This is a genomic window from Variovorax boronicumulans NBRC 103145, from assembly GCF_001591345.1.
In the GTDB taxonomy this organism is placed as follows: Bacteria; Pseudomonadota; Gammaproteobacteria; order Burkholderiales; family Burkholderiaceae_C; genus Variovorax; species Variovorax boronicumulans.
Genome location: NZ_BCUS01000014.1, coordinates 1 through 54251, shown reverse-complemented (window position 1 = coordinate 54251; position 54251 = coordinate 1). Strand labels below are relative to the sequence as shown.

Here is a 54251-nt window from a genome sequence, read left to right as displayed (position 1 = left end):
CGCGATTCGCACGGCCGCTTCACCATCCAGGAGCTGATCCAGGGCGCGCGCGACAAGGGCGGCGCCTACGTCGAGTACGAATGGCGCAAGCCTTCCAGCGCGCAGATGGCGCCCAAGCTCGGCTACGTCACCGCGCTGCCGCGCTGGAACTGGATGGTCGGCACCGGCCTGTACCTGGACGACATCCAGTCGACCATGGACACCCTCGACCGGCAGATGAACGCCAACGTCACCGCCACGCTGCTGTGGATCGCCGGCATCGCCGCGTTGTGCCTGGGCGTGGTCAGCGCGGCCGGGCTGCTGCTCAACCTCAGCGAGCACCGCACGGCCGAAGCCAAGCTGCGCCTGCTCGCGCGCCGCGTGGTGCAGTCGCAGGAAGAGGAGCGCGGCCACCTCGCGCGCGAACTGCACGACGGCACCAGCCAGACGCTCGTGTCGGCCAAGCTGCTCATCGAATCGGCCGTGGAGCAACTCGACCGCGCGCACCAGTCGCCGCCGCCCGCGCTCGGCAAGGCGCTGCAGCGGCTGAACGATTCGCTCACCGAGGTGCGCCGCATCTCGCACCGGCTGCGCCCCGCGCTGCTCGACACCCTGGGCCTGCCCGCTGCGCTGGAGCGCCTGGGCGCCGAGTTCGGTGAAGAAGGCGGCGTGGACGCATCCATCATGGTCGAGGGCGAACCCTTCGAGCTGTCGCAAGAAGCCAAGACCGCGCTCTTTCGCGTCACGCAGGAAGCGTTGACCAATGTGCGCAAACACGCGCGAGCGCAACAGGTGCACATCGCCCTGGGCTTCGACGAAGAGGCGGTGCGCCTGGAGATCAGCGACGACGGCGTCGGCTTCAACGTCGAGGCCATGCAGCTCGACCCGCAGCGCGGCATCGGCCTGCGCAACATGCGCGAGCGCATGGAGTCCATCGAAGGTCGGCTGCGCATGCGCTCGGGCCGCGGCCACACCTCCATCGTGGCCGAAGTGCCGGTGCGGCGCGCAAAGCCAGAATAGCGGCCATGAAAGAAGACCCCGCCGCTGCTGCTGCTCCCGTTGTCGTGCGCCTGTTCCTGGTCGACGACCACCCGCTGGTGCGCGATGGCCTGCGCGCGCGCCTGGGCGCCATGCCCGGCCTGGAGATCGTGGGCGAGGCCGGCAGCGCGGCCGAGGCGCTGGCACTCATCGGCCCCGCGCAGCCGCACCTCGTGCTCATGGACGTGGGCATGAAGGACATGAACGGCATCGAGCTGGCGGCGCTGCTGCTGCAACAACAACAGCCGCACCAGCAGCCCGCGCCGCACATCGTGATGCTCAGCATGTACGACAACCCCGAGTACGTGCAGAAGGCCCTGCAGGTCGGCGCACGCGGCTACGTGCTGAAAGACGCGCCGGCGGCGGAGATCGTGGCCGCCATCGAGGCCGTGTCGGCGGGCGGCACCTTCCTGAGCCCGGCCGTGTCGAAGAAACTCTTTCGCAACCAGACGCCGCGCCCGCTGCTCACGCCGCGCGAGAGCGAAATCTTGAGTGCGCTCGGCCGCGGCGAATCGAGCAAGCAGATCGCGCGCGACCTCGGCCTGAGCGTGCGCACCGTGGAGGCGCACCGCCAGAGCATCAAGCGGCGCCTGGGCATCGAAGGGCAGGCGGAGCTCATCAAGTACGCGGTGGAGCACGCGCGGGAGTTCGGCGGGCAGGGCTGAGGCGCTGCTGTCGATGCGGGGCTCGGGCCCTGCTTTCAGGGCCTGACTGTCAGGGCTTTGTGAATCGCCGCTGCCGCAGCGCGATTACTTGCGCGAACCGCGCATTCCTCGGCGAAATTTCTCTCTGTGCCGGGCAGGACTTCTCTACAGTGAATGCCCCTGTGATGACACGACCCGCTATGTGGGCGAGGAGGGCAGCACACACCACACCACGGACCACTGACTGATTGAGTGAATGAAGGAACCGCTTCGCCTCACGGCGGGCCATCGATGCAGATCGATCGATGCGAACGTGAGGCACAAAAGGCGACGGCCACGGTGCGCGAACACCATGACCGTCTAACCAAGTGACGTGCATTACTTTGACAAGGAGCACAACAAATGGCTAAACGAATTATGGCCCGGCCTACCGGGTCGACCCCTCCCCAAGCAACCACCCCGAGCGCAGCAGACCTGCTGGAATGCAAGCTGGAACAACTGAACTCACTGCTCTGGTGCTGCCACGGCGCCGGCGATGGCTGGTTTGAAGACGCGGGGGCAGGGCATCGGGACAACCTGCTGTGGATCGCGTCGGATTTGGCGCGGGATGCGGCGGCGTTGTTTCAGGAGAGTGGGGGAGGGTGAGAGTTTGGCGCCGGTATTGGATACCGGGGTGGCTGCTTCAGACTGATTGCTGCCGCTCGGGGCGATATGCATCGAGGGCGGCTTTGCGACCCGGCGCGGACTTCCGCCTCGCAAATCTGCCCGGGCCGTCTAGCTGAAGTAGACACGAACCAGCCGGAGCGCTCGTGTCAATAAACGGAGGTTCCAAACGCTCTGTGGCTTGGGCGACTGCTCGCATGCGTTGTGTCTTCAGTCTCGCCAAAGCGACGCAACAAGGCACATACGGTCGGTCGCCCAGCAGGCTCTACAGCATGGTTGTCGATGTCAGTTCGCAGCGTCTCGTCGAGCGTTGGCGTGTCGCCCCTGGCCAGTCGAACTTCGATCGACCACACAATGGCGTCACGAAGGATTTTCGGCATGCTGCGCCCACTGAGGTAAGTCCGAAGCAGCGACTCGGCGGTGAACTGGGAAGGTGTCATGGACCCCTCCGTTGAAGAAGTTGAAGCCGCCACACTACCGCGCAGGAGAACTTTCGACCGTGCGCTGGCGCACAGACCGAAAACAAAAGGCGCGCCATGATCTGGTTGACGGCCATCCGGCGCTGGTAGAGGAAGCTTAAGCACCCGCCCATCAAGAGCGGCACCTCGATGCCGGCGGGCCGTCACCTCGCCGGATTTCATGGCAAAGGCCAAGCACTTGGGCCTGCGGAGCGATCAACTCCCGTTGTCTTACGGCCGCGAAGCGCCAAGCGTGTGATAGTGCACAGCCGCCCCCAAGAAAGATTCTCGCAATGTCCGATGCTCCCTACTTTCATGATGCCTCTGGCTCCGTCCGCTTCTGGGTGGACCTGGAAGGCAACCGGTTCGTGAGTGCCAGCGTCGGGAGCCAAGCGCTGCGCTATCACTTTCACACATCCGAGAGCGCCGATCCGCTTGAAACCTTCGGCCACCATGTCGAAGAGATAGAAGCCGCGGTGCGGCGGCGTCTCTCACAGGGAGCCATGGAGCCGGTGATGCTGCGAGAGAACGATCTTCATGTTCCTGCCGTGTGAATGGCAGGAAGGCCGCCCGTCATGAGATCAACCGCGCGTAGTTGCGCTGGTTGGCCCGATAGCAATCGCACGCCGCATTTTCCAATCCCTGGCGATCCGTGATCGTGATGGCGCCGCGGCGGTATTCGATCAGCCGACGCTCGTGCAGTGCCGTCGCTGCATTGGTGATGCCGACCCTGCGCACCCCCAGCATGCGACCCAGTACTTCATGAGTCAGTGCCAGGTGTGCGGAGTGCGCGCAATCCTGCGTGGTCAGTAGCCAGCGCGCCAGGCGCTCCTCGATCAGATGGAAGCGGTTGCACAGGCCCGAGCGGCCCAGCTCCATCAGCAGCACACAGACGTAGCGGTTGAGAACACGCCTGAGCATCGTGTTGTGCTCCAGTTCCTGAGCAAAGGACTGCGCTGTCAGGCGCCAGGCCAGACCGCCGCCTTGAACGAACGCTCGCAACGGTGCGCTCTGAACACCCAGCGACAGTTCGTAGCCCAAGGCGCCCTCGTTGCCCACCAAGCCTGTTTGCAGGCCGTCGTGGCCGTCCGCCGTGGAAACCAGCGAAACAAAGGCGCTCGTGGGGAAGTGGATGTGGTGGATGGCATCGCCCGGCTCGTAGAGCGTCTGGGCCGCGGCCAGTGGCACGCTCTCGCATTTTTCGAGCAGACGCGCCCTGACCATCGGCGGCAGCACTTCGAGCAGACGGTTGTGAATGGGGCGGGTCGGATGGGATGTCACAGAGCCCCTGTTGAGAGGGGCCAGCGCGAAAATGCGTGACCCGCCGCATTGTTGCCGATGCGATGGCTCACGTCTGTGCGGCGGCGCACCGAGCGTGACCATCGGCGCGGCGAATCAGCTTGCCACTTGGCGAGGCAGCAGCCGATCCGTTTCGCGCTTCACGACCTCATAGCATTCACACACCTGCTGTTCCAGGCCCGGGCGGTCGAGTACCGTGATGTGACCTCGCGCGTACTTGATCAGGTTCAGACGCTGCAATTTGCCTGCCGCCTCCGTCACGCCTTCGCGTCTCACGCCGAGCATGTTGGCGATCAGCTCCTGCGTCATGACCAGTTCATTGCCCGGCAATCTGTCCAGGCTCAACAACAGCCAGCGGCACAGCTGCTGCTCGAGCGAATGATGCCGGTTGCACACCGCCGTTTGCGACATCTGGGTGATGAGCGATTGGGTGTAGCGCAGCAAGAGGTGAAGCAACGGGCCCCCCTTGTCCGTCAGCTCCTGAACGTGGGTGGCACTCAGCCTGAAGGCCTTGCCTGCACTTTGCACCACGGCACGATTGGGGGTGCTACCTCCGCCCATCAGGAGCGACACGCCCACCATGCCTTCGAAGCCGACGACCGCGATCTCCGCCGACTGCCCGTTCTCCAGCACGTACAGCAGGGAGACGATGCAATCGACGGGGAAGAAAACGTGTCGCTGCACCACCCCCGACTCGTAGAGCACCTCCCCGAGACGCAGCGGCACCAGTTCGAGGAACGGCTCCATTCGGGCCATCACCTCGAGAGGGATGGCATCCAGCAGTTCGTTGTGTGCAGCGGCCCGACGCAACGAAGAAGAACGAGGAGGCAATGCCATGGGCGAGATCTGCTTCCAAATTTTCATGATTCTGCGACTGAAATCCGGCGTCTGTGCGCTGGCGTACCAATCGCCGGGACGTTTTTTTGGGGGGCTTGGTGCGCCAGCGAACAGTCAGGGACTCACTTTCTGGCTAGCGTGGGCCCCCAGAACCTCGCCTTGGAGAGCAACCCCATGTACGCCATGAGCCCCGCGGAAATCGACACCGAGAACCTGGCGCGCACTTGCTTGTACGGCCGTCAATTGCCCCGAATCCTGCACCGACCGGTGCGTGGGTTTCGGGCACATGGTTGGGTGGCCGCAAGTTCTCAGCAGTCAACGCTGCCGCCCAACACAGACCCGGGAAATCCAATGCCTATACATCTGCTCCGCCGCTTTTGCCGCGCGCGACCGCCTGTGCCGACCGATGATCTGGAGGAGACTCGAATGCGCGGAGTGCTGCGCAGCGCGGGGTTGATCGAGGCCGAACCTCCGTCCCCCGCTGTACCCACGGGGGCGAGTCGTCTGTTCAGGCCGGGCCACCGTGATGCGCGTGACGCCCAAAAGGCATGCTGCATCGGAACAAGCGCATTGAGCCCGTAGCATGGCCAAGCTTCTCGTGCACACAGCGACGGTGACTCTCAGCTTGCCCTTCGACATTGACGCGGACGCCGAAGTCGCAGCCCTTCGCGGCGCAGGAATCCCCGTTGATGCGCTCGGCAACGCAGAGTCTGGCTACCTGTTCGTGAGGCTCGCCAACAACCGCTGCGACAACATCTTCCGGTGGTTTCCCAACAAGAAATTCTCAAAACCCTGAGAGGCTGCATTGATCTCTACGTCGGCGGCGAATGGCAGCAGGGATTTTCGGGGGTAGATTCTTCTGACGCGGGAGGCTACCCCTTGCTTACGGCCGGCGATCTTGATTGGGGGGGCACATGGGCTCATGCGAGTGCGATGCGCCATTGAACTCAAAGCAGACGTCCGTCGCTTCGCAGTCGATTTCTACAATCGCTGCGAAGCAGTCGGTCGATCTCTCGCATCGAAGGACCGCATCGGGCCCACTGCGGTCTTCCGACATTGTCCAAAGCTGCCGGTCGTCGCGCCACTAAGAGACATCTCCTTCCACGCATTGTCTAGCCAGGCACGCTGAATAAAACCCAACCATGTCCGCCGCTGTAGTCCCACGCCCCCAGTGCACCGCTTGCCTGCGCCCGCTCAGCGCCTGCATTTGCCGCTGGGTCGCGCCCACTGCCCACACGGTGGAGGTACTAGTGCTGCAGCACCCGTTGGAGGTACACCAGGCCAAAGGCAGTGCCCGCCTGCTGCACCTCAGCTTGGCGCACTGCCGCTTGGTGGTGGGTGAGGCATTTGCCGTACCCGTCTGGCCGGAGGACGGCAAGCACACGCTGCTGCTGTACCCGGACAGTCTGCAAGATACCGCCCCGGACCTGCGAGTCCCACCCCCGCTACCGCCCGAGTGGCCGCAAGCCCCGTCGCGCCTGCGCCTGGTCGTGCTGGACGGCACCTGGCGCAAAAGCCGAAAGATGCTCTACCAAAGCCCGCCACTGCAACAGTTGCCCCGCTTGGCCCTGCACAACCTGCCGCCTTCGCACTACCGTATCCGCAAAGCCCATGGGCCCGACCAACTGTCCACGCTGGAGGCGACCTGCTCCGCCTTGTGCCAACTGGAAGGCGGTGCGGCGCGGTTCCAGCCCTTGTTGAATGCCTTCGACGGGTTTGTCGAGTACTTGGAGCAGGCTGGCGGGCAGCGAAACGCGCAAACCGACAAGTCCTGCCCTCGATCAAGGGATACAGGGTTCATTTAAGCGACCAGGTGAATGGCCGGTTTTGGCCGATAGTACCTATTCGTCTCGCAGGCGCCAACGACGGCAACCGCTGCATTGCCGACATTGCGGAACTACGAAACGGATCTGAGCGATCTTGCTTTGATACCCTGTAAGTTGTACCTGCCCGAAGCTTCTCGTGATGCCCGACCTCCCTTTCAGCCCCGCCGCCGACCGCAACAAACAACCCATCCTCGATGCCCTGACCCGCATCCTCGGTGAGCGCGGCACCGCCTTGGAAATCGCCTCCGGCACAGGCCAACACGCCGCCTGGTTCGCCGCCGCCATGCCCTCATGGACCTGGCAGCCCACCGACGCAGACGCCCGCTCGATCCCCGCGATCGCCAGTCGCGTCGAGCAGGCCGCGCTGCCCAATCTGCGCCCACCGCTGCTGCTCGACGTGATGGCGCCGCAGTGGCCCTCGCAAGGCTCCGCGTTCGTTCAAGAAGGCAAAGCAGAAGAAGGGTTCGACGCCATCTACTGCGCCAACATGCTGCACATCGCACCCTGGCCCACCTGCGCCGCGCTGATGGCCGGTGCCTCGCGGCATCTGCGTGCCGGCAGCGGCGTGCTGATCACCTACGGGCCTTACTTCGAAGACGAAGCACAGCACGGCCCCACGGCACCGAGCAATCTGGCGTTCGACGAAGACCTGCGCGCGCGCAATCCCGCGTGGGGCATTCGTCGGCTCGACGACGTGGTGGCAGAAGCACGCCGAGTCGGCCTCGCGTTGCGCGAGCGGCACGCGATGCCTGCGAACAACCTGCTGCTGGTCTTCGGCTTCAGCTGATGACGAGGACGGGCGAGGGCGTTGTCGCCCGCCAAGGGGCTCTGCATTGCGATCCGGCCCACTCGCGCTAGAGTCGGGCCACGTCCACAAGACCGGCCTGCGCCCATGCTCGACACACCATTGCCGACGCCTCCTCATTCCCCCGCATCGCTGTCGCTGCTGCAGCAGCGGCTCCTGTTCCGACTGATCCCCGCCGTCACCGCCTGCCTCCTGGCCATCGGCTGCGCAAGCCCGCCGCCGACGCGCACGCCCGGTGGTTCGGTGCCCAGCAGCAACATCCCGCCGTTGACGTCGGAGCAGTCGAACAGCATCACGATCCATGCGCTGGGGCTGGTCGGCACGCCGTACCGCTATGGCGGCAACTCGCCCGAGGGCGGGTTCGATTGCAGCGGGCTCATCGGCTACGTGTACCGCCACAGCGTGGGGCAGGTGCCGCCGCGCACGGTGTCGCGCATGGCGGGCTTCGGCCGGCCGGTGCCGATGTCGGAGCTTCGCTCGGGCGACCTGGTGTTGTTCGGCTCGGCGTCGCCCACGCATGCGGGCATCTATGTGGGCGACGGGCGTTTCGTGCATGCGCCGTCCACGGGTGGCGAGGTGCGGCTCGACCGGCTCGACGGCGTGTACTGGTCGCGCCAGCCGACGCAGGCGCGACGGCCCGGCTGATCCGACGAACCCGATTCGCGCGTTACGCGCGCGGCGACTGCACGTGCTCGGCCCGCACGCCGATGCCCACGGCGCGCGCCGGCAGGGTGCGCAGCCACGGCCAGCGCCCCAGCAGGCGCAGGGGCCAGGGCATGGGGCGGGGCGCGGTCGATGCCGCTGCCTTGCGGCTGAGCACGGGCATCAGCACGCGGTCCTGCACGAGGCGCTGCGCGGCCTGGGTGACGCGCACGGGCCATTCGCGGCGGCGCTGCAGCTGGGGCAGCAGGTTGTCGATTTCCTTGTCGGTGGCGCTGCCGGCCAGCGACGCGGCCAGCAGGTTGGCGGCGGCCACGGCGTCCTGCACGGCGAGGTTGATGCCGACGCCGCCCACGGGCGACATGGCGTGCGCGGCGTCGCCGATGCACAGCAGGCCGGGGCACGACCACGATTCGAGCCGGTCGACGGTCACTTCGAGCAGCTTCACGGCCTCCCAGTCGGGCAGGGCCTCGGGCAGGCGTGTGGCGAAGAAGGGCGCGATGCGCGCGATCTCGGCGTGGAAGGCGGCAATGCCGCGCGACTGCAGTTCGGCGCTGCCGCCCTTGCGGATGACGAAGGCGCACTGCCAGTAGTCGCCGCGGTTGAGCGTCACCAGGAGGTGGCCCGCCGCGATGTGGCCGCCGGTGGCTTCGGGGTCGCCGGGGAGCTTGGGAATGCGCATCCACAGCACGTCGATGGGCGCGCCGTAGCTGATGTGCGGTAGCGCCGCCGCGTCGCGCAGGGTGGAGTGGCGGCCGTCGGCGGCCACGATGAGGGAGGCGTGCAGCTCGATGTCCTTCGGGCCGCCGCTGTCGGGGCGCCGGGCGCCGACGCGAACTTTCACGCCGTTGACGCGACCCTTGTCCTGCAGCAGGCCGACGGCCTCGGCGTCGGTCCACAGCTCGAAGCCGGGGTAGCGCCGCGCCTCGTCGCACATGAAGTCCAGGAACTCCCATTGCGGCATGAGCACCAGGAAGCGGGCGTGCGTGGGCAGCCGCCTGAAGTCGGCAATGGTCACGCCGCGGCCTTCGTAGGTGCCGCGCAGCTCTTCGATGCGGTTGTGCGGGCGTTGCAGGAAGGCGTCGAGCAGGCCGAGTTCGTGCAGCACTTCGAGGGTCGAGGGGTGCACGGTGTCGCCCCGGAAGTCGCGCAGGAAGTCGAGGTGTTTCTCGAGCACGACGACGGGCACGCCCGCGCGCGCAAGCAGCAGGCCCAGCACCATGCCGGCCGGGCCGCCGCCGGCAATGCAGCAGCGGGGCGACGTGGGAGCGGGCGCAGAGGTGGTGTGTGTGTCCATGGCTCCGATCGATCCGGTCGCGCCATGGGTGGCGTGGCCTGTGGGGCGCGGTGCGTGCACCCTGGGTGCATGCACTGCGCGGCCGGACCGCCAGGGCCCGGACCTCAGGGCTGCATGAAGCTCACGCTTTGGGCGATGAGCACGCCGTCGACCACGCGGTCGCCAACGACGGTCACGCGCTTGCCGTTGCCCAGGTCCGCGGCGGTGCCGTTTTCGAAGATGGTACCGGAGCCGCTGGCATCCACGCGCTGGCCGCGCACGATGAAGTCGGCGGCCGACATGTAGTTGGCGATGGGGCCGATCACGGTGAACGACACCGGCCCGCCAGTGCCGGGCACGTGGCGGATGCGCAGTTTCTTGACCACGAGCACCTGGCCCGAGAGGAAACCGTCGACCTCGACCTTCACGCCGTTGCCGATGGAGCCGCTGGGCCCGCCGGTGATCTGGGCGTTGCGCGCGTCGATCTTGTTGCCGAGCACGCGGAAGTCGCCGAGCGCGGCGAAGTCGGTGACCACGCCGGCCAGCTGCAGCGCGATGCCGTCGGCCGAGGGAATGGCGTACCAGCCCTGCACCTGGGTGGCGGTGAAGCGGCCGGCGGCCGGCGCCGCCGTGCCGCGCACGCGGACGATGGTGCCGTTGGCCAGGCTCGCGGCATCGATGCCGGGGCCGAAGGCCGCGCCGCCGAAGTCGATGGTCAGCAGGCCGAGCGTGAACTGCTGGCCGCCGCGGTCGAGGTTCTGCACGGTGCCGGTCACCAGCGGGGCGATGGTGGCGGGCGCCACCTGCACGCGCGTGGCGCGCAGCGTGCCCGGCGCGGCGGGCAGGCCCCACACCTGCACCACGGCGCCGTCGACCAGGTCGCTGGCGCCCTTGGCGTCGCCCCAGACGGTGGCGTTGTCGGTGGTCACGCGGGCGCCCATGACGGTGAAGCTGCCGTCCTTCAGGTCGATGGCCGACACGGCGCCGCGCAGCTCGGCGGCCGAGACGACCGTGGCGGCGATGCCGCTGGTGAAGTTGGCGTCGACCTTGCCGGCGATGCGCGCGCTCATGCCGATCTGCAGCTCGGTGGTGTCCTCGAGGCTGAAGGTGGCGCTGTCGGTGTTGTAACGCAGGCCGTTGAGGATCACGCTGCCCAGGCCGTCGGCCGCGCCGATGCCGGCGGCGTCGGCGGTCACGCCGGTGCCGCCGGAGCCCACGCCCGAGCCGTCGCCCGTTGGGTGTTGCTGGCGGTGCTGTCGCCGCCGGCGCCCGTGCTTCCCGTGCTGCCGTTGCCCGTGCCGCTGCCGGCGTCACCCGAGCCGCCGTCGCCGCCCCCACCGCCGTTGCCGTTGCCGGTGGCCGTGGTGCCGGCGGTGCCGAAACCCAATGTGCCGCCGCCTCCACTGCCACCGCCGCCTCCCCCGCAGGACAGAAGCAGGGCCATGGCGCCGGCCATCAGCAGGCCGCGCACGAGTCGCAAGGAGAGGGGAGGCGTGTTCATCGGGGGGACTCGTTGTGCTGGGGCGCTCCGGGGGCGGGCGCGCCTTCTTCGTCTTCGTAATACGTGTAGATGCCGACGCGGATGCGCGCCTTCGCGGTGGCCTCGGGGGGCACGCGGTCGACGGCTTCGGTCATCTCGCGGGCCAGCTCGTGGTGCAGGCCGGCCCAGCGCTCGCGCACGAGGCGTTCGATGGCCGTGCAGTCGGCCAGCGTGAGCCCGCGCGCGTACACGGCGCGCTCGAGCATGCGGGGCTGTTCGCCCAGGGTGTTGGAGACGGCGGCCAGCAGGTGGTCGCGGCCGTTGTCGCCCAGGAAGGCGAGCATCGACTGCAGGTCTTCCACCGGCACGAAGCCGTCGGCCGTGAGTTCGGCGCTACCGTCGCTTTCGGCCACCATCTGCAGGCGCACCAGCTCGTCGAGGATGGTGCGGTGGTGCACGTTGCCCCGGCTGGCCAGGCGGGCCACGCGCTCGAACGAGGGCCCGTCACCCTCGGTGACGACGGGCAGGCGGCGCAGGGAGTCGTCGTCGGTGGTCATCTGTAACCACAACGTAAAAGTCTTGGCGGCCGCTGACAGCTCGGTGTGCGGCAGCGGGTCGACGGTGGCGCGGACCTTGGCGGTGACGACCTTGCGGTTCAGCCCGGTGGTGACCGAAATCTGGCTGAGGTTGGGCTTGGTCACGCCCTGGGCGCGCCAGGTGCGCTGGGCTTCCTCGATGAGCAGGTCGCGCAGCAGGGCTTCGAGGTGCGGGTGCTTGACGCCCATGGCCAGCGCCAGCCGGACCAAGGGCCTGAGGATGCGAGCGCAGGCGGCAAGGGCCCAGTCCAGCCGGTGTTCCATGAATGCGGGAGCGTTGTTCCTGGTGAAGGTCGTCAAGGCAAGAGAGGCGGGACCGGCGCCCGGGCTTGCCACAGGGCCCTATTGTCGTTCGTCCGGCGGACCCCCTCGGCCGGCCCGGGTCAGGTCGCGGCGCAGGTGCCGCCGCTCGCCCGGGTGACGGTGGTGCGCCCTGTGGCGCTGATGCTCACGGCGCGCGACTGGTCGGCGCTCGGGGTGGCGCGGCAGATGGTGATGCGGCTCTGGCCGGCGCCCAGGCCGGTGGCCTGGAACACGACGGCGCTGGCGCCGCCGGCCTCGCGCAGCCGGTAGCCGCTGGCGGCCGCGGGCTCGACGCGCAGCACCTGCGTGTCGCTGCGCACGATCCAGCCGGCTTCCCACTGCCCGTTGGTGCTGCAGCTGGTGCCGTTGGCCGAGGCGCACAGGGTGACGGGGGCGTTGCGCTTGATGGCCTCGCTGCGCGCCAGCTGGCTGCCCGCGACCAGCGCGGTGCTGTAGCTGCTCAGGCGGGTGGACAGCCGGATGCCGTCGAACGAGGGCACGGCAATGGCGATCAGCACCACCAGCACGGCCAGCGTGACCATCAGCTCGATGAGCGTGAAGCCGCGCGGCCGGGTGCGGGCCTGCCTGGGGTGGTGGTTGCGCATGCGCGGGTGCACGGCGTTACTTCTGGATGAACCAGTAGACCCGGCCCTTGGGCTGCTTGAAGGCGGCCTTGGGCGCGGTGCCCTTGGGGCTGAGGAAGGAGTCGGGGTTGGCGCCGATGACCACGTCGCGCATGCCGCCATCGCCGTCCAGCTGCACGCGGCCCACGACCGGCGTGGGCGCGAGGCCGCCGCCCACCACGTTCTGGAAGCGCCCGTTGGTGCCCTGGGCGGCCGCGTTGACGTACGACACGTTGTAGACCCGCGCGGTGCCCAGGTCGGCCCGGCACGACTGCGTGTTGGGGTTGGTGGGCGTGTGGGTGTTGAAGGTGGTGACGCCGTAGGCGGTCACCGAACCGGTCACGACCTGCTCGCCCGCTGCGAGCCCGAGGTACCAGCCCTTCTTGGTGGCGAGGTCGGACGAACTCGGCGTGCTCGCGTCGGTGATGGCCTGCAGCGAGGTATGGCACAGCACCTCGTTGCCGGTGCCGCAGCGGTCGGCCTCGCTGGTCAGCCAGGTGGCGTCGGTGGGCTTGTCGACCAGCATGTAGAAGCGGTTGGCCACGCCGAGCGCGACGTTGTAGTGGCGCAGCGGCTTCTCGCGGTCGCCCGAGCCCAGCAGCACGACGTAGGCGCCGTTGTCCGCGACCACGTCGGGGCCGAACATGAACTTGCGGTTGGGCGTGCAGGTGGTCACCGTGTCGCAGCCGAGCGAGGCGATCTGGGTCATGGCCCAGGCGGACGGGGCCGCGCTGCCGATGGCGATGCGGTAGACGTTGCCGCCCAGGTCGGCTGCGTAGGCGATGGTGGCGACGCCCAGGGTGTCGGTGACCACCGTCACTTCGCCGACCACGGGGCGGGCGGTGGTGAACACCTTGAGCTGCGCGCCGGTGTTGGCGTCGAGCACGTAGATCCGGTTGCCCTTCACGCCGGTGCCGCAGGCCTGGGCGGCGCTGTTGGTGTCGACGTCTTCGCACTTGTCGTAGCCGCCGCCGAAGACCAGCAGCGGGCTGCTGCCGCTGCCGTAGCCGGTGGCGCGCAGCACCTTCGGCGCCGACCAGGTCTGGCCGATGCCTTCGAAGCCGGTGTCGCAGCCGGTGTCGTCGTTCTGGTTGGGGCAGCCCTTGCGCCACTTCAGCGTGGGTGCGGCGGGCGACGAGACGTCGAAGGCGTAGACCAGCCGGCCGCCGCGGCGCATGCTGGCGTAGAGCCAGGCGGTGCTGCCCTGACGGTAGGCCGCGACCGCGCCGTCCATGCCGTAGGGCTTGGGCGCCACTGTGCCCAGGCTGACGGGCAGGCCGGGGAAGTTGATGCGCGTGGTGTTGTCGTACAGCCGCTTGAGGCTGCCGTAGAACTCGGGCGGCATGAACGACCACAGCTCGGAGCCTGCGGCGGCCCCGCCGATGGCCGTGTTGCGGTTGCCGTTGATGGCGCGCAGCACACCGTCGTTGCCGCCGTAGAACACCACCACCTGGGGCGAGGCGTCGGTGCCGTAGTTGATGGCCACCGGGCGCGAGTGCACCACGTCGCCGTGCACCGAGGGACGCATGGCGCTCGAGGGCACCGGGTTGCCCTGGGCGTTGGGCCGTTCGTCGCCCTTGTTGTCCAGGCCTCGCGCCCAGTTGATGAGCTTGGTGCGGTCCGCGGTCGCGTCCGCGGCGATGCCGAGCGCGGTCGTGGTAATGGCCGTGTTGGCGTCGTCGAAGGCGGTGAGCGCGGTGCAGCTGCCCGCCGCGCAGGTCTTCATGTTGCGCACGGCCGGCACGACGCCGCGCAGCATGTAGCCCTGCGCGCCTTTTTCCACCACGTTGCCGTCGGGGCTGTCCGCGGCTTCCTTCTTGAGGCAGTCGCCGGACGGCCGGAAGCTCCAGTAGGCGTCGCTGTCGCTGGCGGCGGGTGTCCAGAAACTGCGCGCGCAGGGCGCGATGAAGCCGGTCTGGTTGTTCACCGCGTTCTTGTCGTCCGCGTCCTGCAGGATCAGCTGGCTGCTGCTGTCCAGCCCGAGCTTGTATTGCTTGAGGTTGCCGTTCCAGCGCGGAAAGGCGTTCTCGTCGGGGCGGAACATGCCCACGAACACCTGGTTCAGGTAGGTGCCCTGGGTGTTCACGCTCACGGGCAGGCTCACCGAGGAGAACACGCTGTTGACCGACTGGATCTTGCTGAAGATGTCGTCCAGCGCCTCGCCGAGCGCGGCGCCGAGTTCGGGCTTGCTCGAGAGGTCGTAGTACTCGCCGTTGCTCTGCTTGGCCATGCTCTGCAGCAGCGCGCTCCAGCCCGGGCCCTGGCCCTGGGTGGCCTTGGCGGCCTCGATGGTGTAGACCTTGACGCCCATGCTGGTCTGCAGGAAGCGCGCCCATTCGTCGGCCGTGTTGTCCTGCGAGCCGCTGGGGCTGAGCGTGATCTGGGCGGTGCTGCCGCCGGCGGCGCGCAGGGCTTCGTTGGAGAGCTGGTTGTCGTTGTTGTTGTCCTGCGCTGCGCCGTTGCTGATGTAGATGACGAAGGTGCCGATGCAGTTCTCGGTGCTCGGGCCGACATAGGTGCTGGCGTTGACGCTGGCCAGGGCGTTGCGCGTGAGCGCGTAGATGGCCTTCGATGCCGCGGTGCCGCTCACGTTGCCGGTGTAGTCGGTCTTGACCTTGCCGTTGCCGGCGATGGGCGCGGCGCTGGCCAGGTAGCGGTAGACCTCCGCCATGGTCTTGCCGGCCTTGCCGCCGTTGGACTTGTCGGCCACCTTGTCCAGGCTGCGGATCATGGCGCCGTACTTGAGCTTGGTGCCGCTGTCGAGCGTGCGCACCGCGGCGCGCACGTAGCCGCCGTCGCTGTTCGAATTGCCCTGGCCGGTCTCGGTGAACATCATCAGGCCGACCTTGAACTTGTCGGCCTGCAGGCTTTCGAAGGCGCTGGCGAGCGCGTTGAGCTCGGCGGTGAAGGGCTGGTTCCAGTTGGCCGTGTTGTCCAGCACGAACAGCACGTTCGGGGCCTGGGTGACGGCGGGGTTGTAGCCCACGAAGAGATCGATGTCCTCCGCCTGCGCAGCCTGCATCGGCAACGCGAGCAGCACGGCGGCCCACAGCGTGGTGAGTAGTTTTCTTGTCATGGCGGGGGCCCGTTCATCGTCGTGGTTCAAGGGGGGACAGGCGCAGGTTCGGCTGGTGCGGCAGGTGGCGGCGCGCACAGCGCTTCGAACTGCGCCTTGTTGAGCAGCGCCCGCACGCCCTGGCGCACGGAGGTCGAGGTGCCGGTGGCGCCGGGGGTGGTGTCGGTCACGGTGGTACTGATGTCCCACACGGCGTTGTACTGGTCGGGCAGGGCCGCAAGCCCGGAGCCGCTGCTGGACGCGCCGCCCGTGATGCCGCCCGGGCCCGTGCTGCCGCCGCCGCTGCTGTCGACGGCCTTGGTGGCGCGCACGCACACGGGCGGGGCAATGGTGACCTTGTAGTCGTCCACGCCGTCGTTGTTGATGTCGACCATGCTCACGGTGCCCTGCGGCGGCGCGAGCGACGGGGTGCCGTCGCTGCCGGGCACCAGCAGGCTGGCCGCGACCTCCTCGATCGCGCGGTTGGCGGCGGCCACGGCTTCGTTGCGGGTCTGCAGGTTGCCCACGGCCTTGAGGTTGGCGCCGCTGAGGTTGAAGGCGGCGGTGACCACGAGCGTGATCAGCAGCAGCATGATCATCCCGATGATCAGCGCGGCGCCGCGCTGGGTCTGGGTGGAGCGGCCGGCGTGCACGCGTGGCTTCATGGCGTTTCCCTCCGGCCGGTGACGTTGGTCAGGCGCACGGTGGTCGCGAACGCGTGCCGCTTGTAGTGGTCGTTGAACGGCCCGAGCGCCACGGCACCCATCTGGTACCTGCGCGTGTCGGTGTGGCCCGGCGAGATGGCGGTGGCGCGCGCGAGCACATACAGCTTCACGGCCACCGCGTTGACCAGCTGGTCGGCGGTGCAGGTCGCGCCGCAGTGCACGAAGGCGCCGTCGGGGCTGCCGTCGCCGCGGTTGGACGGGGTGGACTTGTTCGCCGGGTCGGCCCAGGCGATGGCCTGGGCGTAGTTGACGGCGGCGCCGGTCTTGCTCAGCGTGTCCAGGCCGAGCTCGACGCGAAAGCCCTCGACGCCTTCGATCAGCGCCGTGGGCGGTTGCTGCGCGAGCGTGCCGCCCACCAGGTCGAAGCGCGAGCGTGCCAGCGTGGGAATTCCGTCGTTTTCGGCCTCGGCGTAGTCGCGCACGTAGTAGATGTCGGCCACCAGCTTGCGCTTGGGCGAAGGGGTGGTGCAGTCCTTGAGGAACATCTGGTCGAAGACGCCAGTCGAGAGGTCGAACGACGAGGGCTTTTGCGTGCCGCACAGCGACGACTGGAAGTACATCGCGCCGGCCACGTCGGCGTCGCAATGGAGCGTGCCGGGCAGGCAGGTTTCGGCATGGCGCACCACGAGGATGTCGGTGCCGGTCTTGTGGTGCGTCAGCAGGTCGGTGCAGGTGGCCGGCACGCTGCTGTAGACCTGCACGGGCAGGTCGAGCAGCTGGCGCTTGTAGTCCTCGGTCCAGTTCGCGGCCGAGTAGGCCAGGCAGGGGTCGGGCACGGCGCCGGTGGGCACGTGCGTGGGCGCGGCGCTGACCGTGAGGTCGTCGAATTCGGGCATGTAGTTTTCCCAGAAGCCCGCGTGCGAGATCTCGTTCTCGAGCACGAAGATGCTCAGGCGCCCGGTTTCGATCTGGCGGTTGACGCGCTCCATCTCGCGCTGGGAGCCGCTCACGTTGAGGAACAGCGTGAGCAGCGCGGCCATCACGATGAGCATGATGGTGATGGCCACCATCAGCTCGATCAGCGTCAGCCCGCGCTGGGCGCGGCGTGCGGTGGGGCGCGGGTTCATGAGAGCGATCCGATGCGCACGAGCGTGGTCACCGTGCGGCGGCACAGGTCGTTGATGCACTTGGTGCCGGTGTCGTAGAGGTCCTTGCCGCAGGCCACGCCGGCGGGCGGCGCCGAGATCGGGCCCAGGCCTTGCCAGGCGACGGTCACGAGGTACTCGTTGTTGCCCATGTCCTGCACGCAGCCGCGCCCGCCGATGACAGTGCCCAGCTTGTCGTTGCCCGAGAACTCGGCCGCGCCCTGCAGCGCGTTGCACCACTCCCTGGCGTCGATCTGCTGGCGCGTGCCGGTGCCGGTGGGGCAGGCATCGGTGCCGCCCAGCGGCGCGCTGGTGGCGTAGCTGGCCGCCACGCGGCGGTTGATGGCGATGCGGTTGGCCATGTCGTTGAGCAGGATCAGCGCCTGCGAGCGCTGGTACGACTCCATCTCGGATGCCTGCAGCCGGGCCTGCAGGCCGACAAGGCCGAACAGGCCGAAGGCCAGCACGAGCAGGGTGACCAGCACCTCGATCAGCGTGGCGCCGCGCTGGCGCCGCAGGGCGGGGCTCACCATTTTTCGGGCGGCGTCTTCACGCCTTCGCTGGTGAGCCCGAGGTTGCCGTCGCCCGCCTGGCTGCCGATCGCGGTGAAGGTGATCGTGAAGGTGGGCGGGCCGGAATCCTGCAGCGTGACGTCGTAGCTGTAGTTGCTGCTGACCTCGGCGGGCAGGCTGTAGCCGCTGGTGGTCAGCGCCGTCTTGTCGGCGTAGCTGCGGTTGGCAATGAGGAACTGCTGCTGCCGGTTGGCGATGTCCATCATCTGCGCCTGGGCCGCCGAGCGCTTCGATCGCACGATGTACTGCCGGTAGCTGGGCAGCGCGATCGACGCCAGGATGGCCACGATGACCACCGTGATCATGACCTCGATCAATGTGAAGCCGCCGCTTGTGCGCGCCTGCGAATGCTGGGTCATCGTGGACTCGTCAGAGATGTTTCACATTGTTAGTGAATGTGAATTTATCACATCTAATGTGAGCGCAACGGATTTGCGGTGCTTCCCGCGGCGGTCCGGCGGAGGCGATCCGGGCGTGGATAGGGGTTATCCATTAGGCAATTCCACCCGGCCAGCCCGCGCAGTCCGACGGATGCGGCCCGGCGGCGGGCGGGGAACACTCGCCCGGTTCATATCGAGGAGACATCCGCATGCCCAACATTCGCCGCCATCTGGTGTGGCTGGCCGTGGCCGTGCTCGGCGCTTTTGCGCTGGGCACCGTCGCCCTGAGCCGGGGAGAGAGCATCAACGCCCTGTGGGTCGTGACCGCCGCGCTCTGCACCTACCTGATCGCCTACCGCTACTACAGCCTGTTCATCGCCGACAAGGTGCTGGGGCTGGACGCCAACCGCAAGACGCCCGCGCACCGCCACAACGACGGCCTGGACTACGTGCCGACCGACAAGAACGTGCTGTTCGGCCACCACTTCGCGGCCATTGCGGGAGCCGGCCCGCTGGTGGGCCCGGTGCTCGCCGCGCAGATGGGCTACCTGCCCGGTTTGCTGTGGGTGCTGGCGGGCGTGGTGTTCGCGGGAGCGGTGCAGGACTTCATCATCCTGTTCATCTCCACGCGCCGCGACGGCCGCTCGCTGGGCGATCTGGTCAAGCAGGAGATGGGCGTGGTGCCCGGCATGATCGCGCTGTTCGGCACCTTCATGATCATGATCATCATCCTGGCAGTGCTGGCCCTGATCGTGGTGAAGGCACTGGCCGAATCGCCGTGGGGCAGCTTCACGGTGGCCGCGACGATTCCGGTGGCGCTGTTCATGGGCGTGTACCTGCGCTACATCCGCCCGGGCCGCATCGGCGAGGTGTCGGTGATCGGCTTCGTGCTGCTCATGGCGGCCATCTTCGGCGGCCAGTGGGTCAGCCAGCACCCGGTGTGGGGCCCGGCCTTCACCTTCGACGGCAAGGCGCTCACCTGGATGCTCGTGGGCTACGGCTTCGTGGCCGCCAGCCTGCCGGTGTGGCTGCTGCTCGCACCGCGCGACTACCTGTCGACCTTCCTGAAGATCGGCACGATCATCGCGCTGGCCATCGGCATCGTGGTCGTGATGCCCACGCTGCAGATGCCCGCCGTCACGCAGTTCGCGCAGGGCAACGGCCCGGTGTGGTCGGGCAGCTTGTTCCCGTTCCTGTTCATCACCATCGCCTGCGGCGCCGTCTCGGGCTTCCACGCGCTGATCTCTTCGGGCACCACGCCCAAGATGCTCGACAACGAACGCCACGCGCGCTTCATCGGCTACGGCGGCATGCTGGCCGAGTCGTTCGTCGCCGTGATGGCGCTGGTGGCGGCCTCGTGCATCGAGCCGGGCATCTACTTCGCGATGAACAGCCCGGGCGCGCTGGTCGGCACCACGGTGCAACAGGCCGCCGCAACGATCTCCGGCTGGGGCTTCGTGGTCACGCCCGAGATGCTGCTGCAGACGGCCAAGGACGTGGGCGAGACCACCATCCTCGGGCGCACCGGCGGCGCGCCGACGCTGGCCGTGGGCATGGCCCACATCCTTCACCAGGTGATCGGCGGGCAGGCCATGATGGCCTTCTGGTACCACTTCGCGATTTTGTTCGAGGCGCTGTTCATCCTCACCGCGGTGGACGCCGGCACCCGCGCCGGCCGCTTCATGCTGCAGGACCTGCTGGGCAGCTTCGTGCCCGCGCTCAAGCGCACCGACTCGCTGCCGGCCAACCTGATCGCCACCGCGCTGTGCGTGGCGGCCTGGGGCTACTTCCTGTACCAGGGCGTGGTCGATCCGCTGGGCGGCATCAACACGCTGTGGCCGCTGTTCGGCATCTCCAACCAGATGCTGGCCGCGGTGGCGCTGATGCTGGGCGTGGTCGTGCTGTTCCGCATGAAGCGCGAGCGCTACGCCTGGGTGGCGGCGGCGCCGGCCGTGTGGCTGCTGGCCTGCACGCTGACGGCGGGCTGGCAGAAGATCTTCTCGAGCGATCCGAAGATCGGCTTCCTGTCGCACGCGGCCAAGTACGCCGACGGCCTGGCCAACGGCGTGCTGATCGCGCCGGCCAAGACGCCCGAAGCCATGTCGCGCATCGTCTTCAACGACCGGCTCGACGCGGCGCTGTGCGCGCTGTTCATCTTCGTGGTGCTGAGCGTGCTGGTCTACAGCATCAAGGCCTGCCTGGCCGCTCGCGCGGCCCACCGGCCGACCACGCAGGAGACGCCGTTCGAGGCGATGGGCGCGGCTTCGTCCGCTGCCCACTGAACGAACGCAAGAACGCCATGGGCCTTGCCATGCCGGAAGCCGGGCGCTACATCGCCCGCTCGATCAAGCAGTCGCTGCGGCTCATGGTCGGGCTGCCCGACTACGACGTCTACCTGACGCACATGGCGGCCACCCACCCCGACCGGGCGCCGATGAGCTACGAGGAGTTCTTCCGCGAACGGCTCGAGGCGCGCTACGGCGCGGGCAAGGGGCGCTGCTGCTGATGGGTAGCGGATGACAGAGAGAAAGGGGCGCATGCGATGCGCCCTTTTCTCATTTCAGGAGGCGTCGAGGATCTGCGCCATCCGCAGCGCCGCCGGCGAGAGCGGCCGGTTCTTCAGCGCCAGCCGGTACAGCGGCCGCGACAGCACCGCGCCCGGCAGCTTCAGCTCGCGCAGCGTGCCCAGCGCGAGCATGTCGGCCACCACCACGCGCGGCAGCATCGAGATGCCGACGCCGCTGGCCACGGTGCGCGCAATGGCTTCGTTGCTCGCCATTTCCATCCACGGCGGCGCGTCGATGCCGTGCGCCGTGCACAGCGCCTCGGTGGCCTGGCGCGTGCCCGAGCCGGGCTCGCGCAGGATCCAGTTCTGCCGGCCCAGCAGCGCGGCCGTCACGCCGCGCCGGGGCAGGGCGGCGTCGGGCGGCGCGACGATGGCGAGCGGGTCGGTGGTCCATTCGCGCACGTCCACGCGCTCTTCGTCCACGCGGCCCTCGACCAGCGCAAGGTCGATGCGGCATTCGAGCAGCTGCTCGCACACCCACTGCGTGTTGCCGACCGTGACGCGCGGCACCACCGCCGGGTAGGCGGCGCAGAAGGCCGCGATCTGCGGCGGCAGCCAGTAGCTCGCCACCGTGGTGCTGGCGCCCAGCGTGAGGCTGCCGCGCTGCACGCCGACGCGCGCCCGCACGTCGTCCAGCGCCGCGCGCTCCATCGCGAAGATGCCGCGCGCATGCGTGAGCAGCGACGCGCCCGCCTCGGTGAGCCGCAAGCCCTTGCCCGCGCCGCGCTCGATGAGCGTCAGGTCGAGCTGGTGCTCCAGCTCGCGGATGCCCTTGGACACCGCTGGTTGGCTGATCCACAGGCCCTCGGCCGCGCGCGAGAAGCTGCCCGCCTCGGCCACGGCGACGAACAGGCGCACCAGGTGCAGGTTCAAGGTCATAACTTAACTTCATGCATTGGTGAAGTTTATGTCTTTGACTCATGGGGTGTCGATTCCTAAGCTCGGGTCCATGTCCTCCCTTGCCGCCTCCTTGCCCGGTTTCTCCTTCGTTCGCCGCTGCGGCCCCGGCGTGTTGCTGTCTGCACTGCTGGCGGCCGCCGCCGCGCTGCTGGCCGAATGGCCGCCGATGGTGCACCTGGGCCTGAGCGCGCTCACGCTGGCCATCGCGCTGGGCATGGTGGCGGGCAACACGGTGTTCCCCGCGGTGTCGGCGCGCACCGGCGCGGGCGTGGACTTCGCGCGCAGCGCCTTGCTGCGCGCGGGCATCGTGCTCTACGGCTTTCGCATCTCGCTGAGCGACATCGGTGCCGTCGGCTGGCCCGGCGTGCTGATCGCGATGGCGATGGTGGCGCTGACCTTCGGCCTCGCCGTGCGCATCGGCACGCGCTGGCTGGGGCTGGACCGCGAGACCGCCGCGCTCATCGGCGCGGGCAGCGCCATCTGCGGCGCTGCCGCCGTGATGGCGACGCAGCCCGTGGTGCGCGGCGAAGAGCACAAGGTGTCGATCGCCGTCGCCACGGTGGTGGTGTTCGGCACGCTGTCGATGGTGGCGTACCCGCTGGTCTATCCGTACCTCGGGCTCAGCGAACATGCCTTTGGTCTCTTCGCGGGCTCCACCATCCAGGAGGTGGCGCAGGTGGTCGCGGTCGGCGAGGCCGTCAGCCCGGGCGCGGCCAACGCGGCGGTGGTCGAGAAGATGCTGCGCGTGATGATGCTGGCGCCGTTCCTCATGGGCCTGTCGTTCCGCGTGGCGGCCTCGACGCCGGGCGCGGCGAGCCTGGGCGCGTGCTGGCGCCAGGTGCGCGTGCCATGGTTCGCCGTGTTGTTCATCGCCGTGAGCGCCGTGCATTCGCTCGACGTGCTGCCGCACGCACTCGTCGCTGCGCTGGTGCAGCTCGACACGCTGCTGCTCGCCACCGCCATGGCCGCGATGGGCCTGCGCACCAGCGCCGCGAGCCTGCGCAAGGCGGGGGCGCAACCGCTCAAGCTGGGGGCGCTGCTGTTCGTGTTCCTGACGGCCGGTGGCTACGCGGTAAATGCGGCCGTGCTGGCGATGTTCTGAACGGGGGCTCAGGTAGCGCCTGAGGCGTCCTGCGTGAATTCCAGTTTCTCCTGCGCGCGCCTTCGCGGGACCATCGGTGCAACGCAACCCGTGGAGAACAAACCGATGTCATCCGAACTCAACCAGATCGCCAGTTGGTCGCTGCGCTGGCGCATTGTCCTGTCAGGCGTGCTGTGCCTCGTCGCCGCCATCGCCGCGGCCAAGCCCTTCGACGCGAACGTCGACCTGCAGACCGAGCAGCGCTACCAGCTCGCCCTCGAAGCGCAGGCCGCACGCGACTACCGCACGATGCTCGAGCAACTGCGCCAGGCCGCCACCGAAGGCCATCCCGAGGCGCAGGAGATGTTGGGCATGGTGCTGTTGACGGGGCCCACGCTGTACGGATCGGCCGTGAAGGCCGATCGCTGCGAGGCGCGCACGTGGATGCTGCGCGCCGCCGGGCAGGGCAGTGAAACGGCCCGGGTGCAGCTGGCGTTTCTCAACAGGTTGCGCAGCGCGCCATCCGGAAAAATCGCCTGCGGTTGATGGCGGGGGCTGCGCGGCCATACTCGGTGCTCCTTCACGAGCGCGCCGTTGCATGCCCACTCCTTCTTCTGCGAACCGACGCATGCGCACCGTGTCCTGGCGCCTGTTCGCGTGCGCGCTCGCGCTCGCCGGGTGCACGGCAACAGGCAACAAGCCCGACGCGACCGTCACCCGGACCGCCGACGGCTACGAGGTCACGCTCTACGCCACCCGGGGCTTGATGGTGCATGACCCTGTGGCGCTGATCTTCCACCGCAGCTACGAACTCGAATCCCGCATCCGGGTGCCGTCGATCGAGGGGCGCGTCGACGCAGCCGACGCCTCGGTGTACGAGGTGAGCGAATTCGACAAGGCGGCCGAGAAGAAGGCGCCTTCCACGCACCCTGTCGACCTCCGACTGCGGGAGCACTACGAGAAGGAGCGCAGGCCGCGCCTCACGGGCGCGCTCGTTTTCTCGGGCAAGACGCTGACGGTCGACGTGCAGGCGGTGGGGCAGAACGGTTCGTCCCCGTATCCGTTCAACGGCACCTACCGCCTGAAGACACGAAAGTAGCGGCGATTGCCGCCTGCTCCTCAGGTCGCCCAGATGCGCGGCGTGGCCGCCGGCAGTTGCCACAGCTCGCTGCGCCACGCCTGCCAGACCTGTCGCAGCAGCTGCATCGCAGGCTCGACCACCGGCGCGAGCACACGCAGCACCACAACTTCCGCATGCGGGCTGGTCGCGCCCGCGCTCTCGTGCAGTTCGTGCACTTCGAGCAGCCCGCGCGCCTGCGCCAGCAGGGCCTCGCGCCGTGCCTTGGCCATCGGCGAGCCGGCCACGACGAACAGCGAGGCGAGGCAGCGGTGGCCGCCCAGGCCCAGCGGGCTTTGCAGCAGGCGGTGATCACTCGCATCGATGCGCCCACGCTCCAGCCACACGCCGGGCGCCTCGATGTGCTGCAGGTAGGTGCCGCGTTCGAAGGGCTGGTTGGCGTTGGGCAGGCCGAGTGCGCACACGTCCCAGCCGATCATCTCGGCACCCGGTGCGACCTCGAGCGTGAGCCGGTTCTCGGCCTGGCAGCCGCTGTAGCAGATGGCTTCGAGCGGCAGCCATTCGAGCCGCGCGCCCGGTGCGAGGCGGATGCGCGTGTGCTGCAGCGCGGTCTCGCCTTCGGAGCGGTAGAAGCGCGAGGCGCCGGGCGTGGTGATCAGGCCGTGGCTGCCGTCGGCGGCCTCGATGTCGATGTCGAGCGTGTCGCCGCCCACGAGGCCGCCGGGCGGGTGCACCAGCACGTTGTGGCACACGGCATCGCCCTCGGGGTAGAGGCTCTGCAGGATGCGCAGCGGGCCGTCGTGGCGGAAACGGGCGACGCTGCGGTCGGCTTCTTTTTGGTAGGCGAGGTGGAGACGGGCGTGCCAGGGCATGCGGCGAGTCTAGGTCTTCCAGGCGCCGTCGTGCGCGGCAGCCGCTTCGTCGATCAAGGCAGGCCCGATGCACTCGATCGGATGCGGCGACGCACGGAACACATCGCGGCACGACAACTCCGCGTCGCGCTGGTCCTGCCGTTCGCCACGGAACACGCGCAGCCGCTGCGCGTCGATGCCGAACACCACGCGGCCGATGTTCGACCAGAAAATCGCGCCCGCGCACATCACGCAGGGCTCGCCCGAGGCATAGAGCGTGGCGCCGGCCAGCTCTTCGCGCGTGAGGCCGCGGCCGGCCAGTGCGCGCAGCGCGTTCACTTCGGCGTGCGCGGTGCAGTCGCCAGTTTCTGCGTTGCTGTTCGCGGCCTCGGCCAGCACTTCGCCGGCGGCCGAGACGATGACCGAGCCGAAGGGCCGGTTGCCGCGCCGGCGCGCGGCGTGCGACCACACGATGGCCTTGCGCAGGTAGCGGCCGTCGCGCTCGTCGAGCGTGGTTTCTTCGGGGAGGGCGGGGAGGGAGCTGTCAGGAAGGTTCATGCCTTGGGTGCGGGAAGGAGGCGCTCGCTGCGCGCAGGCAGCATCGCGCCGTTGAAGAGGGCATCGGCCGATGGCCGCGTCTTCAGGCCGAAGGTGTCGGCCACCTCGTCGACCTGCTGTTCGAGCGTGAGCTTGCGGATGTCGCCCAGCCCGTGGCCGCGCGTGTCCGCCGCGCCCACGTACTGCGCCGTGAGGCTCCAGCGTTCGAGTTCGACCTTCTCGTCCAGGATCGGTTCGCGCTGGCGCATGGCCGCGATGCTGGGCACCGGGTTGGCAAAGGTCTCGACGATGGCGCGGTTGGTGGCGCGCAAGAAAGCCGCCACCACCTTCGGGTTCTGCGCGATCAGGTTGCTGCTCGCCAGGATCGCGTTGCCGTACAGGTTGACGCCCGCGTCCGCGTACTTGAGCACCGAGAGCTCGTCGGCCTTCATGCGCGCGAAGAGCGAGACCGCCGAGTCGTGGAAGTAGGTGGCGGCATCGACGTCGCCGCGCACCATCACGTTGTCGCGCGCGCTGAAGTCGGTGGTCTGCCACTGGAAGGCGTCGCCGCGCATGCCCTGTTTGCGCGCCACCATCGGCCAGGCGCGGCGCGTGGACTCGACGGCGGCGGCCGCCACCTTCTTGCCCGTGAGGCTCTTGAAGTCGCCGGTCACGCCGCGGTCCTTGCGTCCGATGATCACGAACGGTGCACGGTTGTAGTACTGGTACACGGCCTGCACCACCGGCGTGCCCGGGTTCTGTGCGTTGAACTCGACCAGCGAGCTGATGTCGCCCAGGCCCAGTTGGTAGACGCCGCTGGCGATGCGGGTGATCGACGCGACCGAGCCGGCGCCGGTGTCGATCGTCACGTCCAGCCCCTCGTCGCGGTAGTAGCCCTTGGCCTGCGCCAGGAAGAAGGGCGCGGTCTGGCCGTTGATGCGGAAGTCGAGCGTGAACTTGAGCGGTGTGAGCTTGCCGCCCTGCGCGAACACGGCAGGGGCGGCGAGGGTGGTGGCAGCGGCGGCAAGGAAGGATCGGCGTTGCATGGTGGGGCCTCGGAGTCGGTGGTCTTGACGGATGCCTCCCACCGTGGGCGGGAGGCGCCTCAAGAGCAATTTCCGGGCGGGCGCACGGGGTTGGTGCGTGCGCTGCTGAACGCTTCTACTCTTGCCGGCTGTCTTGCATGAGGCATGCCAGGGTGCGGCGCTCGGGCATGGCCGGGTATTTACGGGTGGGGCTTGGAGGCGCGACCGGGGCGCGCCACAATCCGGGCGCGCTAATTGCAAGTCGATCGGCGCAGAGTAGAAGCGTTCAGCCTCGCGCATGCCTTTTCAACCGGCATGCCGACGAAGCAGGAAATTGCTCTTTCACGTTCGTCCCACACGCACATCGAAGGAGTTCGCCCATGCTCGTCACCCGACAACCCGTCTTCCGCAAGTTCTGGCATGCCGTCATGCCGCTCACCGAATTGGCCCACGGCCCCAAGCCCTTCCGGCTGTTGGGCGAAGACATCGTTCTCTTTCTCGACGCCGACGGTCAGCCGGCTGCCCTGCGCGACCGCTGCTGCCACCGCACCGCCAAGCTTTCGAAGGGCTGGTGCGTGGACGCCGAAGGCAAGGCCTGCGGGCAGGGCGCGATCCAGTGCGGCTACCACGGCTGGACCTACGACCGCAGCGGCCAGGTGGTGCGCATCCCGCAGTACGAGCCCGAGCGCAAGATCTCGCCCGAGTACAAGACCACGGCCTACCCCTGCACCGCGCGCTACGGCTACGCCTGGGTGGCGCTGGAAGCGCCCATCGCCGACATCCCGGTCATTCCCGAGTTCGACGATCCGGGCTACCGCACCATCTTCCAGTTCTACGAAGAGTGGCAGACCAGCCCGATGCGCGCGCTCGAAAATTCCTTCGACAACTCGCACTTCAGCTTCGTGCACCGCGCCACCTTCGGCGTGGCCGCGAGCCCGAAGCCGAGCAGGTACGAGCTGGTGGAAAACGAGTCGGGCTTCTACGCCGAGACGGTGATCGAAGCGACCAACCCGGCGAAGTTCCACGCGATCAGCGGCGTGACCGACGCGATCACCACGCGCCACATGCGCAACGCCTACTTCCTGCCGTTCGCGCGCCGCCTCGACATCGAGTACCCGAGCGGCATCCGCCACATCATCATCAACTGCTTCACGCCCATCGACGACGGGCGCATGCAGCTGTGCCAATGGCTGTTCCGCAACGACACCGAGGCCGACTGCGCGGCGCAGATGCTGATCGACTTCGACGAGGAAATCACGCGCGAGGACAAGGACATCCTCGAATCGACCGACCCCGACGCGCTGGTCGACACGCGCCGGCGCGGCGTGGAGTATTCGATGGAGTCCGACCGGCCGGGCATGCTGATCCGCAAGCACCTGATGCAGCTGCTGGCCAGGCACGGCGAGGCGGAGGTGCACCGGGGCATGACGATCCCGATCGCAAAGGCCGCCTGAACGGGCTACCGCTGCGGACCCATGTGCGCGTGGCCCGCAGCGGTCGGACGCTCAGGCCTTCACGAAGGCACCGTGCAACCCCAACGGCAGCGCGTAGGGCAGCGTCGCCTGCGCCACCGGCCCGGCGGCCAGGTGGTCGGCGGCGAAGCACGACAGCACCGTGCGCTGCCGGCCGAAGTCCAGCGCCGTGCCCAGCACCCAGCCGGCCTTGGCGCCGTCGGGCACGAAGACGTGCTCTTCCACGATGGCCTGCGCGCCGTAGCTGAAGCGCTGGCTGCGTCCGCTCTCGATGTCGGTGCGCGCGACGGCGCCGAAGCCGGGCACATCGGCGCGCGTCTGCGTGGCGTGCACCACCTGGCGGTGGCGCAGGCCGACGCGGCGCGGGTCGATGCGGGGGAACTCGGCTTCCAGCGGCAGTTCCCGCTGCGTGGCCTTGCCGGTGCCCAGGTCGAGCGTGGCGACGGTCAGGCGCGGTTCGTTGCGACGCACGCGGCGCGCGCGCATCACCTCGCGGTTGCTGGTGAACACCGACTCGGCGTTCTGCGTGCGCACGTAGTCGATGTGGATGCGTGCACCGCGCGGCGTGTCTTCTTCCCAGGCATTGCCGACGTGGAACAGGAAGCCGGCCGGCAGCTCGAACAGCTGGCGCTTGTCCCAGTCCTGCTTGTCGACCACCAGCGCGCGCATGCCGAGCTCGGGCCGCCAGACGTGGGCGTCGAGAAAGCTCGCGCCGGCCTCCTTGCGCTTGCTGTCGTACACCAGCGGCGGCATCAGGAAAACGAGGTGCCGCGCGGTCACGGCGAAGTCGTGGACCATCGGCAGCTCGGGCACCGGCACCACGGCCGCGCGGCGCAGCGCGCCGCCGGGTGCGATCTCGTACAGCGCCAGCAGGCTCTGGCCCGAGCTCACGCCGAAGTTCCACACCGTGCCGTCCGGGTCGACCTTGGGGTGGGCCGAGAAGGGCATGCCCGCGAGGTCGGCGCGCCAGGTCTTCACGCCCAGCGTGTCGAGCGTGCGCGCATCGATGCGCGTGGCCGAGCCGCCTTCCCACAGCGCCAGCACCTCGCCCTGCATCGGGAGCACGCTGGTGTTGGCGACGTTGATGGCGTCGGCCGAGGTGGGCGGCTCCACGCCCGGCGGCATGGTGCCGAAGGCTTCGGTGAGGTGGCGGCCGGCCTTCACCTCGGCCACGCGCTTGGGCGTGGCGACGTAGCGACCCTGGTGGCGCACGTCGGCCCCTTCGATGACGAAGCGATGCACCATGCCGTCGCCGTCGAACCAGTGGTGGTAGCGCTCGCCGCCCAGGTCGTGGCCGGCCGGGCCGATGCGAAACAGCGTGCCGGCGACGGCATCGGGAAAGCGCCCGCGCACGGTGGCGCGGGTCAGCGGCAGGTCGCCCGGGGGCGTGGCGAAGCCGATCTTCCAGGGCACGTCGGCGGCTTCGAACTGGGCTTGCCAGTCGTCGGTGGTGCCGGCGGCGCGCGCCAGCGGGGCGAGCAGGGGCAGGGCACCGGCCGTGGCCAGCAGGCGCAGGAGTTCGCGTCGTTCCATGGCCGTGTCTCCTCAGCGCAGGTGGATGACGGCTTGGGCGTCGGCGTCGATGCGCAACGCCGCGGCCTCGAAGTCGGGCGCGCCGCGGTTGCCCTTGGCGTCGTTTGAGAAGCCGTAGCGTTCGATCGGCATGCCCACCAGGTTGGTGTCCAGCTTGCCGTTGCCGTTCTCGTCGGCGAACACCCGCAGCGCGTAGCGGCCCGGCGCCAGGTCGGTGAAGACGAAGCGGGCCTTGCCTTCGCGCATCGGCGCGGTCTGCGAGGCGACGGCCTTGCTCTCGGCGTAGCTGGCGGCGTCGTTGTACAGCGCGACGTAGAGCGTGGCGCCGGCGGCCGGGCCGTCGGCGATGCGCAGGTTCAGGTCGGCGGCCAGGGCGCCGAGCGGGGCGAGCGCGGCAGCGGCGATCAGGCCGCGCGCGGCGGGGCGGGAGAGGAAAGCGGGAAGGTGCATGGCAGGCCTCGTGGTGGGTGGAGGGCCCGACGATCCCGCAGTCGCCGGGCGGTGCCCAGCGTCATGCGACGGAATGCGTGATTGCGCGCGCGAAATGCGCGCAGAAGGAGCGAACGCCGCGGCCCGGGAAGGGCCGCGACCGGTGTCAGGCCTTGTCCTGCCCGTCCTTCGGAGCCTGCGCGGCCTCTTCGACCGCGTGCCCCGTGCCCACATGGCCCGAGTCCGCGAAGAGGCTCCAGGCCGCCATGAACAGCGCCGCGATCACCGGCCCGATCACGAAGCCGTTGATGCCGAAGATCGCCATGCCGCCGATGGTGGACATCAGCACGATGTAGTCGGGCATCTGCGTGTCCTTGCCCACCAGCACGGGGCGCAGGATGTTGTCGACCAGGCCGATCACGAACACGCCGATGAAGATCAGCACGCCGCCCTGCCAGAAGTGCCCGGTGGCCAGGTAGTAGATGGCCACGGGGCCCCAGATCAGCGCCGCGCCCACGGCCGGCAGCAGCGACAGGAAGGCCATCAGCACCGCCCACAGCAGCGCGCCCTGCACGCCCAGGAACCAGAAGGCCAGCCCGCCGATGGTGCCCTGCGCGATGGCCACGGCCACGTTGCCCTTCACGGTGGCGCGGATCACGGTGGTGAACTTGTTCAGCAGGTAGTGCGTGTGCGGCTTGGCCAGCGGCAGCGCGTCGCGCATGGTCTTCGACAGCGACGTGCCGTCGCGCACCAGGAAGTACAGCAGGTAGAGCATCACGAAGAAGCTCACCACGAAGTCGAAGGTGTTCTGCCCGATGGCCAGCGCCTGGCTGGCGATGAGCTGGCTGGCCTGGCCCGCGATGGCCGAGACGCGCGCCTGCCAGGCCGCCATGTCGCCCAGGTTGAAGCGCTCCACGATGTTCAGCAGCCACTGCGGCGTGGCGTTCAGGATCTGCTGGAAGTAGGCCGCGAAGTTGATCTGGCCCGAGCGGATGCTCTGGGTGATCAGCGCGATCTCCTGCACCAGCGACACGCCCACCATCGCCAGCGGCAGGATCACGATGAAGAGGCAGATCGCCAGCGTGGACATCGCGGCCACGTTGCGCCGGCCCGGCATCTTCTTGAGCAGCCACTTGAAGAGCGGCGTGAACAAAATTGCCAGCGCCACCCCCCAGAGCACCGCGCCGAAGAACGGCATCAGCACCCACAGAAAGGCGACGGTGACGGCGGCAAGCAGGGCGAGGAAGACGCCGCGCTGGAGTTGGGGAGAGTTCATAAGTGTCTCGGACTGTAGCCGAGCCGGAACCCGCCGCCGTGTCAGCCGGCGCGCCCTTGTGCGGCGCAACAGGGTTGCCAAGGAAAAACGCCGCAGGCGCAGGGCCGGCGGCAGGTGTCAGCTATGCAATCGATAGCTGATGGCGGCACAAATGCACAGCTTCAACGTCTGGCGGCACGCGGCAGCGCCACCGGCGCGAGCGTGGCGCGCAGCCGGCTCGGCGCATCGGGCTCGGCGGTGGCGTCGACCTCCAGCGCGCGTTCGACATTGCCGATGTGGTCGAGCATGAGCTGGCGCGCCTGCTCGATGTTGCCGGCCTCGAGCGCCGCGACGATCGCGCCGTGCTCCGCGCACGACTGCCCGGCCTCGTGCTTCGACTGGTAGAGCGTGGCCGCCAACGTGGTGCGCGCCGTGAGGTCGCGCAGCACGTCGACCAGCAATTGGTGGCCCATCTGCTCGGCCAGGCAGACATGGAAGTCGGCCAGCAGGAAGGCGCGCGTGGCGGCGTCGGCGCCTTCGATGGCGCGCTGCTCGTCGGCGATGTGATCGCGCAGCTTGCGGATCACCTGGCCCAGCGGCCGGCCTTCGCTCGCGGCCAGGATGCCGGCCTCGACGATGCGGCGGGCCGAGAAGGCGTCGCGCGCTTCTTCGGCCGAGGGCTCCACCACGTACCAGCCGCGGCGCGACTGCACCTCGACGAACCCGCGTGCCTGCAGCTGCATCAGCGCCTCGCGCACCATGGTGCGGCTGACCGAGAAGTTCTCGGCCAGCGCCTGCTCGCCGAGCCGGTCGCCGGGCGCGAGCTTCTGCGCGAGGATGGCCTCGACGACGCGTTCGGCGATGGCGGTGGGGCTGACGTCGGCGGGCATTTTTTTCAGTGGGCGGTGGAAGCGGCGGTGCCGGTGTTTACCACGGGCGCCTCGGCCAGCGGCTCGTCATCGGGCGAATAGGTGCCGTCGAGCACGGCATGCGCACGCTCCCGGTCGATGTCGCCTTCCCATGCGGCGATCGCCACGGTGGCCACGCAGTTGCCGATCAGGTTGCCCAGCGCGCGGGCGATGCCCATGAACCAGTCGACCGACAGCACCAGCACCAGGCCGATGGCGGGAATCGCCGGAATCGCATGCAGCGTGGCGGCCAGCACCACGATCGCCGAGCCCGGCACGCCGTGCGCGCCCTTGGAGGTGACCAGCGCGATCGCCAAAATGGTCAGCAGGTCGGCCATCGAGATCGGCGTGTTGGTGGCCTGTGCAATGAACACGGCCGCCAGCGTGATGTAGATCGAGAACGCGTCGAGGTTGAACGAGTAGCCCGTGGGAATCACCAGGCCCACCGTCGAATCGCGGATGCCCATGCGGCGCAGCTTGGCCATGATCTGCGGCAGCACGCTGTCCGACGAGGTGGTGGCGAACACGATGGCGAGTTCTTCGCGCAGGTAGCGCAGCAGCTTCCAGAGGCTGAAGCCCGACATGCGCATCACCAGCCCCAGCACCACGAACACGAAGACCAGCACCGCGCCATAGAAGAGGGCGACCAGCATGCCCAGCTGCTTGAGCGAGCCGATGCCGTACTTGCCGACCGTGAAGGCAATGGCGCCCAGCACGCCCAGCGGGGCCAGCTTGATGATGATCCCCATGATCTTGAACAGCACCAGCGAGAGCGCGTCGACCACGGCCGCCACCGGCGCGCCGCGATCGCCCAGCAGGGAGAGCGCGCAGCCGAACAGCACCGCGAACAGCAGTACCTGCAGCACGTCGCCCGTGGCGAAGGCGGCCACCACCGTGGTGGGAATGAGCTTCATCAGGAACTCGACCGTGCCGCCGCTGGTGAGCTTGTCGGCGTTGGAGGCGTAGGCGCTCATGGCGCTGGCGTCCAGCGCCTTGGGGTCGACGTTCATGCCCACGCCCGGCTCGAACACGAAGGCCAGCACCAGGCCCATCGCCAGCGCGATGGTGGTCAGCACCTCGAAGTAGATCAGCGCCTTCACGCCGACCCGGCCCACGCGCTTGAGGTCGCCCGCGCCGGCGATGCCATGCACCACCACGCAGAACACCAGCACGGGAATGATCATCTTGATCAGCTTGATGAAGCCGTCACCCAGCGGCTTGAGCTTGGCGGCGAACTCGGGCGCAAAGAGGCCGACGAGCACGCCGATCACCAGTGCGATGACCACCTGTCCGAAGAGCGATTTGGCAAAGCGAGGCATGGAAATCTCCTGTCGTTGTCGTGTCGAGGTTTTGCATGCAAGGATCGCTTTTTCTTGCATACAAGAAATGTAGGCAAGAAGATTGCAGGGGGTTCAGAGGGTATTCCCGGGGCGTTCCGGTCGACGGGGTACCCCCGCCGCGCGCCGGGGCGGTGAGGCTTGTGCGGGGCGGCTACTCGATGAAAAGCAGCGCCGGGCATTCGAGAGAAGCCCGCACGGCCTGCACGAATTCGGCCGCCAGCTGGCCGTCGACCACGCGGTGGTCGAAGGAGGAGGACAGGTTCATCATGCGGCGCGCGACCACTGCGCCGCCCAGCATCACCGGGCGCTGCACGATGCGGTTGACGCCGACGATCGCCACCTCGGGCGCGTTGATGATCGGCGTGGACGCGATGCCGCCCAGCGCGCCCAGGCTGGTGACGGTGAGGGTCGAGCCGCTCAGCTCGTCGCGCGTGGCCCGGCCCGCGCGCGCGGCGTCGGCCAGGCGGGCGATCTCGGTCGCGCTCGACCAGAGGTCGCGTGCCTCCGCATGCCGCAGCACCGGCACCATGAGGCCGGCCGCCGTCTGGGTGGCGATGCCGACGTGCACCGCGCCGTGGCGCGTGAGCACGCCCGCCTCGTCGTCGAAGCGGGCGTTGATCTGCGGGAAGCGCGGCACCGCCAGCACCACCGCGCGCACCAGCAGCGGCAGCAGCGTCAGGTGCGCACGCTCGCCGCCCCAGCGTTCGTTGATGCGGGCGCGCAGCAGCTCCAGCTCGGTCACGTCGACCTCCTCGACGTAGGTGAAGTGCGGGATGCGGCGCATCGCGTCCTGCATGCGCTGCGCGATGCGGCGGCGCACGCCGGTCACGGGCACGGCCTCCTCGTCGTGGCGCTCGGTGTAGCGCGCGGCATCCGGCGCCGGCGGACCGGGCCGGCGCAGCAGCCAGGCGTCGAGGTCTTCGTGCAGGACGCGGCCGTCCGCGCTGCTGCCCGGCACCTGCCGCAGATCGATCCCGAGGACCGTCGCCCGGTGGCGCACCGCGGGTGAGGCGAGCGGCTTGCCGCCCGAGGGGCGTGCGCGTTCGTCTGGTGCCGGCACCGCTGCAGGCGCCGCCGCCGATACCGCCGACACGGCCGGCACCGGCTCCTGCGCCTCGCCGCCGCCCGCCACGTCGATCCGGATCAGCTCCGCGCCCACCGCGATCTGCTGCCCCACCTCGCCGCCGAGCGCGACCACCCGGCCCGCGACCGGCGAGGGAATCTCGACGGTGGCCTTGTCGGTCATCACGTCGGCCAGCACCTGGTCTTCGGTCACCGTGTCGCCCGGCTGCACGCGCCACGCCACCAGCTCCACCTCGGCAATGCCTTCGCCCAGGTCCGGCACCTTGATCGTGAGCGTGCCCATTCAGTTCTCCATGGCGCGGCGCAAGGCCGCGCCGACGCGCGCGGGGCCCGGGAAGTAGGCCCACTCCTGCGCATGCGGGTAGGGCGTGTCCCAGCCGGCCACGCGCCCGATCGGTGCTTCCAGGTGGTGGAAGCAATGCTCCTGCACCAGCGCCGTCAGCTCGGCGCCGAAGCCGCTGGTGCGCGTGGCCTCGTGCACGATCACGCAGCGGCCGGTCTTCTTCACCGAGGCGACCAGCGTCTGCAGGTCCAGCGGCCACAGGCTGCGCAGGTCGATGATCTCGGCGTCGATGCCGGTCTCGCGTGCGGCCGCTTCGCAGACGAAGACCATGGTGCCGTAGCTGATCACCGTCAGGTCGGCGCCGGGGCGGAACACCGTGGCCGACTCCAGCGGCACTGTGTAGTAGCCCTCGGGCACCTCGCCCAGCGGATGCGCCGACCAGGGCACCAGCGGCCGGTCGTGGTGGCCGTCGAAGGGGCCGTTGTACAGCCGCTTGGGCTCCAGGAAGATGACCGGGTCGTCGTTCTCGATCGAGGCGATCAGCAGGCCCTTGGCATCGCGCGGATTGGAGGGCATCACCGTGCGCAGCCCGCAGACGTGCGTGAACAGCGCTTCCGGGCTCTGGCTGTGCGTCTGGCCGCCGTAGATGCCGCCGCCGCAGGGCATGCGGATGGTGATCGGCGCGGTGAAATCGCCCGCCGAGCGGTAGCGCAGGCGCGCCGCCTCCGACACGATCTGGTCGTAGGCCGGATAGACGTAGTCGGCGAACTGCACCTCCACCACCGGACGCAGGCCGTAGGCGCCCATGCCGATGGCCGAGCCGACGATGCCGCCCTCGTTGATCGGCGCATCGAACACGCGCGAGCGGCCGTACTTGGCCTGCAGGCCTTCGGTGCAGCGGAACACGCCGCCGAAGTAGCCCACGTCCTGGCCGTAGACGATCACGTTGTCGTCGCGCTCCAGCATCACGTCCATGGCGGAGCGCAGGGCCTGGATCATGGTCATCGAGGCCATGGCCGTCACCCCTCGGACGCCAGCTGTTCGCGCTGGCGCTTCAGGTGCTCGGGCATGTCCTTGTAGACGTCCTCGAACAGGGCGGCGTCGCCCGCGACGTGGCCGTCGGCCATGGAGCCGAAGCGCTCGGCCTCCTTCACCGCGGTGTTCACCTGCGCCTGCATGTCGGCCTGCGTCTGCGCGTGCTCCTGCTGCGACCAGGCGCCGATCGCAGTCAGGTGCTGTGCCAGGCGCGCGATGGGATCGCCCAGCGGGAAATGCGCCCAGTCGTCGGCCGGGCGGTAGCGCGACGGGTCGTCCGAGGTCGAATGCGCGCCGGCGCGGTAGGTGACCCACTCGATCAGCGTCGGCCCCAGGTTGCTGCGGGCGCGCTCGGCCGCCCAGCGCGAGGCCGCCAGCACCGCGAGGAAGTCGTTGCCGTCGACGCGCAGCGACGCGATGCCGCAGCCCACGCCGCGCGCCGCGAAGGTGGTGGCCTCGCCGCCGGCGATGGCCTGGAAGGTCGAGATCGCCCACTGGTTGTTGACCACGTTGAGGATCACCGGCGCGCGGTAGACGTGCGCGAAGGTCAGCGCCGTGTGGAAGTCGGACTCGGCGGTGGCGCCGTCGCCGATCCAGCCCGAGGCGATGCGCGTGTCGCCCTTGATCGCCGAGGCCATGCCCCAGCCCACCGCCTGGATGAACTGCGTGGCCAGGTTGCCCGAGATCGAGAAGAAGCCGGCCCGCTTCATCGAATAGCACACCGGCAGCTGCCGCCCCTTGAGCGGGTCGCGCTCGTTGGACATCAGCTCGCAGGTCAGCTCCAGCAGCGTCACGTCGTCGCGCGCCAGCAGCAGGCCCTGCTGGCGGTAGGTCGGAAAGCACATGTCGCCCTGCTGCAGCACCAGCGCGTGGCCGGTGGCGATGGCCTCTTCGCCCAGGCACTGCATGTAGAAGGAGATCTTCTTCTGCCGCTGCGCGATCAGCATGCGGGCGTCGAAGGCGCGCGTCTTCATCATCGCGCGCAGGCCGCGGCGCAGCAGCTCGGGGTCGGCCGGCGGCGCCCACGGGCCGACGGCGCGGCCGTCGTCGTCGAGCACGCGCACCAGCGTGTAGGCCAGGTCGCTGGTGTCGGCCGGCGATGCGTCGACCGGGGGTTTTCGCACCTCGCCGGCACGCGACAGGTGCAGGTAGGAGAAATCGGTCTCGTGCCCCGGCCGCCCGGTGGGCTCCGGTACATGCAGACGAAGAGATGTGCCTTGGCTCATCGCGTTGTCTCCGCGCTCGATGGCATCGCGCGCCACCACAGCCTAGCGAATTTCGGGCGTCAGCGCAGTCGGTCAATCGCGTAATTCGTTTGTCTCCCGAGACGCATGCGCCTCCCATGGATGGGGGAGGCGACGTTTCGGGGCGGCTCCTAGCATCCGCGCACCCACAACGAGGAGCCTCCCGATGAAGATCGCCTTTACTTCCTGCTTCAGTGCCCAGACCTTCAAGGAACAACCTGTCTGGACACAGGTGGGCGCGTCCGGCGCCACGCACCTGGTGCTGCTGGGCGACTCGGCCTACTACGACGCGGACGGCTCCAGCATGGGCGCCATCAAGGCCATGGGCGCGAACGACTTCGCGATCCACGCCTTCGGCCGACTGCGCGACCAGCTGAACCAGAAGGAGTTCGCCAAGCTCGTGCGCAAGACCGACCTGCAGATCCATCCGATCTGGGACGACCACGACTTCCTGTGGAACGGCGCCTGCGGTGCGCAGATCGAGGGACAGCCGTCCTACCGGCACCTGCTGGACCCGACCCGCGCGGCGTTCCAGGAATATCGCAAGGCGCTGGATTCACACGATCCGAAGACCTTTCCCAAGGCCGGCGATCCCTGGGCCTCGGGTGTTCCCGAACCCGGCTACCGGCCCCTCATGCTGAGCAATGTCGGCGACTCGGATGGCCCGGTGATGCTGCACCTCACCGACGGCCGCAGCTACAAGACCAAGGGCGGCGCGACGGCGGTGCTCGGCAGCGCGCAGATGAAGAAACTGAAGAAGGCCATCGAAGACTCGGACGAGAAGACCGTGCACCTGATCGCCAGCGGCCTCACCTTCGAAGCCCGCCACGGCGAGACCTGGATGGACTGCGCGGCCGAGCACGCCGCGATCCTCAAGCTCGCAGAAAAGCGCCGCATCCTCATCCTCAGCGGCGACGTGCACGAGAACCGCTTCGCCGTGCCGTGGCCGGCGGGCCCCTGGAGCCTGTTCGAGGCCACGTCCTCCGGCGCCGCGCTGCGCACGGCCGTCACCGTCGGTGCGCTGCAGCGCAACTGGGGGCTGGTCGACATCACGAAGGACCAGGTGAAGATCGAGCTGTCGCAGCTGAACATGGACACGCGCCGCCGCGTCATCGACCGCCAGAAGTGGAAGATGCTGTAGGCGTGGCGGTGAGCGGGTTCACGGGCCGCTCCTGCGGCTTGCGAAGCAGGATCACGAGACCGGAGATCAGGAAGTACACGGCGCCCACCGTCGCATAGCCTGCGAGTGTCTGCAGGACCGGGGCATCGGTGCCTTGCCGTGCGATGAAGAGGCCGCCGGCCAGCGCGGACTGCGCGCCGCTCAGCATCATCACCCACTGCCCCCGATGGCGCTTTCGGCGGCGAACGGCCGTCGCCAGCTGCAGCAGGCCCGACACGATGGCCCAGACGCCGAAGATGGCCAGGCCGATCTGGAGCCCGAGCACCAGCGAGGCCACAACGGCCGCGGTGACCATCGCGCTGATCCACGTGTTCAGCATCTGGCTGGGGTTGGCCCGGGGGCCGCCCGTCATCCGGGCGTCCACCAGGTTCGCCAGCGCGTCCCACGCCGGATAGACGACCAGCAGGATCGTCGTCAGCACCGGCGACTGCCTGGCGACGCTGAAGGCCAGCGCGACCCACACGAAGGAAAAGGCCGCACGGGTGAAGTAGAGCTTGCGCAGCCAGGCGGCCGGCTGCAGAGGGGGTTGGATGATGTCGGACATGAAGGGGTGTGGGTAGGAGGAGGGGCGCGCCTCGCACGAGGCGGGTGCAACGATTCTTCTGCGTTCCCCCGGACCCCGGTATCGGTCGAATGACCGACACGCGCCGAACCGGCGGCTGTGCGATGCTGTGCGCTCGCCCCCGCGATCCCATGCCCGACGACACCACCCTCACCGCTTTCGACGCGGCCCGCGCGCTCGCCTTCATCGGCGACCTGAGCATGGGCCAGCCCATCGACCATTCGCTGCGCACCGCCTGGCTGGCCGGCATGATCGCGACACAGGCCGGCTGCCACGCGGCGCAGGTCGAGGTCGCGCAGCACGTGGCGCTGCTGCGCTGGTCGGGCTGCACGGCGAACGCTCAGGAGTTCGCGGACTTCCTGGAAGACGACGTGCTGGGGCGGCGAGCCCTTCTGGCCTCCGCGCAACCGCGCCTGCGCCAGCCCCACCAGGCGTCCATTCCCGGGGCCGTCGTGGCGATGGCCCAGATCCACTGCGAGATTGCCGGCGACATCGCGAACATGCTCGGCCTGGGGCCCGAGGCCGAAGCCGCGCTGCGCGCCGTCTTCGAGGCCTTCGACGGCAGCGGCGTCCCCGGCCTGCTGCAGGGCGAGGGCGTGCCGCTGGCCACCTACGTCGTGGCCCTGGCGAGCGATCTCGAGATCTTCAGCCGCCTCTACGGGCTCGACGAAGCCCTCACGCTCGCGCGGGGGCGCGCCGACAGCCTCTACCCCGGCTTCCTGGTCGACGCCTGCGCACCGCACGCTGCGGCGTGGATGACGCGGCTGGATGCGTCGCCCGCGCCGTGGGCCGATGCCGCCGATCCGCCGGTGTCGATGCGCCGGCGCGTCGGGCTGGAGCTCGTCGGCGACGTGAGCGACCTCAAGCTGCCGTGGATGACGGGCTACTCGCGGCGCGTGGCCCGGCTGGCGCGCGACTGTGGCGCCCAGCTGGGCATGAGCAAAGCGATGTGCCATCGCATCCACCGGGCCGGCCTGATCCACGGCATCGGGCGGGCCGCGGTGCCCAATGCCATCTGGAATGCGCCCGAGCCGCTGCCGGCCGCGTCGATGGAGCGCCTGCGGCTCGTGCCGTACTGGACGTCCCGCGCCGCGGGGCAGATCGACGGCCTCGCGGCAGAAGCAGAGATCGCCTCGTTCGCCTTCGAGCGGCGTGATGGCTCCGGCTACTTTCGTGGCCGCTCCGGCGCGTCGATGCCGCTCGAAGCGCAGGTCGTCGCGGCGGCCGAGCAGTGGGTGTCGCACCGCACCCGCCGCCCGTGGCGTCCTGAACTGACCGACGCCCAGGCGCGCGATCGCATGCAGGCGGACGCCGAGGCCGGCCGCTTCGACGCGGAGGTCGTCAGTGCACTGCTCGCCTGCGCGCTCTCGGGCACGCCTGCGAAGCCCGTGGTGCCTGCGCAGGACGACGCGTCGCTGTCCCAGCGCGAACTGGACGTCCTGCGCTGCATCAGCCAGGGCGACAACACGAAGCAGGTCGCGCGTGCGTTGAACATCAGCGCGAGCACGGTGCGCACGCACGTCGAACGCGTGTTCCGCAAGCTCGGTTGCTCGACCCGCGCGGCCGCCACGCTGAAGGCCTCTGCCAGAGGCCTGCTGTAGCGGGCCGCGCCGGCCGTCCCATCGACTAAGCGGCCACAGGTTCCGGCCGAACCGCCCGCGCAGGCGCCGCGCTGTCGAGCTGCCCACGCAGCATCTCCCACCGCACGCGCGCCGACACGATGCTTTCTTCCTTCACGTGCCCGAAGCCGCGGATCTGCTCCGGCAGGCGCGCCAGCGACAGCGCGGTGTCGAAGTCGATGCGCTCGAAGCGCGCGAGCAGGTCTTCGACCATCGCGCGGTAGTCGGCCACCAGCTGGCGCTCCATGCGGCGCTCGGCGGTGCGGCCGAACGGATCGAGCGCCGTGCCGCGCAGGCCGCGCAGCTTCGCGAGCACGCGGAAGGCGCCGAGCATCCACGGGCCGAAGCTGGTCTTCACCGCGCGGCCTTCGGCATCGCGCCGGCCCAGCACCGGCGGTGCCAGGTGAAAGCGCAGCACCGGCTTGCCTTCGAACTGCTCGCCGAGCTTCTCCATGAAGCGCGGGTCGGCATACAGACGCGCCACCTCGTACTCGTCCTTGTAGGCCATGAGCTTGAACAGGCCCGAGGCCACGGCCTTGGCCAGCACGGTGCTGCCGCGCGTGCGCTGTTCGGCCTCGCGCACGCGTTCGACGAGGTCCGCGTAGCTGCGTGCGTAGACCGCGTTCTGGTAGGCCGTGAGGAACGCGGTGCGGTCCGCCACCAGCGCTTCGAAGCTCTGGGGCTTCTGCAGTGACACCACCTGCGCCGGCGCAGCCTGGCGCGTGACGGCCGCGAGGTCGAGCGCCGCCTTGCGGCCCCAGCGGAACGCGGCCTGGTTGGCCTTCACGGCCACGCCGTTGATCTCGATGGCCTTGTCGAGCGCCTGCGCCGACAGCGGCACGAACCCCTTCTGGAACGCGAAGCCCAGCAGGAACAGGTTGGCCGCGATGGCGTCGCCCATGAGGCGCGTGGCCAGCTGCGTGGCGTCGATGAAGTCGGCGCGGCCTTCCACCGATTCCTCGATCAGCGCGCGCACCTGCGCGGCGGGGAACTGCCAGTCGGGCTGCTGCGCGAAGTGCCCCGTCGGCTGCTCGAAGGTGTTGACCAGCGCGTAGGTGCGGCCCGGCCGCATGCGCGCGATGGCGTCGGGCGCGCCGGCCGTGAGCATGTCGCAGCCCAGGATCAGGTCGGCCTCGCCGGTGGGGATGCGCTGCGCCTTCAGTTGTGCCGCGTCGCGCGCGATGCGCACGTGCGACGTGACCGAGCCGTTCTTCTGCGACATGCCCGTCATGTCGAGCACGCTCACGCCCTTGCCCTCGAGGTGCGCCGCCATGCCGATCAGCGCGCCGATGGTGATCACGCCCGTGCCGCCGATGCCGGTGATCAGGATGTTGTGCATGCCTTCGAGCGCGAGCGGCACCGGCGCGGGCAGAGCAGGTTCTTCGGCGGCCTTCACGGCCACGGGCGCGTGCTTGCGCGGCTTCACGCCTTCGACCGTCACGAAGCTCGGGCAGAAGCCCTTGATGCACGACTCGTCGGCGTTGCACGCGCTCTGGTCCACGCTGCGCTTCAGGCCCAGGTCGGTTGGCTTGGGCAGCAGGGCGGTGCAGTTCGATTGCTCGCCGCAGTCGCCGCAGCCTTCGCACACCGCGTCGTTGATGAACACGCGCCGCGCGGCGGGTGGAAATTCGCCCTTCTTGCGACGGCGGCGCTTCTCGGCCGCGCACACCTGGTCGTAGATCAGCACCGACACGCCCTCGAAGCCGCGCAGCTCGCGCTGCACCGCGTCCATGTCGTCGCGGTGGTGCACGCTCAGCGCAAAGAGGCCGTCGCGATCGGGCGGCAGCAGGCTGCGTTCGGCCCAGCGCGTCGGGTCTTCGGCCACCAGCGCGATGCGCTTCACGCCTTCGGCCGCCACCTGGTGCGCGATGCGCGGCACGGTGATCGGCCCGTCGACCGGCTGGCCGCCCGTCATCGCGACCGCGTCGTTGTAGAGGATCTTGTAGGTGATGTTCACGCCCGCCGCCACGGCCGCGCGAATCGCCAGCGAACCCGAGTGGTAGTAGGTGCCGTCGCCCAGGTTCGCGAACACGTGCTTGCGCTTGGAGAACCAGGCCTGCCCCAACCACGGCGCGCCTTCGCCGCCCATGTGCGTGGTGGTGCGGTTGTGCTCGGGGTAGATGGCGGTGGCCATCACGTGGCAGCCGATGCCTGCGAGCGCCAGGCTGCCTTCGGGCACCTTGGTCGAGGTGTTGTGCGGGCAGCCCGCGCAGTACCAGGCCGGGCGCGAGGGCGTGGCCACGGCCTTGCCGAGCACCACGTCCTTCGCGTCCAGGATCGCCAGCCGCATGCGGATGCGGTCGCTGGTGTGAAAGCGCGCCACGCGCCCGGCGATGACGCGCGCGATCTGCGCCACCGAGAAATCGGCCGTGGCCGGCAGCAGCCACTGGCCGCGCGGGTGCGCGCCCCATTCGCCTTGCTCGTCGAACTTGCCGATCACGCGCGGGCGCACGTTCTCGCGCCAGTTGTACAGGTGCTCCTTGAGCTGGTACTCGACGATCTGGCGCTTCTCTTCGACCACCAGGATTTCCTCGAGCCCGTCGGCAAACTCGCGGATCGAGTCGGGCTCCAGCGGCCAGGGCATCGACACCTTGAACAGGCGGATGCCGATGCGCGCGGCCTCGTCGGCGTCGATGCCCAGTTCTTCCAGCGCTTCGAGCACGTCGCGGTACGACTTGCCCGAGGCCACGATGCCCAGCCGCGCCTGGGGCGAGTCGATGGTCACGCGGTTCAGGCGGTTCTCGCGCGCATAGGCAATGGCGGCGTAGATCTTGTAGTCCTGCATCAGCGCTTCCTGCTTGCGCGCCTGCACGCCGAGCGTGTCGGTCGACAGCCGCGCATGCACGCCACCGGACGGGAACGCGAAGTCTTTCGGCAGGCGCGTGTGCACGTCGAGCGCGCCGGCGGCAATGGAGCCCGACGACTCCACCGTGTCGGCCAGCGCCTTGAAGCCGACCGGCAGGCCGGCAAAGCGCGACATCGCAAAGCCGTGCAGGCCCAGCTCGATGTATTCCTCCACGCTCTGCGGGTAGAGCATGGGGATCATCGAGGCGGCGAACAGGTGATCGCTCTGATTGGGCAGGGTGGATGACGACGCGCCGTGGTCGTCGCCCGCCACCAGCAGGATGCCGCCCTTGGGCGAGGTGCCCGCGTGGCTCATGTGCTTGAACACATCGCCGCAGCGGTCCACGCCGGGCGCCTTGCCGTACCACATGGCGAACACGCCATCGACCGCGCTCTCGCCGGTCAGGTGCACCTGCTGCGTGCCCCACACGGCGGTGGCGGCCAGCTCCTCGTTCACGCCGGGCAGGAACTTGACGGCATTGGCTTCGAGCTGCGGCTGGGCTTTCCACAGCGCTTCGTCCAGGCCACCGAGCGGCGAGCCGCGGTAGCCCGAGACGAAGCCCGCGGTGTTCAGGCCGGCCTGCTGGTCGCGCCATTTCTGCACGAGCATGAGGCGCACCAGCGCCTGGATGCCGCTCAGGTAGATCCGGCCTTCGGTGGCCGTGTATTTGTCGTCCAGCGCAACGCTGGCGAGTTCGTGGGTTGCCATGAGAGAAAAGACTCCGGGTAGGACTCGTGGAATGCGGGCGTGGCCCCGGTAGAGGGCCGGCCCGCGAAACGTCTCGCCGGGGTTGCGGCCGAGACAGCGACGATTCTTTCGCACCCCGGCCCGAAAGTGCTTCTTCGTTTCGACGGGGAAACCCGCATTCCGGAAGAACCATCGCCGTGGTCGTCGATTCGCCGAAAGGCCTTCGGCCATGCGCCCGCAACCGCGCAGGCCCGACAATGTCCGCCCGATCGACCGAGGACCCGATGAGACCCGACCTGGATTCGCTGGCGCTGTTCCTGCGCGCCATTGAGCACGGCAGCCTGTCCAAGGCGGCCGCCGAGAGCCACATGGTGCTGTCGGCCGCGAGCCGGCGCCTGGCCATCCTCGAGAGCCAGCTCGGCGTGGGGCTGCTCAACCGTACCTCGAAGGGCGTGACGCCCACGGGCGCGGGCGAGTCGCTGGCGATGCATGCGCGCCAGATCCTGCGCGACGTGGACCGCATGCGCGCCGACCTGTCGGACTACGCACAGGGCGCCACCGGTCGCGTGCGGCTGCACGCCAACGCGTCGGCCATGGGCCAGTTCCTGCCCGACGACGTGGCCAGCTTTCGGCTGCGCTACCCCGAGATCCGCGTGAGCGTGGAAGAGCACCGCAGCGTCTACATCGTGCAAGCGATTCGCGACCGCCAGGCCGACGTAGGCGTGATCACCAGCGAGGCGGTCGACCCGGCGCTGCACTTCATTCCCTACCGCACCGACCGGCTCGTGGCCATCGTGCGCCAGAAGCATCCGTGGCGCGGGCGCGAGGTGTCGTTCGAAGAACTGCTCGACTTCGACTTCGTGGGGCTCGAAGACGACTCGGCCATCTCCCGCACCATGGAAGACGCCGCGATGAGCGCGCGCAAGGTGCTGCGCCTGCGCGTGCGCGTGAAGAGCTTCGAGGCCGTGTGCCGGATGATCGAAGCGGGAATGGGCGTGGGCATCCTGCCCGAGGGCGCGGCGGTGACCTACCGCAAGGAGATGAAGCTGCGCTTCATCAACCTCACCGATGCGTGGGCGTCACGACGGATGTACCTGTGCACGCGGCAGGAGGCGTTGAGCTTTCCGCAGCGTCGGTTGGTCGATCATCTGCTGGCGCGAGGGATGCCGTAGGGCGCGGGTTCATTCGGAGCGACGCAAGAACACATGCATGGCGCGCTCGCCCGCCACCTGCCGTTCGCAGTGGTAGCCCAGCGCAGGCAGATCCAGGCCTGCGAACAGCGCTTCCCCCTGGCCCAACAGCACCGGCCGCAAGGCCAGGTGCAGTTCGTCGATCAGGCCGGCCTTCAGGTATTCGCGCACGGTGGCCACGCCACCGCCCACCCGCACGTCACGCCCACCCGCGGCGGCCCGTGCCTGCGCCAGCGCGTCGTGGATGCCGCCGGTGACGAAGTGAAAGGTGGTGCCGCCTTGCATCGTCAGCGGTGGGCGGGCATGGTGGGTCAGCACGAAGACCGGCACGTGGTAGGGGGGCTCGTCGCCCCACCAGCCTTTCCAGCTCTCGTCGGGCCAGGGGCCGCGCACCGGCCCGAACATGTTGCGCCCGAGGATCCAGGCCCCCATATCGGCGAAGCCTTGCTCGGCCATCTCGTTGTCGATGCCGGTCTCGCCATCGGCCTTGCCCGTCTGAAGCATCTGCTGCCAGACACGCGTGGGCATGAACCAGTCCATGAGTTCAGGGCCGCGAACGCCCAGCGGATGCGCCAGACTCTGGTCCGGGCCGGCCGCGAAGCCGTCGAGCGAAACACCGAAGCTGCGCACAAGCAATCGAGGCATGGGGTCGTCTCCTGCAAAAGCGGAGACGCAGTGTAGACCTTGCAACATCGTTGAAAGAGGAGCCGAAGGACATGACACTCAAGCGAATGGACAACATCCTGATCGTTGTCGACGATCTGGAAGCGGTGAAGGCGTTCTTTGTCGAGCTGGGCCTGACGCTTGAGGGCCAGACCACGGTGGAAGGGCCGGCTATCGGCAGCCTCATCGGGCTGGGAGATGTCCGGGCCACCCTTGCCATGCTGCGAACGCCCGATGGGCAGGGAATCGAACTGGACAAGTTCCACACGCCGGAGGCGGTCCGGTTCGGGCCTGTGAATGCACCGGTGAACACCCTGGGTCTTCGTCGCATCATGTTTGCCGTCGATGGCATTGATGCGGTCGTTGCGCGGATGCAAGCCCATGGCGCGGAACTCATCGGCCAGATGCAGTACGAGAGGTCGTACCGGCTCGCCTATATCCGGGGGCCCGAGGGCATCATCGTCGGGCTTGCCGAGCAGCTCGGCTGAGGCTCAAAAAAAAGCCCCTGCCGCCCGGCAATCGGGCCACAGGGGCAAGTGGCGCATCAGCCTTTCAGCCGAGCACCTCGGTCACGATGCCTGCGCCGACGGTCTTGCCGCCTTCGCGCATGGCGAACCGCATGCCGTTCTCGATGGCCACGGGCTTGTTCAGCTCGAAGCTGATCTGCGCCTGTGCGCCCGGCTCGACCATGCCGGTCTCGGTGTCGACGCGAATGACACCCGTCACGTCGGTCGTGCCGAAGAAGAACTGCGGCTGGTAGCCCGAGCCGAACGGGGTATGGCGGCCACCTTCGTCCTTGCTGAGGACGAAGATCTGTGCACGCCCCGTCCGGTACGGCTTCAGTGCACCGGGCTTCACGACCACCTGGCCTCGCACGACAGCGTCGCGCTTGACCCCGCGCAGCAGCAGGCCAACGTTCATGCCGGCCCGTGCCTTGGCGACGTCCTTGTGAAAGGACTGCACGCCGGTGACGACCACCTGCTCGTCGCCGTTCGCGCTGAGCCCGACGATCTCCAGGCTGTCACCCACGCGGATCACGCCGCGCTCCACACGGCCGCTGACCACGGTGCCGCGGCCCGCGATGGTGTGCACGCCCTCGACGGGCATCATGAACGGCGCGTCGTAGTCGCGCACCGGATCAGGAATGCACGCGTCCAGCGCATCCACGAGCTCGACGATGCATTGCACGTCCGACCCTTCGAGGTCGCCGCGTTCGGCGGCGGCCAGGGCCTTCAGTGCGCTGCCGAACACGAAGCGGGCCTCGTGGTAACCGTGCGCAGCCAGCAGCGCGCCGATCTCCATTTCGATCAGCTGCTCGATCTCCGCACGGTCACTCGCGGCAACGAGGTCCATCTTGTTCACGAACACCACCATGTGGCCGACGTTCACCTGACGCGCCAGCAGCACGTGCTCGATGGTCTGCCGCGCGGCGCCTTCGGTGCCGTCCACCAGCAGGATCGCGCCGTCCATCTGCGAGGCGCCGGTGATCATGTTCTTGATGTAGTCGGCATGCCCGGGGCAGTCGATGTGTGCGTAGTGACGGCCGTCCGACTCGTACTCGACATGCGAGGTATTGATCGTGATGCCGCGCTCGCGCTCTTCCTTCGCGTTGTCGATCTGTCCATAGGACAGCGCATCGCCGCCAAAGCGCGCGGCCTGCACGAAGGTCAGAGCAGCCGTCAGCGTCGTCTTTCCATGGTCGACGTGACCGATGGTTCCGACATTCACATGAACCTTGTTGTTCATCATGTTTCTCTCCAGTTTGAGATTGAAAAACCGACGCGATTCGCTGGCCAGGCGAAACGGTCGGCGGGTTGTTGGTGCGCGCGCACCAAACTCGCGGTGCCCGCCATGCGGGCAAAAGAAAAGCCTGCCGGGGTGGACCACCCGACAGGCTTTTTTTCTTGCCTGAAGGATGGACCTCCAGGCGCACGAGGGCCTGAAGGCTCTACACGAACCACTCCACGGAGTTGACGCACAGCACTGCGCCGGCAGCGCGTGCGGCGGAAGAAAGAAGCTCTCGTTCGGGGCTCATGTCCAAATCTCCAGGTGGGCAGGCAGAAAACAAAAAACCCGGTGGCTTGAGGCCTACCGGGTCTTGTGAAACTCAGGAGGCCGAGCCTCCAGGTGGAAAGGCTCTAGGAACGCAATTCGGCAAAAAAGGCGCGCAGCGAAATCACCGCGGCTGCGCGGGTCATCGATGCATCTTGCGTGGTCAGGAACTGCTTCATGGGGCTCTCATGCGGTTGGTGTTGGCCGCAACGCGATGGTTGATCTTTGGGGGAGCGCAGGCTAACACCGCGATGGCGATCCGGCAACAGGGGCGTTGCACGCATGCAGCAATGGCGGCGTAGCGCTTCGTCGCAGATGTCGACAGGTCGCGTTCGTGGCGCTGTGGTGCAGGTCGACGCAGATGATGGCCGGTTGGGTGACGGATTCTTCGCGAGGAACTGGGGGCCGGGAATGGCCGCAACGGGCCCATAGCGAACATCAGCCCTTTTCGAAAGCGGTCGTTCTAGTTGAAATGGCTGAAACAGGTCTGAATCGGTCGACGGGTCGTCTCGGCAACGGAGATTTCAACCATTCGGTATCGACACCGAACTTTCAGGCTAATTGTTTCTGAAGGCGAATGGCAACCTTGTCACTAACAGATCCGTCGAACTTGCCATTTCAGAAGGGAAAGGCTCAAACGGGGCCATGTCGCGAATCAACTTTTGTAGATGGGATGCCAGGAACGGCGATGTCGCCTCGGCCACCTCGATGTCGGAAACGTTGCCTTGCGCATCTAGACTCAATATCAAGGTCACCTTGCCATAGACGGATTTGCCGTCCTGCATTGGAAAGGTCATGGTTCCGCGTTCTTCGATCTTCTTGATCAACCGATCGTGGTACGCCTGAGCGACAGGGGCCGTTCGCAACCAGGAGGGGGACGCATAGTGCGTGCGCGGCGCCCTGCCTTCAACGTCGATGCGAGCTTCGATTTGCTCGAGCAAGCGCTGCATCTCTTCGCGTTTTCTTCTTTCCTCACTCAGCTTCCTGCTCTCGTTTTTTCGCTCCGAAGGTAGCGTTGGTAGGGCTGCAAGATCGGCGCGAACTTTTTCCAGAAGGGCTTTCTGCTCCCTCTGCATAGCGGAAATCCTCTCGCGCGCTGCGTCAAGTTCAGTCGCTGTCGCTGTTTGGGCCGTGCATGGGTTGCCGGCAAGCGTCAGCCAGAGCACCAACGCAAAGCGGCTTGAGAGTGAGCGTCCTCGCACACGCGAAGCCACCGCCGACGCTTGACGCGGAGAAATCAAGGTGTCCAGAAACATGCTAGATGGATGATTGAGGGTTTGAAGTCTCGAGTCTGTTTTTGGCCGGATGCGGCTATCGCGGAGCATGGACAGACCCGCACGCTGCCGCTTCCCCGCGCTCGTGAAGCAATGAAATTACGACCGTCTCAAACCACTCGTAGTCCCGCTGGTCGCGAAGGTTCGCGTCATCCGGGCTGACCAGCAGCGACTCACCCTCGACTACGGCATAGCCGACGTCGACGAGATGAGCGTTCAGCATCTCCCGAGCCATCTCGAGGTCAACAACGCCCGTAACCTTCAGCGCGACGGGTTCAATTTTCATGGTCCTATCGTACGTCTGGTGTTGGCCGACTGCAGCCAGCAGCATGCTACCTTCCGGGCCGATACGGCTCGTTGGAATCACAGATGGACGTACATCAGCCTCGCCGCCCGCACCGACCCGGTTGGCTGCCCGTTGTCGACGCCGCGCGTTGCACGGGCTGCGGCTGGTGCGTCGCCGCGTGCGACCTTCACCTTCTCAGTCTCGAAGTCGAGCAATGGAAGAAGTTGTCGACGCTTCAAGACGCGGATCGGTGCACGGGCTGCAGCGATTGCGCAGTGACTTGCCCTTTTCATGCGATCACCATGCGAAAGGGCTGAAACGCCTCCGGCGCCCGGCTCGCCGCTCGGGCAATCCGCAGACCCGGGCGCGTGAGCCGGACGGTCGCGGGTGCCACGCCCCGTTCGACCATCCCGAAGAAGTCTCTTCCCGAGGCCTCTCACCCCGGCTCAGCTTTGGGGCTTTGCGAATTCCTCTGCGCTCATCATCTCCAGGCCGACGAACGGCGCGTTGCCTTCGACCCATGCGTCGTGACCCGGCGGAATGGTGTACGACATGCCCTCCTCGATGACGGTCTGCGAGCCGTCATCCATTTGCACGGTGACTCGGCCGGAGACCGCGTACCCGACGTGAGCCACCTGGCAACTGTCCGTGCCCACGACCGGCTTGATGCACTTCGACCAGCGCCATCCGGGCTCGAACTTGAAGCGTCCGAGCGTGTAGCCCTCGAGGCGGACCACTTCGACCCGGGTCTTCTCGGGCTCCCGAACCTCATCCGGTTCGTCATGGGATTTCGTCTGAAGCTTGTTGACGTTCATCGGACTTGCCATCGCGACTCTCCTTGCGACACGAGTGAGCAAACAGTCCGCGGCAGTCTCGTGCCGAACCGCACGTGAACGATGGAATGGTAGTCCTGGGCCACGCGTGCAGTGATCTATTTCTTGCACGAAAGCGCCGCTCTTTCGAAGAGCGTCATGTGGCAGTTTGCGTAAGCCGGGTTACAGAAAATCTTCGTCCACCACCAGCGACAACACGGACCAGCGCAGTCGTTGGGCCCAGTTCGATTCGGGCTCCCGGTGAAGCACCCAGCGACGTCCGTCGCGCAGGAAGCTCCATTGCAGGCCACCTCTCAGAGGTACCTCGCTCACGGTGAAGCTCGCGGGCATGCGCACGCGCTGGATCAGGTCGGCCAGCTCGCTGGCCAGCGCGGGGCTGTCGACGATCAGGCCCAGTTCGGTGTTGCAGTGCGCCGAGCGCCGGTCCATGTTCATCGACCCCACGTAGAACCAGCGCCGGTCGACCACTGCCAGCTTGGCGTGCAGGCGACCGAGCGAGCCGCGGCTGCTTTCGGTGTCGCTCCAGGCGGGATGCGCTTCGCTGGCCGGCATCAGCTCATACAGCATGGCGCCCATCTGCAAGAGGGCGCTGCGGTAGCGCGCGTAGCCATAGTGCACCAGCGGCTCATCGGTGGTGGCGAGCGAATTGGTCATCACCGACACGCGCGCGCCCTCGCGGCTCGCATGGCGCAGCGCCTCGATCATGCGGGGCATGGGCACGAAGTAGGGCGAGACGACGAGCACCTCCGAGCGCGCGGTCCGGAAGAGGTCGAGGTTCGCGGCCATGACCGCGCCCTCGCGGCCTTGCGGCGCTGCGGCTTCTTCGACGTTGCCGCCGGCATCATCAGCGAAGCGGCCTGGCACCGCCGCGTCCGCAACCACGCGCACCTGCGCAGGCACCAGCGCGACGCGCCCCTGTGCCAGCTGCGCGCCGACCGGGCCGCGTCCCAGCGCATCGGGTTCGTCGGCAGGCGGCATGAAGCGCGCGAGGTCGCGCACCAGCGCGGCGAAGCGTTCGCGCGCAGGGGCTGGTGCCGGGGCGCTGTCGGCCGCGATGGCCTCGAAGGGGTACGACAGCGGTCCGTTCCAGAAGGCATCGAAGCTCGCCGACAGCGCGCGCACCACCGGCCCGGCCACCAGCGCGTCCATGTCGATGAAGTTCACCGGCTTGCTGCGCCCGAAGTACTCGTCGGCGATGTTGCGTCCGCCGGTGATGGCGAAGCTGTTGTCGGCAATGAAGAGCTTGTTGTGCATGCGCCGGTTCACGCGGCCGATCTCGTGCAGCGACAGCAGCACGCGCGTGCGCAGGCCACCGCTGCGCACCGGCAGCGGGTTGAAGACGCGCACTTCCACGTTGGCGTGCGCGGCCAGCCCGGCCAGCATCTCGTCGTCTCCGCCCGTGTACAGGTCGTCGACCAGCAGGCGCACGCGCACGCCGCGCTGCGCCGCGTCGCGCAGCTCGCGCAGGAACTGCCGCCCCGCGCTGTCCTGGGCCACCACGTAGTACTGCGCGTCGACGGTGTGTTGTGCGGCCTGCGCGAGTGCGATGCGTGCGTCGAAGGCCTGGTCGCCGCCCGGCAGCAGGCGCACGCCGGACACATCGGACATTGCGGGCATCGCACTGTCCGCAGCCGGCAGCGACGCGGCGGCGATGCGCGCCAGGGGGCTGTCCCCGAGGTCGGTGCGCGCGTGCGACGCGACACGGGGTACCTCGCCGGGCAATGCGGCGCAGCCCGCCAGCAGCGAGACGGCGAGCATGGCCGCGGCGCAGAGCCAGCGGGCGAGCGCCACATGGTGCAGCGCCAGGATGCACAAGCGGCACGCAAGGGGTTCCCATGCGGCACGCAGCGCGGCAGGAGATTGGGGGGTGTTCATGGCGGTCCTCGGTGCATCGGATGCGAAGTGGCGATCGATGCAGCCAGTTTTCCGCGCGGCACCCGCCGCAACCATTGCGCGCAGCGCCTAGTCCCCGGCGTGGCCATCCGACTAGGCCTTTGGTGTAGGTGCGCACGCTCGCTTCTTGGGGGGCTTTGCGCTAATCTGCATTCAGGACGGGGAGGGTCACCGTAGACGAGAGGCCTGTATGAAGGTTCTGCTGGTCGATGACCACGAGATCGTCTGGAACGGCACGCGCCTCCTGCTGGAGCGCATGGCCGCCGAGATCGAACCCGGCCGTCCCTTCCATTTCGACGCCGTGCGGGACGCCGAGCAGGCCTGCCAGCGCGACCCCACCGGCATCGACCTGCTGCTGCTCGACTACCACCTGCCCCAGCTGTCCGGGCTGGCGGCGCTCAAGGCCGTGAAGGCGCACTTCGAGGCCACGCCCGTGTGCATGCAGTCGGCGGAAAGCTCGCCGCAGCGCGTGCGCGAGGTCATCGAGGCCGGCGCGGCCGGCTTCATTCCCAAGTCGTACCGGCTCGAGGACATGGAGGCGGCCCTGCGCGTGGTGCTGCGCCACAAGATCTACCTGCCGGCCGAGTTCGTGCTGGCCGACGACGTGACCCGCGCGCGCGACCCCGACGAGCTGCCGCGCGAGGACCTCGCCGGCTTCCTGCGCGTCGAGCTGTCGCCGCGCCAGCGCGAGGTGCTGGCGCTGGCGATGCGGGGCATGCCGGTCAAGCTGATCGCGCGCCAGCTGCTGATTGCCGAGGGCACCGTGAAGGTGCACCTGTCGATGGTCTACCGGGCGCTTGGCGCGCGCAACCGCACCGATGCCATGTGCCGCGTCTTCGACGCGCAGGCGGCATGGGCGCTCGAGGCTGCGTGAGCATGCCGGCCGCGCTGGACGAACTGGACGAGCGGCGCCTGCAGGTGGTCGCCGAGCAGGCCGTGGGATTGCGCTGGCAGATCCTGCTCACCGCCGTCGTCGTCGCGGCCATCGTCTGGCGCGACGTGCCGACGCCCTGGGTGCTTGGCTGGTTCGCGGCAGTGATCGCCAGCCGCGAGTGGCGCGCCGCCGCGCTCGCGCGCATGGCCGCCGACCGCGCCCGTCCCATCGCCGCGCGGCTGCGCGCCACCGTGCGCTGGAACGTGCTGATTGGTGCCTGCAACGGCTCCGCGGCGCTGTTCATGGCCCGGCTCGACCCGACGCTGGACGCGGTCCTCACGATGATTCTGGTGTCCTGGGGCGCGGGCGCCGTGTCGACCAGCGCGACCGTGATGCCCGCCTTCCTGGCCTACGCAGGGCTGCTCTTCGTGCCCACGGCCGCCATGTGGCTGGTGGCCGGCGGCTGGCTCGGCGGGGGCGTGGCCGCGCTGGTGCTGATGTTCTTCGGCGTGCAGACGCGCTTTGCCCGGCGCAACCTACAGACCTTCGAGGAGTCGTTCGGCATCCGCGCCGAGAACCAGGCGCTGGCCACCTCGCTGGAGTTCGAGCGCGCGCAGCTGGCCATCGCGCGCGACCAGGCGGTGCGCGCCAACAACGACAAGAGCCGCTTCCTGGCCGGCGCCAGCCACGACCTGCGCCAGCCCCTGCAGGCGATGGCGCTCAACGTGGGTGCGCTGCGCCACGTGGCGATGGCGCCCGATGCGCGCGCGATCGTCGAGGTGGTCGACAGCAGCCTGGAGCAGCTGCGCGCCATGCTCGACGCGCTGCTCGACGTCTCGAAACTCGACGCCGGCGTGGTGGTGGCCCAGCCGCAGCGCGTGCAGATCGACCGGCTGCTGACCGCCGTGATGGCCAGCTTCGGCGCCGCGGCGGCGGCGCGCCGGGTCGCGCTGCACACCGACTGTCCGCCCGGCCTGGCGGTGCGCACCGACCCCGACCTGCTGCGCCGCATGCTGGCCAACCTCGTGGACAACGCGATCAAGTTCTCGCCCGCGGGCGGGCAGGTCGAGGTGCGGGTCCGTACGCAGGACCCATTGGATGCATCGGATGCCGGGGTCGAGCTGACCGTGCAGGACAGCGGCCCCGGCATCGCACCCGAGAACCACCGGCTCGTGTTCGAGGACCTGGTGCAGCTCCAGGCAACGGGCTCCGGCACCGCGCCTGCCGCGGGGCATGGCCTGGGCCTGGGCATCGTGCGGCGGATGGCCGAGCTGCTGGGCGTGCCGGTCGAGCTCGAGTCCCGCCTCGGCGCGGGCGCCTGCTTTCGCCTGCGGCTGCCGCGCGCCGCGCCTGTCGGTGCCGACGGCTG

At 68.5% G+C, this 54251-nt stretch carries 54 protein-coding genes (1 of these 54 running past the window's edge); 21 read left to right on the top strand and 33 right to left on the bottom strand.

Annotated features, from left to right (window positions below):
- The 3 genes from VBO01S_RS06465 to VBO01S_RS31670 form a co-directional block, all read left to right on the top strand.
- Window positions 1-999, top strand: partial view of a cache domain-containing protein gene (locus tag VBO01S_RS06465; protein WP_062472165.1) — the 3' portion only. It extends 366 nt beyond the left edge of the window; 999 of the gene's 1365 nt are visible here — the last part of the coding sequence; its start codon lies beyond the left edge, outside the window; it ends in the stop codon at window positions 997-999.
- Between the two features lie 5 nt (window positions 1000-1004).
- Window positions 1005-1682, top strand: a complete 678-nt coding sequence (locus VBO01S_RS06460; protein WP_062472162.1) for a response regulator transcription factor — start codon at window positions 1005-1007, stop codon at window positions 1680-1682.
- Window positions 1683-2063: 381 nt separating this feature from the next.
- On the top strand, window positions 2064-2306 hold the full coding sequence (locus tag VBO01S_RS31670) for a hypothetical protein (RefSeq protein ID WP_255221065.1): 243 nt from the start codon (window positions 2064-2066) through the stop codon (window positions 2304-2306).
- A 167-nt stretch (window positions 2307-2473) separates the two neighbouring features.
- On the opposite strand, the gene VBO01S_RS32280 is transcribed toward VBO01S_RS31670, so the two are convergent.
- Window positions 2474-2764, bottom strand: coding sequence for a hypothetical protein (locus VBO01S_RS32280; protein WP_157627297.1), 291 nt, complete (start codon window positions 2762-2764; stop codon window positions 2474-2476).
- A gap of 311 nt (window positions 2765-3075) precedes the next feature.
- Between VBO01S_RS32280 and VBO01S_RS06455 the strand changes: the two genes are divergently transcribed.
- Window positions 3076-3336: a DUF1488 family protein gene (locus VBO01S_RS06455; protein WP_062472160.1), complete on the top strand. Its 261-nt coding sequence runs from the start codon at window positions 3076-3078 to the stop codon at window positions 3334-3336.
- Between the two features lie 19 nt (window positions 3337-3355).
- Here VBO01S_RS06455 and VBO01S_RS06450 read toward each other — a convergent pair whose 3' ends face one another.
- Both VBO01S_RS06450 and VBO01S_RS06445 read right to left on the bottom strand, forming a co-directional pair.
- Entirely contained in the window at window positions 3356-4165 is an 810-nt protein-coding gene (locus VBO01S_RS06450) for a Crp/Fnr family transcriptional regulator (RefSeq protein WP_255221064.1), read from the bottom strand.
- Window positions 4166-4177: 12 nt separating this feature from the next.
- A complete protein-coding gene (locus VBO01S_RS06445; RefSeq protein ID WP_062472156.1) occupies window positions 4178-4918 on the bottom strand; it encodes a Crp/Fnr family transcriptional regulator in 741 nt (246 codons plus the stop codon).
- 583 nt (window positions 4919-5501) lie between these two features.
- Here VBO01S_RS06445 and VBO01S_RS06440 point away from each other — a divergent pair.
- From VBO01S_RS06440 to VBO01S_RS06425, 4 genes are all read left to right on the top strand, one after another.
- A complete protein-coding gene (locus tag VBO01S_RS06440) occupies window positions 5502-5714 on the top strand; it encodes a hypothetical protein (protein WP_062472154.1) in 213 nt (70 codons plus the stop codon).
- A gap of 346 nt (window positions 5715-6060) precedes the next feature.
- Complete coding sequence (locus tag VBO01S_RS06435) at window positions 6061-6723, top strand: tRNA-uridine aminocarboxypropyltransferase (protein ID WP_062472152.1); 663 nt, start codon at window positions 6061-6063, stop codon at window positions 6721-6723.
- Between the two features lie 160 nt (window positions 6724-6883).
- Window positions 6884-7531, top strand: a complete 648-nt coding sequence (locus VBO01S_RS06430; RefSeq protein ID WP_062472149.1) for a DUF938 domain-containing protein — start codon at window positions 6884-6886, stop codon at window positions 7529-7531.
- Window positions 7532-7636: 105 nt separating this feature from the next.
- Entirely contained in the window at window positions 7637-8194 is a 558-nt protein-coding gene (locus VBO01S_RS06425; protein WP_062472146.1) for a C40 family peptidase, read from the top strand.
- A gap of 22 nt (window positions 8195-8216) precedes the next feature.
- On the opposite strand, the gene VBO01S_RS06420 is transcribed toward VBO01S_RS06425, so the two are convergent.
- The 10 genes from VBO01S_RS06420 to VBO01S_RS06380 form a co-directional block, all read right to left on the bottom strand.
- A complete protein-coding gene (locus tag VBO01S_RS06420) occupies window positions 8217-9506 on the bottom strand; it encodes an FAD-dependent oxidoreductase (protein WP_082818011.1) in 1290 nt (429 codons plus the stop codon).
- A 104-nt stretch (window positions 9507-9610) separates the two neighbouring features.
- Window positions 9611-10681, bottom strand: a complete 1071-nt coding sequence (locus VBO01S_RS06415; protein WP_255221063.1) for a DUF5666 domain-containing protein — start codon at window positions 10679-10681, stop codon at window positions 9611-9613.
- Entirely contained in the window at window positions 10678-10986 is a 309-nt protein-coding gene (locus VBO01S_RS33170) for a hypothetical protein (RefSeq protein ID WP_255221062.1), read from the bottom strand. Before VBO01S_RS33170 ends, VBO01S_RS06415 begins: the two co-directional genes overlap by 4 nt.
- Window positions 10983-11825 (bottom strand): DUF6502 family protein, encoded by an 843-nt coding sequence (locus VBO01S_RS06410; RefSeq protein ID WP_062472143.1) that lies wholly within the window; start codon window positions 11823-11825, stop codon window positions 10983-10985. Before VBO01S_RS06410 ends, VBO01S_RS33170 begins: the two co-directional genes overlap by 4 nt.
- A 119-nt stretch (window positions 11826-11944) precedes the next feature.
- A complete protein-coding gene (locus VBO01S_RS06405; RefSeq protein WP_255221061.1) occupies window positions 11945-12481 on the bottom strand; it encodes a GspH/FimT family pseudopilin in 537 nt (178 codons plus the stop codon).
- A 4-nt stretch (window positions 12482-12485) separates the two neighbouring features.
- Window positions 12486-15563, bottom strand: coding sequence for a pilus assembly protein (locus tag VBO01S_RS06400; protein WP_062472140.1), 3078 nt, complete (start codon window positions 15561-15563; stop codon window positions 12486-12488).
- A 26-nt stretch (window positions 15564-15589) separates the two neighbouring features.
- A complete protein-coding gene (locus VBO01S_RS06395; RefSeq protein WP_062472137.1) occupies window positions 15590-16207 on the bottom strand; it encodes a pilus assembly PilX family protein in 618 nt (205 codons plus the stop codon).
- Complete coding sequence (locus VBO01S_RS06390; RefSeq protein WP_062472134.1) at window positions 16204-17334, bottom strand: PilW family protein; 1131 nt, start codon at window positions 17332-17334, stop codon at window positions 16204-16206. Before VBO01S_RS06390 ends, VBO01S_RS06395 begins: the two co-directional genes overlap by 4 nt.
- Complete coding sequence (locus VBO01S_RS06385) at window positions 17331-17885, bottom strand: prepilin-type N-terminal cleavage/methylation domain-containing protein (RefSeq protein WP_062472131.1); 555 nt, start codon at window positions 17883-17885, stop codon at window positions 17331-17333. Before VBO01S_RS06385 ends, VBO01S_RS06390 begins: the two co-directional genes overlap by 4 nt.
- Window positions 17879-18283: a type IV pilin protein gene (locus VBO01S_RS06380; RefSeq protein ID WP_062472129.1), complete on the bottom strand. Its 405-nt coding sequence runs from the start codon at window positions 18281-18283 to the stop codon at window positions 17879-17881. The genes VBO01S_RS06385 and VBO01S_RS06380 overlap by 7 nt, the downstream gene beginning before the upstream one ends.
- Before the next feature lie 230 nt (window positions 18284-18513).
- Here VBO01S_RS06380 and VBO01S_RS06375 point away from each other — a divergent pair, with 230 nt between their 5' ends.
- Both VBO01S_RS06375 and VBO01S_RS06370 read left to right on the top strand, forming a co-directional pair.
- Entirely contained in the window at window positions 18514-20586 is a 2073-nt protein-coding gene (locus VBO01S_RS06375) for a carbon starvation CstA family protein (RefSeq protein WP_062472126.1), read from the top strand.
- Window positions 20587-20603: 17 nt separating this feature from the next.
- Entirely contained in the window at window positions 20604-20810 is a 207-nt protein-coding gene (locus tag VBO01S_RS06370; RefSeq protein WP_062472123.1) for a YbdD/YjiX family protein, read from the top strand.
- Window positions 20811-20864: 54 nt separating this feature from the next.
- Here VBO01S_RS06370 and VBO01S_RS06365 read toward each other — a convergent pair whose 3' ends face one another.
- Window positions 20865-21749: a LysR substrate-binding domain-containing protein gene (locus VBO01S_RS06365; RefSeq protein ID WP_216850721.1), complete on the bottom strand. Its 885-nt coding sequence runs from the start codon at window positions 21747-21749 to the stop codon at window positions 20865-20867.
- 70 nt (window positions 21750-21819) lie between these two features.
- Here VBO01S_RS06365 and VBO01S_RS06360 point away from each other — a divergent pair, with 70 nt between their 5' ends.
- From VBO01S_RS06360 to VBO01S_RS06350, 3 genes are all read left to right on the top strand, one after another.
- Window positions 21820-22872: a YeiH family protein gene (locus VBO01S_RS06360; protein ID WP_062472122.1), complete on the top strand. Its 1053-nt coding sequence runs from the start codon at window positions 21820-21822 to the stop codon at window positions 22870-22872.
- Between the two features lie 105 nt (window positions 22873-22977).
- Window positions 22978-23397 carry an SEL1-like repeat protein gene (locus tag VBO01S_RS06355; RefSeq protein ID WP_062472119.1) on the top strand — a complete coding sequence of 140 codons (420 nt, stop codon included), beginning with the start codon at window positions 22978-22980 and terminating at the stop codon, window positions 23395-23397.
- Window positions 23398-23479: 82 nt separating this feature from the next.
- Window positions 23480-23950 (top strand): hypothetical protein, encoded by a 471-nt coding sequence (locus VBO01S_RS06350; protein ID WP_062472116.1) that lies wholly within the window; start codon window positions 23480-23482, stop codon window positions 23948-23950.
- A gap of 20 nt (window positions 23951-23970) precedes the next feature.
- On the opposite strand, the gene VBO01S_RS06345 is transcribed toward VBO01S_RS06350, so the two are convergent.
- From VBO01S_RS06345 to VBO01S_RS06335, 3 genes are read right to left on the bottom strand one after another with little or no spacing between them, the layout of a single operon-like run.
- Window positions 23971-24801 (bottom strand): urease accessory protein UreD, encoded by an 831-nt coding sequence (locus VBO01S_RS06345; RefSeq protein ID WP_062472114.1) that lies wholly within the window; start codon window positions 24799-24801, stop codon window positions 23971-23973.
- 9 nt (window positions 24802-24810) lie between these two features.
- Window positions 24811-25338, bottom strand: a complete 528-nt coding sequence (locus tag VBO01S_RS06340; protein WP_062472111.1) for a nucleoside deaminase — start codon at window positions 25336-25338, stop codon at window positions 24811-24813.
- Window positions 25335-26363 (bottom strand): ABC transporter substrate-binding protein, encoded by a 1029-nt coding sequence (locus VBO01S_RS06335; protein ID WP_062472109.1) that lies wholly within the window; start codon window positions 26361-26363, stop codon window positions 25335-25337. The genes VBO01S_RS06340 and VBO01S_RS06335 overlap by 4 nt, the downstream gene beginning before the upstream one ends.
- Window positions 26364-26722: 359 nt before the next feature.
- Between VBO01S_RS06335 and VBO01S_RS06330 the strand changes: the two genes are divergently transcribed.
- Window positions 26723-27796 carry an aromatic ring-hydroxylating dioxygenase subunit alpha gene (locus tag VBO01S_RS06330; RefSeq protein WP_062472107.1) on the top strand — a complete coding sequence of 358 codons (1074 nt, stop codon included), beginning with the start codon at window positions 26723-26725 and terminating at the stop codon, window positions 27794-27796.
- Between the two features lie 51 nt (window positions 27797-27847).
- On the opposite strand, the gene VBO01S_RS06325 is transcribed toward VBO01S_RS06330, so the two are convergent.
- The 8 genes from VBO01S_RS06325 to VBO01S_RS06290 form a co-directional block, all read right to left on the bottom strand.
- The gene (locus VBO01S_RS06325) at window positions 27848-29347 is read right to left on the bottom strand and encodes a carotenoid oxygenase family protein (protein WP_062472104.1); all 1500 of its coding nucleotides are present in this window, start codon (window positions 29345-29347) and stop codon (window positions 27848-27850) included.
- A 12-nt stretch (window positions 29348-29359) separates the two neighbouring features.
- Window positions 29360-29797 carry a DUF2141 domain-containing protein gene (locus VBO01S_RS06320; protein ID WP_062472101.1) on the bottom strand — a complete coding sequence of 146 codons (438 nt, stop codon included), beginning with the start codon at window positions 29795-29797 and terminating at the stop codon, window positions 29360-29362.
- 145 nt (window positions 29798-29942) lie between these two features.
- Complete coding sequence (locus tag VBO01S_RS06315) at window positions 29943-31052, bottom strand: AI-2E family transporter (protein WP_062472098.1); 1110 nt, start codon at window positions 31050-31052, stop codon at window positions 29943-29945.
- A gap of 161 nt (window positions 31053-31213) precedes the next feature.
- Entirely contained in the window at window positions 31214-31921 is a 708-nt protein-coding gene (locus VBO01S_RS06310) for a GntR family transcriptional regulator (RefSeq protein WP_062472095.1), read from the bottom strand.
- Between the two features lie 5 nt (window positions 31922-31926).
- Window positions 31927-33258, bottom strand: a complete 1332-nt coding sequence (locus VBO01S_RS06305; RefSeq protein WP_062472092.1) for a C4-dicarboxylate transporter DctA — start codon at window positions 33256-33258, stop codon at window positions 31927-31929.
- Between the two features lie 172 nt (window positions 33259-33430).
- Window positions 33431-34645, bottom strand: a complete 1215-nt coding sequence (locus VBO01S_RS06300; protein ID WP_062472089.1) for a dihydrolipoamide acetyltransferase family protein — start codon at window positions 34643-34645, stop codon at window positions 33431-33433.
- The gene (locus VBO01S_RS06295; RefSeq protein WP_062472230.1) at window positions 34646-35659 is read right to left on the bottom strand and encodes an alpha-ketoacid dehydrogenase subunit beta; all 1014 of its coding nucleotides are present in this window, start codon (window positions 35657-35659) and stop codon (window positions 34646-34648) included.
- 5 nt (window positions 35660-35664) lie between these two features.
- The gene (locus VBO01S_RS06290; RefSeq protein ID WP_062472232.1) at window positions 35665-36906 is read right to left on the bottom strand and encodes a 3-methyl-2-oxobutanoate dehydrogenase (2-methylpropanoyl-transferring) subunit alpha; all 1242 of its coding nucleotides are present in this window, start codon (window positions 36904-36906) and stop codon (window positions 35665-35667) included.
- Window positions 36907-37090: 184 nt separating this feature from the next.
- Here VBO01S_RS06290 and VBO01S_RS06285 point away from each other — a divergent pair, with 184 nt between their 5' ends.
- Window positions 37091-38065, top strand: coding sequence for a metallophosphoesterase family protein (locus VBO01S_RS06285; protein ID WP_062472085.1), 975 nt, complete (start codon window positions 37091-37093; stop codon window positions 38063-38065).
- On the opposite strand, the gene VBO01S_RS06280 is transcribed toward VBO01S_RS06285, so the two are convergent.
- Entirely contained in the window at window positions 38034-38648 is a 615-nt protein-coding gene (locus VBO01S_RS06280; RefSeq protein WP_062472082.1) for a DUF308 domain-containing protein, read from the bottom strand. The genes VBO01S_RS06285 and VBO01S_RS06280 overlap by 32 nt on opposite strands.
- A 149-nt stretch (window positions 38649-38797) precedes the next feature.
- Between VBO01S_RS06280 and VBO01S_RS06275 the strand changes: the two genes are divergently transcribed.
- A complete protein-coding gene (locus tag VBO01S_RS06275) occupies window positions 38798-40267 on the top strand; it encodes an HD domain-containing phosphohydrolase (RefSeq protein WP_062472228.1) in 1470 nt (489 codons plus the stop codon).
- A gap of 25 nt (window positions 40268-40292) precedes the next feature.
- Here VBO01S_RS06275 and VBO01S_RS06270 read toward each other — a convergent pair whose 3' ends face one another.
- Entirely contained in the window at window positions 40293-43838 is a 3546-nt protein-coding gene (locus VBO01S_RS06270; protein ID WP_062472079.1) for an indolepyruvate ferredoxin oxidoreductase family protein, read from the bottom strand.
- 263 nt (window positions 43839-44101) lie between these two features.
- On the opposite strand from VBO01S_RS06270, the gene VBO01S_RS06265 reads away from it, so the two are divergent.
- The gene (locus tag VBO01S_RS06265) at window positions 44102-44989 is read left to right on the top strand and encodes a LysR family transcriptional regulator (protein WP_062472076.1); all 888 of its coding nucleotides are present in this window, start codon (window positions 44102-44104) and stop codon (window positions 44987-44989) included.
- Between the two features lie 9 nt (window positions 44990-44998).
- Here the strand turns inward: VBO01S_RS06265 and VBO01S_RS06260 are convergent, their stop codons facing one another.
- Window positions 44999-45652, bottom strand: coding sequence for a dihydrofolate reductase family protein (locus VBO01S_RS06260; protein WP_062472073.1), 654 nt, complete (start codon window positions 45650-45652; stop codon window positions 44999-45001).
- Between the two features lie 71 nt (window positions 45653-45723).
- On the opposite strand from VBO01S_RS06260, the gene VBO01S_RS06255 reads away from it, so the two are divergent.
- The gene (locus VBO01S_RS06255) at window positions 45724-46158 is read left to right on the top strand and encodes a VOC family protein (protein WP_062472070.1); all 435 of its coding nucleotides are present in this window, start codon (window positions 45724-45726) and stop codon (window positions 46156-46158) included.
- Window positions 46159-46222: 64 nt separating this feature from the next.
- Here VBO01S_RS06255 and tuf read toward each other — a convergent pair whose 3' ends face one another.
- From tuf to VBO01S_RS06240, 3 genes are all read right to left on the bottom strand, one after another.
- On the bottom strand, window positions 46223-47419 hold the full coding sequence (tuf, locus tag VBO01S_RS06250; RefSeq protein ID WP_062472067.1) for an elongation factor Tu: 1197 nt from the start codon (window positions 47417-47419) through the stop codon (window positions 46223-46225).
- An 860-nt stretch (window positions 47420-48279) separates the two neighbouring features.
- On the bottom strand, window positions 48280-48978 hold the full coding sequence (locus VBO01S_RS32275) for an energy transducer TonB (protein ID WP_157627296.1): 699 nt from the start codon (window positions 48976-48978) through the stop codon (window positions 48280-48282).
- A 55-nt stretch (window positions 48979-49033) separates the two neighbouring features.
- The gene (locus VBO01S_RS06240) at window positions 49034-49282 is read right to left on the bottom strand and encodes a hypothetical protein (protein WP_157627295.1); all 249 of its coding nucleotides are present in this window, start codon (window positions 49280-49282) and stop codon (window positions 49034-49036) included.
- Between the two features lie 83 nt (window positions 49283-49365).
- Between VBO01S_RS06240 and VBO01S_RS31665 the strand changes: the two genes are divergently transcribed.
- The gene (locus tag VBO01S_RS31665; RefSeq protein WP_082818010.1) at window positions 49366-49599 is read left to right on the top strand and encodes an ATP-binding protein; all 234 of its coding nucleotides are present in this window, start codon (window positions 49366-49368) and stop codon (window positions 49597-49599) included.
- A 129-nt stretch (window positions 49600-49728) separates the two neighbouring features.
- On the opposite strand, the gene VBO01S_RS06235 is transcribed toward VBO01S_RS31665, so the two are convergent.
- Both VBO01S_RS06235 and VBO01S_RS06230 read right to left on the bottom strand, forming a co-directional pair.
- The gene (locus tag VBO01S_RS06235; protein WP_062472060.1) at window positions 49729-50109 is read right to left on the bottom strand and encodes a cupin domain-containing protein; all 381 of its coding nucleotides are present in this window, start codon (window positions 50107-50109) and stop codon (window positions 49729-49731) included.
- 168 nt (window positions 50110-50277) lie between these two features.
- Window positions 50278-51990, bottom strand: coding sequence for a phospholipase D-like domain-containing protein (locus VBO01S_RS06230; RefSeq protein ID WP_169805027.1), 1713 nt, complete (start codon window positions 51988-51990; stop codon window positions 50278-50280).
- Window positions 51991-52198: 208 nt separating this feature from the next.
- On the opposite strand from VBO01S_RS06230, the gene VBO01S_RS06225 reads away from it, so the two are divergent.
- Both VBO01S_RS06225 and VBO01S_RS06220 read left to right on the top strand, forming a co-directional pair.
- On the top strand, window positions 52199-52882 hold the full coding sequence (locus tag VBO01S_RS06225; protein ID WP_062472054.1) for a response regulator: 684 nt from the start codon (window positions 52199-52201) through the stop codon (window positions 52880-52882).
- A gap of 2 nt (window positions 52883-52884) precedes the next feature.
- A partial coding sequence (locus VBO01S_RS06220; protein WP_062472051.1) for a sensor histidine kinase occupies window positions 52885-54251 on the top strand: 1367 nt, incomplete at its 3' end.

Excerpts from the sequence above, each read along its gene's own strand:
- VBO01S_RS06460 (WP_062472162.1), top strand. The coding sequence starts at position 1,005 with ATGAAAGAAGACCCCGCCGCTGCTGCTGCTCCCGTTGTCGTGCGCCTG.
- VBO01S_RS31670 (WP_255221065.1), top strand. The coding sequence starts at position 2,064 with ATGGCTAAACGAATTATGGCCCGGCCTACCGGGTCGACCCCTCCCCAA.
- VBO01S_RS32280 (WP_157627297.1), bottom strand. The coding sequence starts at position 2,764 with ATGACACCTTCCCAGTTCACCGCCGAGTCGCTGCTTCGGACTTACCTC.
- VBO01S_RS06455 (WP_062472160.1), top strand. The coding sequence starts at position 3,076 with ATGTCCGATGCTCCCTACTTTCATGATGCCTCTGGCTCCGTCCGCTTC.
- VBO01S_RS06450 (WP_255221064.1), bottom strand. The coding sequence starts at position 4,165 with ATGGTCACGCTCGGTGCGCCGCCGCACAGACGTGAGCCATCGCATCGG.
- VBO01S_RS06445 (WP_062472156.1), bottom strand. The coding sequence starts at position 4,918 with ATGGCATTGCCTCCTCGTTCTTCTTCGTTGCGTCGGGCCGCTGCACAC.
- VBO01S_RS06440 (WP_062472154.1), top strand. The coding sequence starts at position 5,502 with ATGGCCAAGCTTCTCGTGCACACAGCGACGGTGACTCTCAGCTTGCCC.
- VBO01S_RS06435 (WP_062472152.1), top strand. The coding sequence starts at position 6,061 with ATGTCCGCCGCTGTAGTCCCACGCCCCCAGTGCACCGCTTGCCTGCGC.
- VBO01S_RS06430 (WP_062472149.1), top strand. The coding sequence starts at position 6,884 with ATGCCCGACCTCCCTTTCAGCCCCGCCGCCGACCGCAACAAACAACCC.
- VBO01S_RS06425 (WP_062472146.1), top strand. The coding sequence starts at position 7,637 with ATGCTCGACACACCATTGCCGACGCCTCCTCATTCCCCCGCATCGCTG.
- VBO01S_RS06420 (WP_082818011.1), bottom strand. The coding sequence starts at position 9,506 with ATGGACACACACACCACCTCTGCGCCCGCTCCCACGTCGCCCCGCTGC.
- VBO01S_RS33170 (WP_255221062.1), bottom strand. The coding sequence starts at position 10,986 with ATGAACACGCCTCCCCTCTCCTTGCGACTCGTGCGCGGCCTGCTGATG.
- VBO01S_RS06410 (WP_062472143.1), bottom strand. The coding sequence starts at position 11,825 with ATGGAACACCGGCTGGACTGGGCCCTTGCCGCCTGCGCTCGCATCCTC.
- VBO01S_RS06400 (WP_062472140.1), bottom strand. The coding sequence starts at position 15,563 with ATGACAAGAAAACTACTCACCACGCTGTGGGCCGCCGTGCTGCTCGCG.
- VBO01S_RS06395 (WP_062472137.1), bottom strand. The coding sequence starts at position 16,207 with ATGAAGCCACGCGTGCACGCCGGCCGCTCCACCCAGACCCAGCGCGGC.
- VBO01S_RS06390 (WP_062472134.1), bottom strand. The coding sequence starts at position 17,334 with ATGAACCCGCGCCCCACCGCACGCCGCGCCCAGCGCGGGCTGACGCTG.
- VBO01S_RS06385 (WP_062472131.1), bottom strand. The coding sequence starts at position 17,885 with ATGGTGAGCCCCGCCCTGCGGCGCCAGCGCGGCGCCACGCTGATCGAG.
- VBO01S_RS06380 (WP_062472129.1), bottom strand. The coding sequence starts at position 18,283 with ATGACCCAGCATTCGCAGGCGCGCACAAGCGGCGGCTTCACATTGATC.
- VBO01S_RS06375 (WP_062472126.1), top strand. The coding sequence starts at position 18,514 with ATGCCCAACATTCGCCGCCATCTGGTGTGGCTGGCCGTGGCCGTGCTC.
- VBO01S_RS06370 (WP_062472123.1), top strand. The coding sequence starts at position 20,604 with ATGGGCCTTGCCATGCCGGAAGCCGGGCGCTACATCGCCCGCTCGATC.
- VBO01S_RS06365 (WP_216850721.1), bottom strand. The coding sequence starts at position 21,749 with ATGACCTTGAACCTGCACCTGGTGCGCCTGTTCGTCGCCGTGGCCGAG.
- VBO01S_RS06360 (WP_062472122.1), top strand. The coding sequence starts at position 21,820 with ATGTCCTCCCTTGCCGCCTCCTTGCCCGGTTTCTCCTTCGTTCGCCGC.
- VBO01S_RS06355 (WP_062472119.1), top strand. The coding sequence starts at position 22,978 with ATGTCATCCGAACTCAACCAGATCGCCAGTTGGTCGCTGCGCTGGCGC.
- VBO01S_RS06350 (WP_062472116.1), top strand. The coding sequence starts at position 23,480 with ATGCGCACCGTGTCCTGGCGCCTGTTCGCGTGCGCGCTCGCGCTCGCC.
- VBO01S_RS06345 (WP_062472114.1), bottom strand. The coding sequence starts at position 24,801 with ATGCCCTGGCACGCCCGTCTCCACCTCGCCTACCAAAAAGAAGCCGAC.
- VBO01S_RS06340 (WP_062472111.1), bottom strand. The coding sequence starts at position 25,338 with ATGAACCTTCCTGACAGCTCCCTCCCCGCCCTCCCCGAAGAAACCACG.
- VBO01S_RS06335 (WP_062472109.1), bottom strand. The coding sequence starts at position 26,363 with ATGCAACGCCGATCCTTCCTTGCCGCCGCTGCCACCACCCTCGCCGCC.
- VBO01S_RS06330 (WP_062472107.1), top strand. The coding sequence starts at position 26,723 with ATGCTCGTCACCCGACAACCCGTCTTCCGCAAGTTCTGGCATGCCGTC.
- VBO01S_RS06325 (WP_062472104.1), bottom strand. The coding sequence starts at position 29,347 with ATGGAACGACGCGAACTCCTGCGCCTGCTGGCCACGGCCGGTGCCCTG.
- VBO01S_RS06320 (WP_062472101.1), bottom strand. The coding sequence starts at position 29,797 with ATGCACCTTCCCGCTTTCCTCTCCCGCCCCGCCGCGCGCGGCCTGATC.
- VBO01S_RS06315 (WP_062472098.1), bottom strand. The coding sequence starts at position 31,052 with ATGAACTCTCCCCAACTCCAGCGCGGCGTCTTCCTCGCCCTGCTTGCC.
- VBO01S_RS06310 (WP_062472095.1), bottom strand. The coding sequence starts at position 31,921 with ATGCCCGCCGACGTCAGCCCCACCGCCATCGCCGAACGCGTCGTCGAG.
- VBO01S_RS06305 (WP_062472092.1), bottom strand. The coding sequence starts at position 33,258 with ATGCCTCGCTTTGCCAAATCGCTCTTCGGACAGGTGGTCATCGCACTG.
- VBO01S_RS06300 (WP_062472089.1), bottom strand. The coding sequence starts at position 34,645 with ATGGGCACGCTCACGATCAAGGTGCCGGACCTGGGCGAAGGCATTGCC.
- VBO01S_RS06295 (WP_062472230.1), bottom strand. The coding sequence starts at position 35,659 with ATGGCCTCGATGACCATGATCCAGGCCCTGCGCTCCGCCATGGACGTG.
- VBO01S_RS06290 (WP_062472232.1), bottom strand. The coding sequence starts at position 36,906 with ATGAGCCAAGGCACATCTCTTCGTCTGCATGTACCGGAGCCCACCGGG.
- VBO01S_RS06285 (WP_062472085.1), top strand. The coding sequence starts at position 37,091 with ATGAAGATCGCCTTTACTTCCTGCTTCAGTGCCCAGACCTTCAAGGAA.
- VBO01S_RS06280 (WP_062472082.1), bottom strand. The coding sequence starts at position 38,648 with ATGTCCGACATCATCCAACCCCCTCTGCAGCCGGCCGCCTGGCTGCGC.
- VBO01S_RS06275 (WP_062472228.1), top strand. The coding sequence starts at position 38,798 with ATGCCCGACGACACCACCCTCACCGCTTTCGACGCGGCCCGCGCGCTC.
- VBO01S_RS06270 (WP_062472079.1), bottom strand. The coding sequence starts at position 43,838 with ATGGCAACCCACGAACTCGCCAGCGTTGCGCTGGACGACAAATACACG.
- VBO01S_RS06265 (WP_062472076.1), top strand. The coding sequence starts at position 44,102 with ATGAGACCCGACCTGGATTCGCTGGCGCTGTTCCTGCGCGCCATTGAG.
- VBO01S_RS06260 (WP_062472073.1), bottom strand. The coding sequence starts at position 45,652 with ATGCCTCGATTGCTTGTGCGCAGCTTCGGTGTTTCGCTCGACGGCTTC.
- VBO01S_RS06255 (WP_062472070.1), top strand. The coding sequence starts at position 45,724 with ATGACACTCAAGCGAATGGACAACATCCTGATCGTTGTCGACGATCTG.
- tuf (WP_062472067.1), bottom strand. The coding sequence starts at position 47,419 with ATGATGAACAACAAGGTTCATGTGAATGTCGGAACCATCGGTCACGTC.
- VBO01S_RS32275 (WP_157627296.1), bottom strand. The coding sequence starts at position 48,978 with ATGTTTCTGGACACCTTGATTTCTCCGCGTCAAGCGTCGGCGGTGGCT.
- VBO01S_RS06240 (WP_157627295.1), bottom strand. The coding sequence starts at position 49,282 with ATGAAAATTGAACCCGTCGCGCTGAAGGTTACGGGCGTTGTTGACCTC.
- VBO01S_RS31665 (WP_082818010.1), top strand. The coding sequence starts at position 49,366 with ATGGACGTACATCAGCCTCGCCGCCCGCACCGACCCGGTTGGCTGCCC.
- VBO01S_RS06235 (WP_062472060.1), bottom strand. The coding sequence starts at position 50,109 with ATGGCAAGTCCGATGAACGTCAACAAGCTTCAGACGAAATCCCATGAC.
- VBO01S_RS06230 (WP_169805027.1), bottom strand. The coding sequence starts at position 51,990 with ATGAACACCCCCCAATCTCCTGCCGCGCTGCGTGCCGCATGGGAACCC.
- VBO01S_RS06225 (WP_062472054.1), top strand. The coding sequence starts at position 52,199 with ATGAAGGTTCTGCTGGTCGATGACCACGAGATCGTCTGGAACGGCACG.